The organism is Mesorhizobium sp. WSM3864 (assembly GCF_002294955.1).
Lineage (GTDB): Bacteria > Pseudomonadota > Alphaproteobacteria > Rhizobiales > Rhizobiaceae > Mesorhizobium.
This window is the reverse complement of record NZ_NSGD01000001.1, coordinates 734905-790715: the sequence shown is the minus strand read 5'-3', so window position 1 is coordinate 790715 and position 55811 is coordinate 734905. Positions and strand designations below refer to the sequence as shown.

Here is a 55811-nt window from a genome sequence, read left to right as displayed (position 1 = left end):
TACCGCGACAACAAGAATGTCTCGCTGACCTATTTCGGCGACGGCGCCGCCAACCAGGGCCAGGTCTATGAAAGCTTCAACATGGCCTCGCTGTGGAAGCTGCCGGTAATCTACATCATCGAGAACAATCGCTACGCCATGGGCACATCGGTGTCGCGCTCATCCGCCGAGACCGACTTCTCCAACCGCGGCGCTTCCTTCAAGATTCCCGGCATCCAGGTCGACGGCATGGACGTTCGCGCGGTCAAGGCAGCCGGCGACGTCGCCGCCGAATGGTGCCGCGGCGGCAACGGCCCGCTGATCCTCGAGATGCAGACCTATCGCTATCGCGGGCATTCGATGTCCGACCCGGCGAAGTATCGCTCCAAGGAAGAAGTGCAGAAGATGCGCTCGGAGCACGACCCGATCGAACAGGTCAAGGCGCGCCTGATAGATAAGAAGTGGGCGAGCGAAGACGATCTCAAGGCCGTCGACAAGGAGGTCCGCGACATCGTCGCCGACGCCGCCGAATTTGCCCAGCACGACGCCGAGCCGGATCCGTCCGAGCTCTGGACCGACATCGTACTCTAAGGAGGGCACGGACATGCCGATCGAAATTCTCATGCCCGCTCTCTCGCCGACGATGGAAGAGGGCAATCTTTCCAAGTGGTTGAAGAACGAAGGCGACAAGGTCGTCGCCGGCGACGTCATCGCCGAGATCGAGACCGACAAGGCGACGATGGAAGTCGAAGCCGTCGATGAAGGCACGCTCGCCAAGATCGTTGTTCCGGCCGGCACCGAAGGCGTCAAGGTCAACGCGTTGATCGCCGTGCTTGCGGTCGACGGTGAAGACGTCGACAAGGCCGGCGAAGGCATCGGCGAAGAAGAGCCCAAGGCTGAAGCGGCCGCGCCGGCACCGGCGCCCGCCGCGGCCAAAAGCGAGGCGGCTGCGCCTGTCGCCGCCGCGCCGAAGGCGGAAGTCGCGGCCGATCCGGACATCCCTGCCGGCACCGAAATGGTCTCGACCACGGTGCGCGAGGCGCTGCGTGACGCGATGGCCGAGGAAATGCGCCGCGACGGCGACGTCTTCGTCATGGGCGAGGAAGTTGCCGAATACCAAGGCGCCTACAAGATCACACAAGGCCTGCTGCAGGAATTCGGCCCGCGCCGCGTCGTCGACACCCCGATCACCGAGCACGGCTTTGCCGGCGTCGGCGTCGGCGCAGCCATGGCAGGCCTGAAGCCGATCGTCGAGTTCATGACCTTCAACTTCGCCATGCAGGCGATCGACCAGATCATCAATTCGGCCGCCAAGACGCTCTATATGTCCGGCGGCCAGATGGGCGCACCGATCGTCTTCCGCGGCCCGAACGGTGCGGCCGCCCGCGTCGCCGCCCAGCACTCGCAGTGCTACGCCGCCTGGTACAGCCACATCCCCGGGCTGAAGGTGGTGATGCCCTACACGGCAGCCGACGCCAAGGGCTTGCTCAAAGCCGCGATCCGCGATCCGAACCCGGTCATCTTCCTCGAGAACGAAATCCTCTACGGCCAGTCCTTCGACGTGCCGAAGCTCGACGATTTCGTGCTGCCGATCGGCAAGGCGCGCATCCACAAGCAGGGCAAGGACGTCACCATCGTCTCCTTCGGCATCGGCATGACCTATGCGGTCAAGGCCGAGGCCGAACTGCGCGGCATGGGCATTGATGCCGAAATCATCGATTTGAGAACCGTCCGTCCGCTCGACTTCGATACCATCATCGCTTCAGTCAAGAAGACCAACCGGCTGGTCGTGGTGGAGGAAGGCTTCCCGCAGAGCTCGGTCGGTGATCACATCGCCAGCCAGGTGTCGCAGCGCGCCTTCGACTTCCTCGATGCGCCGGTCATCACCATCGCCGGCAAGGACGTGCCGATGCCTTACGCGGCGAATCTCGAGAAGCTGGCGCTGCCCAATGTCGGCGAGGTCGTCGAGGCGGTCAAAGCCGTCACCTATCGCTGAGCCGGTCGGGAGGACAACATGCCAATCAACATCACCATGCCGGCTCTCTCGCCCACCATGGAAGAGGGCAATCTCGCCAAGTGGCTGGTCAAGGAAGGCGATCATGTTGCGCCCGGCGACGTGATCGCCGAAATCGAGACCGACAAGGCGACGATGGAGGTCGAAGCCGTCGATGAGGGCACAGTCGCCAAGCTCGTCGTTCCGGCAGGCACCGAAGGCGTCAAGGTCAATGCGGTGATCGCCATCCTGGCCGGCGAAGGCGAGGACGCCGGTGCTGCCGCAAAGAGCGATGGCGGGGCGGCGCCCAAGGCGGAGGCTCCGAAAGCGGACCCTGCGAAGGCCGAGGCGCCCAAGGAAGCGCCGAAGCCGGCACCCGCGCCGGCGAAGGCCGAGCCTGCACCGGTCGCCAACGGCCACGCCGGCGGCGAGCGCGTGTTCGCCTCGCCGCTCGCCCGCCGCATCGCCAAGGATGCCGGTGTCGACGTGAAGGGGCTTAGTGGCTCCGGTCCGCATGGCCGCGTGGTGAAGGCCGATGTCGAGGCGGCGATCGCTTCCGGCGGCGCCAAGGCTGCGCCTGCCGCCAAGGCTCCTGCCGGTGCGCCCGCAGGCGCTCCTGCCCCCGCGCCGAAGCCGATGTCGGACGATCAGGTGCTGAAGCTGTTCGCGGAAGGCTCTTACGAACTCGTTCCGCACGACAATATGCGCAAGACCATTGCGCGCCGCCTGGTCGAGGCCAAGAGCACCATTCCGCATTTCTATCTGACGCTCGACTGCGAGCTCGATGCGCTGCTCGCGCTGCGCACGCAACTCAACGCCGCGGCCCCAATGCGGAAAACCGAGAAGGGCGAGGTCCCGGCCTACAAGCTCTCGGTCAACGACATGGTGATCAAGGCGATGGCGATGGCGCTGATGGCGGTGCCGGACGCCAACGCCTCCTGGACCGAAAACGCCATGGTCAAGCACAAGCACGCCGATGTCGGCGTCGCCGTGTCGATACCCGGCGGCCTGATCACGCCGATCATCCGCCATGCCGACGAAAAGACGCTGTCCGTCATCTCCAACGAGATGAAGGATCTGGCAAGCCGCGCACGCGGCCGCAAACTGAAGCCCGAGGAGTACCAGGGCGGCACCACGGCCGTGTCCAATCTCGGCATGTTCGGCGTCAAGGATTTTGCCGCCGTTATCAACCCGCCGCACGCCACGATCCTTGCGGTCGGCGCCGGCGAGGAGCGCGCCATCGTGAAGAAAGGCGAGATCAAGATCGCCACCATGATGTCGGTGACGCTGTCGACCGATCACCGCGCCGTCGACGGCGCGCTCGGTGCGGAGCTGCTCGGCGCCTTCAAGCGCATGATCGAAAACCCGATGGGCATGCTGGTGTAAGGAAGGGAAAAAGGCGGTGCGGAATTTCTTCACCAGCCTTTTCGCCTTCATTCTTTCCGGTCTGGCCGGCGTACTTGTCGTTCAAGAGCTGGCGGTCATCACCGGCGCGACAGAGGAATGCATTCTGGTCTTCGCGGCCACGGTGATGATCGTCGTTGTGGTCACGGTCGCCTTCTTCCTCGTTCAATTCCGAGGCAAGCCGGTGCGGGCGCTCGATGGGATGCTGTGGCTGCTGCTTGCGCTTTTCTGTCTCGGGCTGCTGGCGCTGGTGGGCTGGACGTTTTCGGTGCCGGCCGAGAGCCGGGCGACCGCAGATGACCTTTCGATCGTTGCCGGGGTGATCCTGCCGGGCGTAGCGGCGATCATCGTGCAATGGCTGTTCGTGCGCTGGCGGCTCAAGCGCTCGGCGGCGGGGTTCGGCAGGGGTGGGGCAAGCGCATGAAGACTATTCTCTGTTACGGCGACTCGCTGACCTGGGGCTACGACGCTGCCAACCTCGGGCGCCATGCGCTGGGGGACCGCTGGCCCAGCGTGCTCAAGACGGCGCTGGGCGACGGCATCGAGGTCATCGCCGAAGGGCTGAACGGCCGCACCACCGCCTTTGACGATCACCTCGCCGGTGCCGACCGCAACGGCGCGAGAACGCTGCCGACGATCCTTACGACGCACGCGCCGCTCGACCTGATCATCATCATGCTGGGCGCCAACGACATGAAGCCGTGGATCCACGGCAATCCCGTAGCCGCAAAGCAGGGCATGCAGCGCCTGATCGATATCGTGCGCGGCCACGACTATCCGTTCGACTGGCCGGCTCCGCAGATTCTCATTGTCGCGCCGCCCGCGGTGACGCGCACCGAGAATGCCGAATTCAAGGAAATGTTCGCCGGCGGCGATGACGCCTCGAAGCGGCTGGCGCCGCAGTACTCTTCGCTTGCCGACGAGGCCGGCTGCGGCTTCTTCGACGCCGGCACCGTGGCGACGACCACGCCGCTCGACGGTGTCCATCTCGATGAGGAAAACACGCGGCGGATCGGCCAAGCGCTGGCCCCCCTCGTGCGTGTGATGCTTTCATTCTAACCCCAAGAAAAATCAGGGAGAAACCCGTGGCTGAGAACTACGACGTCATCATCATCGGCTCAGGCCCCGGCGGCTATGTCACCGCGGTGCGTTCCGCCCAGCTCGGCTTCAAGACGGCGATCGTCGAGCGCGAGCATCTCGGCGGTATCTGCCTCAACTGGGGTTGCATCCCGACCAAGGCGCTTCTGCGCTCGGCGGAGATCATGCATTATTCGGACCATCTCAAGGATTACGGCCTGAAGCTCGACGGCAAGGTCAGCCCCGACACCGCTGCCGTCGTCGACCGCTCGCGAAAGGTTTCGCTCAGGCTGAATGGCGGCGTCGCCTTCCTGATGAAGAAGAACAAGGTCGACGTCATTTGGGGTGAGGCGAAACTCTCAAAGCCGGGTGAGATCGTCGTCTCCAAGACCGCCAAGAAGCCGATGGAGCCGCAGCCGCCGGTGCCGAAAGGCGTCAAGGTCGAGGGAACCTATACCGCCAAACACATTATCCTGGCGACCGGCGCCAGGCCGCGTGCGCTGCCGGGCATCGAGCCGGACGGCAAGCTGATCTGGACCTATTTCGAGGCAATGGTGCCGAAGGAGATGCCGAAGTCGCTGCTGGTGATGGGCTCGGGCGCCATCGGCATCGAGTTCGCTTCCTTCTACCGCACCATGGGCGCCGAGGTGACGGTTGTAGAGCTGCTGCCGGCGGTGATGCCGGTCGAGGATGCCGAGGTCTCGAAATTCGCGCAGAAACAGTTCGAGAAGCAAGGCATGAAGATCCTGCTCGAGGCCAAGGTGACCAAGGTCGAGAAATCTGCCAACTCGGTCACCGCGCATGTCGAGATGAAGGACGGCAAGGTCGAGAAGATCACCGCCGACCGCATGATCTCGGCCGTCGGCGTGCAAGGCAATATCGAGGGCCTCGGCCTCGAGGCGCTTGGCGTCAAGACGGATCGCGGCTGTGTCGCGGTCGACGGCTACGGCAGGACGAACGTGCCCGGCATCTATGCCATCGGCGATGTGGCCGGGCCGCCGATGCTCGCCCACAAGGCCGAGCACGAGGGCGTGATCTGCGTCGAGAAGATCGCCAATATCCCGGGCGTGCACGCCATCGACAAGCTGAAGATCCCGGGCTGCACCTATTGCAGCCCGCAGGTCGCCTCGGTCGGCCTGACCGAAGCCAAGGCCAAGGCCGAGGGCAAGGACATCCGCGTCGGTCGCTTCCAGTTCGGCGCCAACGGCAAAGCCATCGCGCTCGGCGAGGACCAGGGCTTCATCAAGACCATCTTCGACAAGAAGACCGGGCAGCTGCTGGGCGCGCATATGATCGGCGCCGAGGTGACCGAGCTCATCCAGGGTTTCGTCGTGGCGATGAACTTGGAGACCACAGAGGAAGAGCTGATGCACACGATCTTCCCGCATCCGACCCTGTCGGAGATGATGAAGGAAAGCGTGCTCGACGCCTATGGCCGCGCTTTGAACGCATGATAGACTGCTTGCGCGAGACTCAGACGCGGCAGCCGGAGGATTCTGAGGGCAAAGCAGTTCGTATCCGGATGCATTTTCACCTGATCAAGGAGGAATTGGCATATGGACGTGAATGGCGTGGGCTGGATAGCAGCCATCATCATTGGAGGCTTGGCCGGATGGCTCGCCGAAATGGTCATGAAGAGCAACACCGGCATCCTCATGAACATCATTTTGGGTATCGTCGGCGCGATCGTTCTCAATGCGATCTTACAGGCTCTCAACATCCAGTCCTTCGGCGCCGGCTGGTTCGCGTATTTGATCACCGGTTTCATCGGCGCCTGCCTGCTGATCTTTGTCGGCCGGCTGGTACGGCGCTGAGCCCCAGCGAAGTCCGTTATGCGAAAATGGCCGTGGCGGCATGCGCCGGCGTGGCCTTTTTCTTTATTCCGAAAAGTCCTAGATGACGCAGACAGGCGGCCGCGATGCGGGCGGCCGCGAAGGGTTCGAAATGGTCACTGTTCTCGACACGATCGCCAATGCGCCGCGCCCGCGGCATCCCGAAAAGGCGCACAGGCCGGACCAGGAAGTGCTGCGCAAGCCGGACTGGATCCGCGTCAAGGCGCCGGTTTCGAAGGGTTACGCCGAGACGCGCGAGATCGTGAAGTCGCACAAGCTGGTGACGGTGTGCGAGGAGGCCGGATGCCCGAACATCGGTGAATGCTGGGACAAGAAGCACGCCACCTTCATGATCATGGGCGAGATCTGCACGCGCGCCTGCGCCTTCTGCAATGTCGCCACCGGCATCCCGACCGCCCTTGAGGCGGATGAGCCGGCGCGTGTCGCCCATGCGGTCAAGCAGATGGGCCTCAGCCACGTCGTCATCACCTCTGTCGACCGCGACGACCTCGACGACGGCGGCGCGCAGCATTTCGCCGACGTCATCCACGCCATCCGCGCCGCCGCGCCTTCAACGACGATCGAGATCCTGACGCCCGACTTTCTCCGCAAGGACGGCGCGCTTGAGATCGTCGTTGCCGCCAAGCCCGACGTCTTCAACCACAATCTGGAAACCGTGCCGTCGAATTACCTGACGGTGCGGCCGGGCGCCCGCTACTTCCACTCGATCCGGCTGCTGCAGCGCGTGAAAGAACTCGATTCGTCGATCTTCACCAAGTCCGGCATCATGGTCGGCCTCGGCGAGGAGCGGAACGAAGTGCTGCAGCTCATGGATGACCTGCGTTCGGCAAATGTCGACTTCATGACCATCGGCCAATACCTGCAGCCTTCGAAGAAGCACCATCCGGTGATCCGCTTCATCACGCCGGACGAGTTCAAGTCCTTTGAGACGATCGGCAAGACGAAGGGCTTCCTGCTGGTCGCTTCGAGCCCGCTGACGCGCTCCTCGCATCATGCCGGCGAGGATTTCGCCAGGCTGCGCGCGGCGCGCGAGGCGCAGCTCAAGAAGGCCAGCTGACGCTTTCATGCCGAAATTCGAAGCCACCCGCCGCGTCGCCTACACGCCGGAACAGATGTTTGCGCTGGTGGCGGATATCGAGACCTATCCGCAATTCCTGCCGCTCTGCGAGGCGCTGACGGTGCGCTCGCGCAAGGAGCGCGACGGCCGCACCATCCTCGTCGCCGACATGAGCATCGGCTACAAGGCGATCCGCGAGACCTTTACGACGCAGGTGCTGCTCAAGCCCGACGATAACGCCATCGACGTCAAATACATCGACGGCCCGTTCAAATATCTCAGCAACATCTGGCGCTTCGATCCGGCCGATGGCGGCTGCGAAGTGCATTTCTTCATCGACTACGAATTCAAGAGCCGCATTCTCGGCGCGCTGATGGGCACGATGTTCGATCGCGCCTTCCGCATGTTTTCCGAAGCATTCGAGAAGCGAGCGAACGTGATCTACGGCGCAGCGCAAGGCACGCCTGATCCGCGGATAGCCTAGGCCAGCGCTCGCAGGCCGAGCTGCAGCGCGTGCCGGACCGTCTCGTGGCGGATGAATTCCCGCCCCTTATGACCAAACAGCTGGCGCTCGACGACGACCGGCTGGCCGGCAAATGCTATCCCGAACCAGACGAGACCCACCGGCTTTTCCGACGAGCCGCCGCTCGGGCCGGCAATTCCGGTGACCGCAAGGGAGAGGCTCGCGCGCGAATGCGTCAGCGCGCCCGCCGCCATCTCCCTGACCGTCTCACCCGAGACCGCGCCATGCGCCTCAAGCGTCGCCGCGGAGACGCCGAGCATCTCCATCTTGGCTTCGTTGGAATAGGTGATGAAGCCGCGATCGACCACGGCGGAAGAGCCGGCAATGTCGGTCAATGCTGCAATGATCAGACCGCCGGTGCAGCTCTCGGCCGTAGCCAGCATGATGCCGCGCGGCTGACAAGCCTGGAGCAGGGCGTTGGCTAATTCCGCGTTGCTCATGCCGGCACGTCTCCCGGATAGACGACGCTGGCGGTCGCGATCGCCGCAATGCCTTCGCCGCGCCCGACAAAGCCGAGCTTCTCGTTGGTCGTCGCTTTGATCGAAATGCGTTCCGGCGCAATGCCGAGCATCGCGGCCAGCGCCGCCGTCATCGCCTCGCGATGCGGCCCCACCCGCGGCGCCTCGCAGATCAGCGTGATATCGGCATTGGCGATGCGCCCGCCGTGCTCGCGCACCAGCTTCGCGGCATGCTCGACGAAGATCTTCGAGGCAGCGCCCTTCCATTGCCGGTCCGATGGCGGAAAATGCGTGCCGATGTCGCCGGCGCCGCAGGTGGCGAGCAACGCATCGGTGAGCGCATGAAGCCCGACATCGGCGTCCGAATGACCGGAGAGTTTGCGGTCATAGGGGATAGTGACCCCGCACAGCGTGACATGGTCGCCCGCTTCGAACGCGTGCACATCGTAGCCATTGCCGGTGCGGATGTCCGGAAAGCGCGGTAGCGCATTTGAGAGCCGCTGGTCGGCCATCGCGATATCCCTTGCCCAGGTGAGCTTGATGTTGTCCGGCGAGCCCTGGACGATCTTGACCGGAATATGCGCCCATTCGGCGATCGCCGCGTCGTCGGTGAACTCGCTTTTGCCGAGATGATGCGCCTGCTCGTGCGCCGCCAGCAACGGCCAGAACGGGAAGCCTTGCGGTGTCTGCGCCGCGTGCAGGCCGGCCCTCGACACCGTCTCCTCGATCATGCCCTCGGCCGATTCCCGCTTGAGCGTGTCGGCGACGGGCAGCGCCGGCAGGGCGCCCTGGCGCTCGCCGATGGCCTCGATGGTTCGGTCGATGAGCCCATGATCGACAAACGGGCGCACCGCATCATGCACCAGCACCTTTGCCGGCGCCTGCTCCCTCAGCGCCAAAAGTCCCAGCCGGACGGAAGCCTGGCGGGACGGACCGCCCATGACGATGAGCGTGCGCGTAGCATTAGCTCCCGCCGCGCGCTCGAACAGCTCGCAGTCGTCGGCGTGGATCGCCACCACCACTGGCCCGACGGCTGGATGTGACAGGAATCTTTCCAGCGTATGCGCAATGACGGCGCGTCCGCCGATGCGCTGATACTGCTTCGGCCCCTCGGCCTGTCCGGCACGGGCGCCGCGGCCGGCGGCGACAATGACCACGCCGACCTTGCCGTCCGGTTTTTCACTTGTGTCAGTCATGGCGAGAGGCTTAGTCGCGGCTGGCAGGGAAGGCCAGCATTTTCCAAAATGCGCCTTAATGTGACGTCATTGCGCGTTGCACAATGGCTTGCATCTGGCTACACAATGTGCAGCAATCAAACATGCTTGGTTTTTGTGCATGCCTGAATTGACCACATTGGCTTCGCCGCTCGACGTCGGCGGCGTAGGGATACGCAACCGCGTGTTCCTGGCGCCGATGTCCGGCATCACCGACGAGCCGTTCCGTCAGCGTGCGCATGCGCACGGTGCCGGGCTGGTCGTGTCGGAAATGGTGGCGAGCGGCGAACTGGCCAAGGGCAGGGCCGGCTGCGACCTGCGCATCCGCCATTCCGGGTTGCCCGTCCATATGGTGCAGCTTGCTGGCCGCGAGGCAGCGCACATGGCCGAGGGCGCGAGAATCGCGGCGGGCGAGGGCGCCGACATCATCGACATCAACATGGGCTGCCCGGCAAAGAAGGTGACGGGCGGCTATGCCGGCTCGGCGCTGATGCGCGATCTCGATCACGCGCTCTCGCTGATCGAGGCGGTGGTCGGTGCGGTCTCGGTGCCGGTGACGGTCAAGATGCGGCTCGGCTGGGACGAAAGCGCGCTCAACGCGCCGATGTTGGCGCGCCGCGCCGAGCTGGCCGGCGTGCGCATGGTGACCGTCCACGGCCGCACGCGCTGCCAGTTCTATCAGGGTAAGGCCGATTGGCGCGCCATTGCGCGCGTCAAGGAAGCGGTCTCGATCCCGGTGGTGGCCAATGGCGATGTCGGCTCGCCGGAAGAGGCTGCGACGATCCTGGATCAATCAGGCGCCGACGCGGTGATGATCGGCCGTGCCCATTACGGCGCGCCGTGGACCGCCGGCAGCATCGCGGCAGCCGCCGCTGGCATGTCTGCAACCGATATTCCCGAAACGCCCCAGAGGCTCGCTGACTACGTGGTTGCGCATTACGAGGACATGCTCTCGCTCTACGGCGTCGAAAGCGGGCTCCGCCAGGCGCGCAAGCATCTCGGCTGGTATCTGGACAGGCACGCGACTTGTGCTTCGGCGGAACGGCGCAAGCACATCCTCACTTCCTTCGAGCCGGCTGAAGTGATCGCCGGGCTGCGCCAAGCCCTTACCGAAAGCGCGGCATCGCCAGAATTGCGGAGCGCGGCATGAATACGAACCTCCCACAGCCGGCCGACACCGCGGATGCCGCCAATATCGTGCTGAACACCATCCGCCGCCCGGTGATCATGGTCGACGCCGACGGCTTCATCACCTTCGCCAACGCGGATGCAGAGGATTTCTTCCGCTCCAGCGCGACCATGCTGGCGCGCAACACGCTGTCCAAGCTGGTCCCGTTCGGCAGTCCTCTGCTGACCTTGGTCGACCAGGTGCGCGAGCGCCGCGCGCCGGTCAACGAATACCGGGTCGACGTTTCTTCGCCGCGCCTCGGCATCGAGAAGATGGTCGACCTCTACGTCGCCCCGGTGCCGGAGTTTCCCGGCTCGGTCGTGGTGATGTTCCAGGAACGGTCGATGGCCGACAAGATCGACCGGCAGATGACACATCGGGGTGCCGCCCGTTCTGTCACCGGCCTGGCGGCCATGCTGGCGCATGAGATCAAGAACCCGCTCTCCGGCATCCGCGGCGCGGCGCAACTGCTCGAGCTCTCGGCCTCCGACGAGGACCGTGCGCTCACCCGGTTGATAACCGACGAGACTGACCGCATCGTGTCGCTGGTCGACCGCATGGAAGTGTTTTCCGACGAGCGGCCGATCGAGCGCTTTCCCGTCAACATCCATGTCGTTCTGGATCATGTGAAAGCGATCGCCAAGAACGGCTTTTCGAAAAAAATCAAGATCTTGGAGGAATATGATCCATCGCTTCCTCCAGTCTATGCGAACCGTGACCAGCTGATCCAGGTGTTCCTCAACCTGGTCAAGAACGCCGCGGAGGCGATCGGCGCCGACCCGCAGGGCGAGATCGTGCTGTCGACAGCTTTCCGGCCCGGCATCCGCGTTTCCGTGCCGGGAACGCAAGACCGCGTCTCGCTGCCGCTGGAATTCTGCGTGCACGACAACGGCCCCGGTGTTTCCGAGGACATCCTGCCGATCCTCTTCGATCCGTTCATCACCACCAAACCGAACGGCTCGGGCCTCGGGCTGGCCCTGGTCGCCAAGATTGTCGGCGAGCATGGCGGCATCATCGAATGCGATTCGACGCAGCGTGGAACCACTTTCCGCGTCCTGATGCCGGCCTGGAAGGACACTTTGCCCAACGCCGGCGACGAAGCTGAAGGAGACCGCAAATGACCCTTCGCGGCAATATCCTCGTCGCCGACGACGATGCGGCGATCCGAACCGTGCTCAACCAGGCGCTGTCGCGCGTCGGCCATGAAGTGCGCGTGACTTCGAACGCCTCGACGCTGTGGCGCTGGGTGGCTGCCGGCGAGGGCGACCTCGTCATCACCGATGTGGTGATGCCGGACGAGAACGCCTTCGACATGCTGCCCCGCATCAAGAAGGCGCGGCCCGAGCTGCCGGTCATCGTCATGAGCGCGCAGAACACTTTCATGACCGCCATCCGCGCCTCCGAGACCGGCGCCTACGAGTATCTGCCGAAGCCGTTCGACCTGACCGAGTTGCTCAACATCGTCAACCGCGCGCTTGCCGAGCCGAAGCGGCCGAAGCTGGATTCCCGCGCCGACGACCAGCCGGAGACGATGCCGCTGGTCGGCCGCTCGGCCGCCATGCAGGACATCTACCGCATGCTGGCCCGCATGATGCAGACCGACCTGACGGTGATGATCAGCGGCGAATCCGGCACCGGCAAGGAGCTGGTAGCGCGAGCGCTGCACGAATACGGCCGCCGTCGCGGCGGGCCTTTCGTGGCCATAAACATGGCCGCGATCCCGCGCGACCTGATCGAATCGGAACTGTTCGGCCATGAGAAGGGCGCCTTCACCGGCGCGCAGAACCGCTCCACCGGCCGCTTCGAGCAGGCCGAAGGCGGCACGCTGTTCCTCGACGAGATCGGCGACATGCCGATGGAGGCGCAGACGCGCCTGCTGCGCGTGCTCCAGCAGGGCGAATACACGACCGTCGGCGGCCGCACGCCGATCAAGACCGACGTGCGCATCGTCGCCGCCACCAACAAGGATTTGCGGACCCTGATCAACCAGGGTCTGTTCCGCGAGGACCTGTTCTACCGCCTGAATGTCGTGCCGCTGCGACTTCCGGCGTTGCGAGAGCGTTCTGAAGACGTGCCTGACCTTGTCCGGCATTTCTTCAAGCAGGGCGCCAGCGAAGGCCTGCAGACCAAGCGCATTTCCTCCGGTGGCATCGAGCTGATGAAGCGCTATCCCTGGCCCGGCAATGTGCGCGAGCTGGAAAATCTGGTGCGCAGGCTCGCCGCGCTCTATTCGCAGGACGAGATTTCGGCCGAGATCATCGAGGCCGAACTGAAGACCGGCGAGCGATCTGTCGTGCCGGACGGCGGCGCGCTGATCCCCGACGATCTGTCGATCGGCCAGGCGGTCGAGCATTTCCTGCAGCGCTATTTCGCGTCGTTCGCCGGCGATCTGCCGCCGTCCGGGCTCTACCAGCGCATCCTCGCCGAGGTCGAATATCCGCTGGTGCTGGCTTCGATGACCGCGACGCGCGGCAACCAGATCAAGGCGGCCGAGCTTCTGGGCCTGAACCGCAACACGCTGCGCAAGAAGATCCGCGAGCTTGGCGTCAACGTCTACAAGGCCGCCAGGCAGCCCTGAGTTGCCCTTCACTTTTGGGAATTAAGTCGGGGAAAGATTTCCGTCCCGGCCACACTTGTTGCATAATCGCCACAATGCGTTGCATACATCCGACGCAATGACCGACTCTAGACGGCGATATGGCTGCTGAGGCTCCGACACTGAACCAACCGCTTTTCAGCCGGGCCGGCGTTCGCGACGGTCGCCGGCTGCTGGCGCTGCCCGGCGTGGTCGCGATCGTCGGCGCCATGATCACCGCAGCGATCTCGTTTGCGATCCTTGTCGGTGCGACCCCAATCGCGCCGAATGCAAACGCCACCTGGGCGCTGATCGCGCTCAACGCCGTCTTCGTCCTGTTCCTGATCGCCCTGATCAGCCGCGAGATCCGCCGCATCGTCATGGCGCGCAGGCACGGCCGTGCAGCATCGCGGCTGCATGTGCGCATCGTCGCCATGTTCGCGCTGGTCGCCGCCATCCCGGCGATCATGGTCGCGATCATCGCCTCGATCACGCTCGATATCGGCCTCGACCGCTGGTTCGAGATCCGCACCAAAACGATCGTCAATTCGTCGCTGTCGATCGCCGATGCCTATGTCCAGGAAAATGCGCGCAACCTGCAGGGCACGACCCTGTCGATGGCCTACGACCTCGACGCCTCGCGCACGCTCTACGGGCTCGACCGCACCGGCTTCCTCGATCTCATGAACAAGGAGGCCGTTGGCCGCGGACTGGCGCATGCGGCGCTGATCAAGCCTGACGGCTCTTTCGTCATGAGCGCCAAGACCGACGCCGACTTCGCCATGCCTGAGCCGCCCCCTGGCGCGGTCAACACGGCCGCCGACGGCAAGCCGGTGCTGATCGAGCCGCGCACCCGCAACATCATGGGCGCCATCGTCAAGTTGCGCGAGATCGAAGGTCTTTATCTCTACACGATCCGGCTCGTCGACCCGGACGTTATCAAGGCGCGGCAGATCGTTCGGTCGAACACCGACGAGTATCGCGGACTTGAAGAGAACCGTCGCACTTCGCAGGTCGCGTTCGCGCTGCCCTATCTGTCGCTGACCCTGATCGTCATCCTGTCGGCGATCTGGACCGGCATCGCCGTGGCCGATCGCATTGTCCGGCCGATCCGCCAGCTGATCGGCGCGGCCGACGAGGTGGCGACCGGCAATCTCGACGTCGCCGTGCCCGTGCGTCAATCGGACGGCGACGTCGCTTCGCTCGGCGAGACCTTCAACAACATGATCCTCGAGCTCAAATCGCAGCGCAACGAGCTGCTGTCGGCCAAAGACCTGATCGACGAGCGGCGGCGGTTCTCGGAGGCGGTGCTGGCCGGCGTGACCGCAGGCGTCATCGGCGTCGATCCCTACGGCGTCATCACCATCGCCAATCGCTCGGCCGAAACGATGCTGGCGATCTCGGCGAGTGCCGCGCTCGGACAGAACCTGTCCGCCATCCTGCCGCATGTCGGTCGCGTCTTCGAGATCGGGCGCCAATCCGGCAAGCCGGTCTATCGCGAGCAGGTGACCTTCTTCCGCGCCGGCATGGAACGGACTTTCAATGTCCAGGTCACCGTCGAGGCCGGAGACGACGGCTCGGAAGAAAAATCCTATGTCGTCACCATCGACGACATTACCGATCTCGTGCAGGCGCAGCGGTCTTCGGCCTGGGCCGATGTGGCGCGGCGCATTGCCCATGAGATCAAGAATCCCCTGACGCCCATCCAGCTCTCGGCCGAGCGCATCAGGCGCCGTTACGGCAAGGTCATCACCGAGGACCGCGAAGTCTTCGATCAGTGCACCGACACCATCATCCGTCAGGTTGAGGACATCGGCCGCATGGTCGACGAATTCTCGGCCTTCGCCCGCATGCCGAAGCCGGAGATGAAGGTGATAGACCTGCGCGAGTCGCTGCGCGAAGCTTCGTTCCTGGTGGAAGTCAGCCGCTCCGACATTGCTTTCCAGCGTGATTTTGGCAACGAGCCGCTCAAGGGAACGTTCGACAGCCGCCTGATGGCGCAGGCCTTCGGCAACGTCATCAAAAACGCCGCCGAGGCCATCGACGGACTTGATGCGCAAGACCGTTCCGACGGCACAATCCGGATTCAAGCCGGGCGGCAAGATGGCGCCATAAGAATCGATGTTATCGACAACGGCAAAGGGCTGCCGCGCGAGAATCGGCAGAGACTGCTCGAGCCCTACATGACGACGCGCGAAAAAGGCACCGGCCTTGGCCTCGCTATCGTCAAGAAGATCGTGGAGGACCATGGCGGCCGGCTCGAATTGCACGACGCGCCGCCCGATTTCCACGGCGGCCGGGGCGCGATGATCTCGATCATCTTGCCACCGGCGGCGGTCGTCCCCGCGCCGCCACGCGGCGAAGGCCGCGACGAACACGAACGAGAAACTGAAAAGGTCGGTAATGGCGTCTGACATTCTCATCGTCGATGACGAGGAAGACATCCGCGAACTGGTCGCCGGTATCCTGAGCGACGAAGGTCACGAAACCCGCACGGCACACGATGCCGACAGCGCGCTAGCGGCGATTGCCGATCGCGCGCCACGGCTGATTTTCCTCGATATCTGGCTGCAGGGCTCGCGCCTCGACGGTCTGGCGCTGCTCGACGAGATCAAGACGATGCATCCGAACATGCCGGTGGTGATGATCTCCGGCCACGGCAACATCGAAACGGCGGTGTCGGCCATCCGGCGCGGCGCCTATGATTTCATCGAGAAGCCGTTCAAGGCCGACCGTCTCATCCTGATCGCCGAGCGCGCGCTGGAAACTTCCAAATTGCGGCGCGAGGTCTCGGACCTCAAGCTGCGCAGCGGCGAGACCTTCGACCTGATCGGCATGTCGTCAGCGATGAGCCAGCTGCGGCAGACCATCGAGCGTGTCGCGCCCACCAACAGCCGCATCATGATCATCGGTCCGTCGGGTTCCGGCAAGGAACTGACGGCGCGCGCCATCCACGCGCTTTCGGCGCGCAAGAACGGGCCGTTCGTGACGCTGAGCGCCGCCACCATCACGCCGGAACGCATGGAGATCGAGCTGTTCGGCACCGAATCGAACGGCACCGAACGCAAGGTCGGCGCGCTGGAGGAGGCGCATCGCGGCATCCTCTACATCGACGAGGTCGCCGACATGCCGCGCGAGACGCAGAACAAGATTCTGCGCGTGCTGGTCGAGCAGCAGTTCGAGCGGGTAGGGGGCACAAAGCGGGTCAAGGTCGACGTCCGCATCATCTCCTCGACAGCGCAAAACCTGGAGGCCATGATTGCCGATGGCCGCTTCCGCGAGGACCTCTATCATCGCTTGGCGGTGGTCCCAGTCACTGTGCCGGGTCTCGCCGAACGGCGAGAGGATATTCCGTATCTCGTCGACAATTTCATGAAGCAGATCGCGCGTCAGGCCGGTATCAAGCCGCGCCGCATCGGTGACGACGCGCTGGCCGTGCTGCAGGCGCACAACTGGCCGGGGAACGTGCGCCAGCTGCGCAACAATGTCGAGCGGCTGATGATCCTGGCGCGAGGCGGCGACGTCGACGCGCCGATCACCGCTGACCTTCTTCCCTCCGAGATCGGCGACGTCATGCCGCGCACCCCCAACCAGTCGGACCAGCACATCATGGCGCTGCCGCTGCGCGAGGCGCGCGAGCAATTCGAGAAGGACTACCTGATCGCCCAGATCAACCGCTTCGGCGGCAACATCTCGAAGACGGCCGAGTTCATCGGCATGGAGCGATCAGCCTTGCACCGCAAGCTGAAGTCGCTGGGCGTGTAAAGGCAATCCAGGAAAGTGGGCAGCACCGGTTGGGCTCGGCGGCTTCGCCGTAGCCTTCCGTCCGGAATTGCCCAAAGCCGGCTGGCCCACGCGATTGTTCATTACGGCAGCGGCGGAATCGCTTAAGAGAGCCGGACATTTCCCTGAGGTAGCCCATGCCGCGCATTGCCTATGTCAACGGGCGCTACGTTGCCCATGCCGACGCCCGCGTCCATATCGAGGATCGCGGCTATCAGTTCGCTGACGGCGTCTATGAGGTCTGCGAGGTGGCGCGCGGCTTTATCGTCGACATGCCGCGCCATCTGGCCCGGCTCAAGCGCTCGCTCAAGGAATTGTCGATCGCATGGCCCGTCTCGGAAGGCGTCCTGCCGATGCTGCTGCGCGAGGTGGTGCGCCGCAACAACGTCGTCAACGGCCTCGTCTATCTACAGGTGACGCGCGGCGTCGCCAGCCGTGAATTCGTCTTTCCCGCAGTCGGCACCCGCCCGTCCTTGGTTATAACCGCCCGGAAGGCCGACCCCTCTGCTGCCGCCAAGCGGGTTGAGACCGGCATCAAGGTCATCACCGTCCCGGAGAATCGCTGGGACCGCGTCGACATCAAGAGCACCGGCCTGCTTGCCAATGTGCTCGCCAAGCAGAAGGCCAAGGAAGCCGGCGCCCAGGAGGCCTGGTTCGTCGACTCCGACGGCACGGTCAAGGAGGGCGGCTCGTCCAATGCCTGGATCGTCACCCGCGACGGCGTTCTGGTGACGCGGCCGGCCGAACACGGCATCCTGCGCGGCATCACCCGCACGACACTGTTCGACGTCGCCGAAAAGCTCGGTCTGAAGATCGAGGAGCGTGGGTTTTCGATCGCCGAAGCCAAGGCAGCGCGCGAGGCTTTCATCAGTTCCGCGACCACGATCGCCATGCCGGTAGTCGAAATCGACGGCGCGCCGATCGCAAACGGCCACCCCGGTTCCATGACACTTTCGTTGCGGCAGGCATTTTTTGACATTGCGGAAAAAAGTCCAGCCTGATAACCGCAAAGGTGGAATGAACCTCAACTATCTCGTTCTGCTTGTCGTTTAGGCGGCAAGAGGGGGTTTGCGCGCTTGACAGGCGCCGCGTAATTTGGCGCATTGGCCTGCAGACCGAAGGGGATCGGCGAAAGACAAAAACAATGGCGGAACGATCGCAAAACCTTCAGGACCTGTTCCTGAATTCAGTTCGCAAGAGCAAAAATCCACTTACCATCTTTCTCATCAACGGTGTGAAGCTGACCGGCGTGGTCACTTCGTTCGACAATTTCTGTGTGTTGTTGCGGCGCGACGGGCATTCCCAGCTCGTCTACAAGCACGCCATTTCCACGATCATGCCGAGCCAGCCGGTTCAGATGTTTGATGGCGAGGAAGGCCAGGGCGCCTGATTGGCACGTGAGCAGGACGCGGACCGCAGAGTTCGCGGGAAACAAGGACATCAACTCGGGCCGGAAGCCAAGGATCCGACCCGGGCCGTTGTCATTGTGCCGGTGCTTGCGCGCCAGCCGCGGGGCGATGACGATTCGAGCCGCCCGCGCCTGAGCCGCTCGGCGGATGCCCGCCACGACGAGGCGGTCGGGCTTGCCAGCGCCATCGACCTGGACCCGGTCCACACCGCGGTGGTGACGGTCACCGATCCCCGCCCGGCAACGCTGCTCGGCAGCGGCAAAGTGGCGGAATTCGCCGACATCGTGAAGGAACGCAAGGCGGAATTGGTCATCGTCGACCACCCGCTCACGCCGGTGCAGCAGCGCAATCTCGAGAAGGAACTGAACGCCAAGGTGCTCGACCGCACCGGGCTTATCCTCGAGATCTTCGGCGAGCGCGCCAGGACCAAGGAAGGCACCCTGCAGGTCGAGCTGGCGCATCTCAACTATCAGAAGGGTCGGCTGGTGCGCAGTTGGACCCACCTCGAACGGCAGCGCGGCGGCGCGGGTTTCCTGGGCGGTCCCGGCGAAACGCAGATCGAATCCGACCGGCGGATCCTGCAGGACAAGATCACCAAGCTCAAGCATGAGCTGGAAACGGTTCGCCGCACCCGCGACCTGCACCGCGCAAAACGCAAGAAGGTGCCATTTCCGGTAGTTGCGATCGTCGGCTACACCAATGCCGGAAAGTCGACGCTGTTCAACCGGCTGACCGGGGCAGGGGTGCTGGCGGAGGACATGCTGTTCGCCACGCTCGATCCGACGCTGCGCCGCGTGCGCCTGCCGCACGGCACGCCGATCATCCTGTCGGACACGGTCGGCTTCATCTCGGACTTGCCGACTCATCTGGTCGCGGCCTTCCGGGCGACGCTGGAAGAGGTCGTCGAGGCCGATCTCGTGCTGCATCTGCGCGATATCTCCGATCCGGACACGGCAGCGCAGGCCGAGGATGTCGAGCGCATCCTTGGCGATCTCGGCGTCGATGCCGCGGACACCAGCCGCGTGATCGAGGTGTGGAACAAGATCGACCTGCTCGACGAAGGCAATCGCGAGCGCCTGCTTGCCGAGAGCGCCGGCGGCAAGGCGCCGCCGATCGCGATATCGGCAGCGACCGGCGAGGGGATCGATGCGCTCAAGGCGCTCATCGAGGCCAGAGTGTCGGGCGAGTTGGAAACGATGACGGTGACGTTGAGCCCCGCTGAGCTCGGCCAGGTCGACTGGCTCTATCGCAATGGCGATGTCGTCTCGCGGAGCGACAATGAGGACGGCAGCGTCACCATCTCACTGACGGCCACGCACAGCGCCCGCCAGGAGATCGAGACCCGGCTGAACCGCAGGAACCACGGCTAGACTGCGGCTTATCTTGCGTTTTTGGCCTGCTGCCAGAGGGTTTCCATCTCGTCCAAAGTCGCCTGTTCCAACGACCTCCCGGAAGCCTCCAACTCCCGCTCGACATAATGGAAGCGCGAGCGGAACTTCTCGTTGGTGCCGCTCAGCGCAGCTTCGGCATCAAGTTTCAGATGGCGGCCGAGATTGACGACGGCAAACAGCATGTCGCCGAACTCATCCTTGATGGGGGCCGCGTCACCCGTGGCCAGCGCCTCGCGCAGCTCGCCGATCTCTTCCTCTATCTTGTCGAGGATGGGTGCTGCCTCGCTCCAGTCGAAGCCGACGCGCGCAGCCTTCTCCTGCAGCTTCAACGCGCGGGTCAGCGCAGGGAGCGCAACCGGCACGCTGTCGAGATAGCCCTTGCCGTGATCTTCCGGGTCGAGGCCGCGCGCGATGCGGGCGTTGCGCTTGTCGGCCTTCTCCACCGCCTTGATCTTCTCCCACATGCCCTTGGCCATGCCGGCGCTGCGCGCCTTCTCGTCGCCGAAGACATGCGGGTGACGGCGGATCATCTTGGTGGTGATCGCCTCCACAACGTCGCCGAACGCGAACTCGCCAATCTCCTGCGCCATCTGCGCGTGGTAGACGACCTGCAGCAGAAGGTCGCCCAGTTCCTCGCGCAGATCGTCGAAGTCGGCGCGCGCGATCGCATCCGCCACTTCATAGGCTTCCTCGATCGTGTAGGGGGCGATGGTGGAAAAGTTCTGCTCGATGTCCCAGGGGCAGCCGGTCTTCGGCGCTCTCAGTGCCGCCATGATCTCGATCAGACGGGAGATGTCTTTGGAGGGTTTCATGCAACAAACCCTAGCTCGCGCCGCGGCGGGCGACCAATCCCGCCGGCTGGCAAAAGCCGATTGTCCACAGTTGCGCCGGCGCTCAGTCGAGTACCGAAACGATCGCCTTGGCGAGCTCGTCCATGCCGTCCTCAGGCAGACCTGCCACATTGATGCGGCTGTCACCCACCATATAGACGGCGTGCTCGGTGCGCAGCCGCTCAACCTGCGCTTCGGTGAGCCCCAGGCGGGAGAACATGCCGCGATGGCTGGCGACGAAATCGAAGCGATCGGAGTTGGATTGCCGACGCAACGCCTCGGCGAAGGCGACACGCAGCCTGAGCATGCGCAGCCGCATCTCCTCGAGTTCCGTCTCCCAGACCTTCTTCAGATCGGCGTCTTCCAGCACCATGCGTACGGCCGCAGCGCCATGGTCCGGCGGCATCGAATAGAGCGCTCGCGCCGCTGCCAGCATCTGGCTCATCGCCACGTCGGCCTGTGCGCCGTCCTTGGCCATGATCATGGCGGCACCGACGCGGTCGCGATAGACGGCGAAATTTTTCGAGCAGCTCGAGGCGACGACCATCTCGGGCACCTTGCCGGCGAGCAGCCGCAGGCCGGCGGCATCGGCGTCGAGCCCTTCGCCAAAGCCCTGATAGGCGATGTCGACGAAAGGCAGCAGGCCGCGCTCAAGCAGAACGTCGGCAACGTTCGCCCATTGCGCAGCATCCAGGTTGGCACCGGTCGGGTTATGGCAGCAGCCATGCAGCAGCACGATATCCCCGCTATTGGCGGTCTTGAGCACCGCCAGCATGTCGTCGAAACGGACAGCGCCGGAAACAGCGTCGAAATAAGGATAGTCGCGCACCTGTAGGCCGGCGGCGCGCATCACCGGCAGGTGGTTCGGCCAGGTCGGATCGGTGAGCCACACCGTCGCGCCTGGGCGCGTGCGCTGCAGAAGCTCGGCCACCAGCCTGAGGGCGCCCGATCCGCCCGGCGCCTGCGCTGCGCGGATGCGCGAATGATCGGCCCTCTCGCCGAAGGCAAGCTTGATCATGGCGGCGTTGAAGCCGGTGTCGCCGGCGAGGCCGAGATAGGTCTTGGTGTCCTGGCCCGCAAGCAGCCGCTTTTCGGCCTCGCGCACGGCCCGCATCACCGGCGTCCTGCCGTCGCGATCCTTGTAGACGCCGACACCCAAGTCGACTTTGCCGGGGCGCGTGTCGGCGCGGTAAAGGCCGATCAACGCAAGGATCTTGTCGGCGGGCGCGGGCTGCAGGGTCTCGAACATCGATCGGGCTCCAGTGGCGGCGGAGTGATACGCAAATCGGCCGCGCTTCGCCAGCGGTTTCCTCCATATGCCGCTTGGGTGTTCGCTCACCCGAAGCCGGCGCAACTCCTCGCGGGAATCGCAGAAAGAAACGGCAGCCAGGGATTAAAATCCCCACATGCTCCGTAAACAGGGCATGAAACGGTCGATGGCACGCTTCGATATCGTCGGGCAGTTGGGCTCGCTGCGGCGCTACGCACGCTCGCTGACGCGCGACAGCGCCGATGCCGAGGATCTGGTCCACGACGCGCTGGTGCGCGCCTATGAGCGGCGCGGCACCTTTCGTTCGGGCGGCAACCCGCGCGCCTGGCTGCTGGCGATCCTGCACAACATCTTCATCGACCGCATGCGCTCGCGGCGGTCCGAGGCAGCGCGCATTGAGCAGGCAGGCCGTCTCGCCGAGCAAAACATGCCGGCGTCCCAGGACCATTCGGTGCGCCTTTCGCAGGTGCGCGAAGCCTTCCTGTCGCTGCCGGAAGAGCAGCGCGCCGCGCTGCATCTCGTCGCCATCGAAGGGTTGAGCTACGCGGAGGCCGCCGACGTCAGTGGCGTCCCGCTCGGAACCCTGATGTCGCGCATCGGCCGCGCTCGTGCGGCGCTGCGCGAGATGGAGCAGGGCGCTCCGGCGCGCGGCAAAAATCACCTGAGGATCGTGGGAGGTGAATCATGACCGCCATCGTCGATCCGGTGACCGATGCCGATCTCGACGCCTATGTCGACGATCAGCTCGACGTCGCCCGCCGCATCGAGGTCGAGGCGTTCCTGTCCGCTCGTCCCGAAGTGGCTGCGCGTGTGATGTCGGATCTCAGAACGCGCGACGAGTTGCGCGTGGCGCTGGCCGGGCCAGGCGCAATGGCGCGCCCGGCGACGACCGACGCGGCGCGTCGGCTGGAGAGGGTGCTTGTCAGGGACCGTGCCTTTTCCGTGCTGCGGCGCGCCGCGGCCGCCGCCGTGCTGGTGGCGGCGGGGTGGCTTGCGAACGGCGTCTTCGGGCCGATTGCTGTCAGCAAGGTGGTCGCGTCGACGCAGCCGCCCGCCTATGTCGAGGAAGCGGTGAGCGCGCACCGGACGACGCTGGTGCGTGAGACGATGCCGTCCCAGGCCGAAGCGCCGAATTACGATGCCGACGAGATCCGCGCCGCGACCGCGATCGTCATGCCGTCATTGCCCGACGACTGGCGGATCCGCGATGTTCAGATCTATCCGTCGCGGTTCGGGCCGAGCGTCGAGATGGCACTCGAAACGAAGGACCTCGGGCTGGTGTCGCTGTTTGCGATCAGGCCAGGCACCTTCGACGTCGTGAAGCCCAGCGTCGCGCCCTTGGGCGATATCTCGTCCGCCTATTTCCAGATCGGCGAGGTCGCTTACGCCGTCGTCGGACAAGGCGATGCCGGCGATCTCGACCGGGCCGCCGAAAAGCTCGCCCGCACTCTCTATTGAAGCAGCCAATCGAACCGACCAAACCAAGGAGAAACGAAATGAACAGCCCTAATCTTGGATACCGAATGGGCACCGGCGTTCGGGCCGGTGCCGTCTATGACGAGGGCCTGCGCCGGCACATGCTGCGCGTCTACAACTATATGGGCCTCGGGCTCGTCGTGACCGGCCTCGTCGCCCTTGTTGTGGCCTCGACGCCGGCGCTCTACGTCCCGATCTTCTCCACGCCGCTGAAATGGGTGGTGATGCTGGCGCCGCTCGCCTTCGTCATGTTCTTCTCCTTCAAGATGCAGACAATGTCGGCGGCGAGCGCGCAGGCGATGTTCTGGGCCTTCTGCGCGGTCATGGGCCTTTCGCTCGCTTCCGTGTTCCTGGTGTTCACCGGCACCAGCATCGCGCGCACCTTCTTCATCGCCGCCACCATGTTCGGCGCCACCAGCCTCTACGGCTACACGACCAGGCGCGACCTGACGCAGTTCTCGTCCTTCCTGATCATGGGCCTGATCGGCGTGGTGATCGCGAGCCTCGTCAACCTGTTCCTCGGCTCGACCGCGCTGCAGTTCGCCATCTCCGTGATCGGCATCGCCGTCTTCATCGGCCTGACCGCCTGGGACACGCAGACGATCAAGGAGCAGTATGCCGAGAATTTCGACGCGGAATCGCAACAGAAGCTCGCCGTCTTCGGCGCCTTCTCGCTGTATCTCAACTTCATCAACATCTTCCAGCTGCTGCTGAATTTCACCGGCGAACGCGAATAGTCCGGACCGTAGCAGGCAACAGCTTCGAACCGTGGCCGACGGGTAAACCGCTGGCCACGGTTTGTCTTTTGGCATCGTGTCTGGCGTGGCAACGCTGTCGGTCGTTTGCGGCGGCTGCTTGAGGGGGTGCCGCACTGCCTGCTGCCCTTGAGTTCAGGCGAGGCCTTTTGCTAGCCTGCCGGCCCGACCAGCCAGTCGCGAGGACGCATGGAACAGCTGACGCTTGACGGTGACGGCATCTCGGCGACCATCGTCGGGCAGGGGGCCGAGCTGGTCTCCTTGCGCGATGCCGAAGGCACGCAACTTCTGTGGCAGGCGGGGCCTGAATGGCGGCGTCATTCGCCGGTGCTGTTTCCGATAGTCGGCCGGCTGAAAGGCGACCAGTTGCGCCATCGCGGCAAAGCCTATCCAATGACGCAGCATGGCTTCGCCCGCGACAGGCGCTTTGCCTGGGTGGAGCAGGGACCTTCCTCCTGCACGCTGGTCCTGACCGATGACACCGAGACCCGCACCCGCTACCCATTCGCCTTTCGGCTGGCCATAAGCTACAGCCTCGGCCCCAGCCAGCTTGGCGTGACCTTCGAGGTCGCCAACACAGGCGACGAGGTGCTGCCGGCCTCGGTCGGTGCCCACCCGGCCTTCAACTGGCCTTTGCTGCCGGAATTGCCCAAGGAAGCCTACCGGCTGACCTTTGCCGACGATGAACCCGCTCCGATACGGCGCCTGAAGGACGGGCTCATGCTGGCGACGCCGCAGCCAACGCCCGTCGAGGGCAAGACGCTTGCCCTCTCCGAGCGGCTGTTCGATGACGACGCCGTCATTCTGGACCGGCCCGCCAGCACCAGCGTGCGCTATGCCGCCGGGCGGGGGCCGGCGATCGAAATGTCGTGGCAGGGATTCAACGAATTGGGCATCTGGTCCAAGCCCGGCGGCGCGCCGTTCCTCTGCATCGAGCCCTGGCATGGCGTTGCAAGCCCGGTCGATTTCGACGGCGAATTCGCCGACAAGCCGGGCGTGATGCTGATCCCGCCAGGCGCCAAGCGCAAGTTGACCTACCGGATCACCATCAGCCGGGATGCGTGAGGCATGGCGTTCGCGATCAAGGCCGAGGTCAAGGATCCGCTGGCCGGGACATTCTCATTCGCGGCGCAGAAAACCATGTATGGCGGCAAGCATATCGCCGAAGGCGACACGATCTTCGTGTTCGCCAGCGAAAACGAAGGCGGGCAGGGGCTCATCGCGCGAGGTGTCGTCATGTCCTCGCAGGCAATTGCGAAACGACCCGATCTTGAACGGCAGACGCCCCGTGTTAGCGTTTCCATCCGTCGCGCCGCCCTGGCGACCAGGCGGTTGGGCCGCGACGAGCTCAAGCGCTTCAAGGATTGGAAGGACGGCCGGCCGGAGACGGAGCTCAATTTCAAATTCTATCGCCAGGCGACGAACAAGATCGTCGGCATCGCCGAGGAGACCGCGGCGTTTCTCGAAGGGTTTTTGTAAAGGAAAGGCCCGGCGCGGGCAGGGCCGAATTCGAGGCAATTTCGATCGAATATCAGTTGCCGAACTTGTAGCTCAACGTCGCCATGACCACATCGGCCCTGGCCTTTGTCCTGAAATGCTCCGGATTGCTTCCGAGCGAGCCGTCGTCGAATACATTGTTACCCGTGCTGGTCTTGGAGCCGAGATCGATATGTGTGTAGTCGACACCAAGGACAAGTTTGTTAGTGAGAGCGTAGTCTACGCCGGCACCCACCGCATAGCCATTTTGCCACGCGCTTTGCTCGTATGAGACGGCCATCGCCAAGGTGCAACAATCATGAGCCCTAAAGCTGACTTCGCCGCCAGCGTAGCCGCCTTTGGCATAGACCATGAAACGATCGAAGGCGTAACCAACCCGGCCTACCACCGTCGCGTAATGCTTTATCTTTGTGGTCTCGGTGTCGCTATCCGGGAAATAAGGGCTGGTGATTGTCTTGTCGATCCCGGTGGCGGTCCAGGTCGCCTCGCCGCCGAAAACGAACGGGTGCCACTGCGCCTGGTAGCCTATGTGCGCGCCGCCCGCGACATTCGTGTCGCTGAAGTTGAAGTCTGTGCCATTGGGCGGAACAGTGTCGGTATAGAAGCCGCCGCCTGGCCTAACATCCGTCGCTTTGATGCGGCTGTTGGCGACGCCGATATGCGCGCCGGCATAGAAGCCGCTCCAGTCGTAAGCCGAGCCGGCGACCGGACCGGTCGTGTCCGCAGCCGAAGCCCCAGTCGCGCTGAGCCCAGCCAGCGCGGCGATTGCAAGAAAAGTTCTCACTGAATGTTCCTCCGACCCAAATCAGACCCCATTGAGAGCGCGATCATAGCAAGATATCGCCGGCTAAGCTGTGACGATTATGTCGCACGGCGATAAAATCAAAGGTTGCAAAATGAGACTGTATCAACCTTGATAGCGACGGCCGCCGAAGACATGCGGCGCCGACGGGCAGGGCGCCAGCCGAAAGGCTGGCGCAGCTTGCATCGACGGCGCAACACGCTTCGTTGTAAACATTCCGGCCACATGATTTGAAGGAGACGCAACATGGACCGATTCACCGGCGGCTGCCTGTGTCGCGATGTCCGACTTGTGGCGTCGGGCCGCCCATACAGGGTCTGCATCTGCCATTGTCTCGATTGCCGCAAACATCATGGCGCGCTCTTTTATGCTTCGGCGGTATTCCCTCAGGACGCGGTTACGATCGACGGTGAGACGCGAGACTACGCCGGGCGGTTTTTCTGTCCGCGCTGCGGTTCGTCCGTTTTCGCACGCACCGCGGACGAGATCGAAGTGCATCTCGGGACCCTGGACGCCCCAGACCAGCTAGCCCCGACCTACGAAAGCTGGATCATCCGTCGCGAGTCGTGGCTGCCGCCGTTTCCAGTCAGCAAGCGATACGAGCGCGATCGCGAGGCGACGAGCCGCTTCGAAGAATAGGTCGCGCCATTCCATTCTGGCCGTCAGTCCGGAAGCCCGGCCTTGCGGAATCCGTCAACGAAATGCTCGAGCATCGCGTCGTCGCGGAACGGCTCGGTCCAGACCCAGTGGCTGGTCGTGAAATGCGGGTTGGCGATAAGGAACATCTCGACCTCCGCGCGCGCCTCTTCGAACCGGCCGAGCTGCGCAAGGCTTGCCGCCAGGAAACGGCGTGAGCTGGTCCGATAGGTCTCGTCCCGGCGCAGCGTCTCGATGGCGGCTTCATAGTCGCGGGCCGCATATTGCGCAGCGCCGAGCGTGAGATAGTACCAACTCGGCGGAAACGGGTTCAGCCGGAACGCCTTGCGAATATGCTCAAGGCCCTCTTCGATCCGCCCGGCTAGGACCTCGATGTCGGACAATGTCGCCCAGGCGTCGGCCTCGTTCGGATCGAGCTCGAACGCTTTGGCGAATTCGGCATCCGCCTCGCCGAAGCGATGCTCATAGGCAAGCAGGTTGGCAAGCACCCAGCGGCAGCCGGCGTCGTTGGGGTCGATCGTCACGGCTTTGCGGGCCAGCTCCAAGGCAATGCTCCGGTTGGGGTCGACGGGCTCGCCCCAATGCACCCATCCCATCCAATGGTTCATGGCGAGCCAGCGATAGGCTTCGGCATACTCCGGATCGAGCGAGACCGCGCGCGTCAGCATCAGATGCGCCTCCCGCGCCGTCTGAGGCGAGTCGTCGATCAGTTTTCGCGCCCGCACGCACAGATCGTAGGCCTCGAGATTCTTGGGCCGATTGCGCGGCGGCTGCGTGCGCAGCCGGCCGAGCAGCGCCTCCACGATCTTGGCCGTTACCTCGTCCTGGACGGCAAAAATATCTTCCAGACTGCGATCGAAGCGTTCCGCCCACAGATGTTCACCGCTCACCGCGTCGACAAGCTGCGCGTTGATGCGCACACGCCCCGCGGCGCGCCTTGCGCTCCCCTCAAGCAGGTAACGCACGCCAAGGTCCTCGGCGATCGCGCGCACATCCATCGGCTTTCCCTTGTAGACGAAGACCGAGTTGCGCGCGATGACGAACAGTCCCGCGTTCCTGGACAGGTCGGTGATCAGGTCTTCGGTCAACCCGTCCGCGAAGGATTCCTGCTCGGGATCATTGCTGAAATTGACGAAGGGCAGCACGGCTATCGAAGGCTTGCCGGGCAGTGGCAAAGGTTTTCGTTTCGTCTCGCCAAGCTGTTCGATGACCCCCGTGAAGCGATAGCCGACGCGCGGCACCGTAGCGATCCATTCACCGCCGTCGGCGGCGGGGCCGAGCAGCTTTCTGAGCTGCGCGATCTGGACGGTGAGGTTGCCTTCCTCGACGGCCGTGCCCGGCCATGCCGCGTCCATCAGCTCGGCCTTGGCCAGGATTTCGCCGGGACGTTCCACGAGCGCGGCAAGCAGCTTCAGCCCCCGATAGCCGGCGGCCACGGGGACATCGTTCCGAAGCAACGTTCCCGCAGCTGAATCAAGCACGTACGGGCCGAAGGCAAAGCGCGATCCCTGCATGCGGCGCATCTATAGAGCAATTCCAGGAAAAGTGTGAGACGGGTAGAGCAGTTCGTCATGTCCGATGAACCGCTCAGGCCGATTTGGAAGTTTTGAGAACTATTCGGATGCGCTTAATTACGGCGCAGCCCGCATCCTGCAGAATCCAACCTCATTCAGGTGGAAGGCCCCAACTCGAAAAGCATGGGGCCGCAAACCATAGGAGGTTGCCATGAACGACACGTTTGCATCGATCCCGCAGCTGGCAACGCTGGTCGGGCAGGCATCGCGCCGGCGCTACAGCCTGCAGACCCTGCGAGGCATGATCGCGGCCCGGCGCGAGCAGATACGGTTTCGCTGGGATCTGAAGCGGATATCAGAGGCCAACCCGCATCTGATCGACGATATCGGACTGACGAAACAGCAGGCCGAGGAAGAGATCGCCAAGCTGCCCTTCTGGCAAAGATAAACGCGGATGTGGCGTCACGTTGGTGCCGGCAGCGCAGTCCCACGGGGTAGGGAGGTCGCTGCATGCCCTCGAAGCGACATCGGGCGGCCATAACCGGGAATCTCGTCGGGGCTTCAGGCATCTGAGTTAAACCTGCCGGACGACAGTGCCGATGACATTGACGAGAAGCCGGGCTGCAGTCAGTGCCGACAGGCCGTCAAGGTCGGCAGGCGGATAGAATTCGACCAGATCAAATCCTGCGATCCTGGCCCGCTTGCCGAGGCCGGCGATCAGGTCGATCGCCTGGGTGTAGGTGAGGCCGCCTGGCGTGCGCGCCGCCACGCCCGGCATGATGCTGGGATCGAGGCCGTCGCAGTCGAAGGTCACGACGACGCGCGCGCCGTCCGGAATGTGGCTGAGAGCTGCGTCGACGCCCTGGGCATGAAGCTCGCGGGCAGTCACAAAGCGGCTGCCATAGCGTCGCGCCGCTTCGATTTCAGCCAGGCGTGCGCTGCCGACGCTGCGCAGGCCGACTTGCACGAGGCCGGCGATATGCGGCATCTCGCTCGCCCGGCGCATCGGGCTCGAATAGCCGTAGCGTTCGCCATCGACCTCGTCGCGCCAGTCGATATGCGCGTCGATCTGCAGGATCCAGACCGGTCCGTGACCGGCAAAGCCGGCGAGAAAGGGAATGACCACGGAATCGTCACCGCCGAGCAGGATCGGCACGGCCGACGCGGTCAGGACCTCGCGCGTCTTCGCCTCGATCCGCGCCCGGTTTCCCTCATTGTCATGCATGACGGTCAAGATATTGCCGGCATCGACGCAGCAGACCGGCTTGCCGTCGAACAATGGACCGCCGAGATCGAAATCCCAATGCTCGACCAGCGGCGCATCGTCCTGGCTCGCAGCGCGGATGGCGTCGGCGGCCAGAACATAGCCGCTGCTGTCCTTTCCCGGATAGGTGCTGCCATGACCGGCACCGTAGATCACCATGCGAGGCGCGCAGCCTCCGGCGAGGCAATCGGGAAAGCCAAGAAAGGAAGATGAAGAGGTCATTGTTCAATAGTCCGAATGTGAGCGCTCGCGGCGAGGGGCACGTCGATAGGATCGCTTTATCGCCTCTACGTGATCCATATCAGAAAGTCGCATAAGATAGATTATGGAACTGCCATATCCAGCACGAAGCTGGTTTTGCTACGGTCCTCCTGGGCTTCCCATCCGCGCTTCAAAGGCGTCAACGAGGTCCTTGATGTGTTCGTGAATCCTTGTAGCCGCCTCCGCCGCGCTGATCGCTGTTACGTCGATCGTCAGGCTGTTCGGGTGCTTCGGGTCAAGGACAGCGACTGTCCGGCTGCGGCGGCGCGCCGCTTCCGGATCGATAGACTTGAGACGGTCACGTCGAGTTGGCGACATCACGCGACGAACCAGTTCGGCCTCTTCGCAAAGCAAGCGCACAGGCACGAAGTGAGCGCCTCGTCGATCCGACGCATCTTTCATCTGCTGGTAGGACGCGAGGCTCCTCGCGTCTCCTTGGATGCCGGAGTTCGTGAAGATGAAGTTGGCGGCGGGAGGACAAAGTGTTGCCACGGTGTCCAACACAGCCTGGCGGACCTTGGCGGTCTGCTCCCAGACGGCATCAGGCAATGTGCGGCGACCGTCATCGGCAAGCAGCGCCAATATAGGATTGTTGATCCAGTGATTGTCGATGACCTGGCCGGAAAGTGCCGTTACGAGTTCCCGTGCGATCGTCAGCTTGCCGACGCCAGGGAAACCGAGCAGCAGAACAAACACATTCCGAACCATCGATCAGTTTCCGAAGCACCAAAGAGAATCGGATTGACGACTAAGCGCCAAAGTGAACAGGCGTCTTTATCGCTCTGATTCACAAGGAATTTCGATCGTCATGCCGTCATAGGCCGGCACCACGTGGTCCGGCGTCTCGGCCATCACGGCGGCATAGTCCAGCGGCACATGCATATGCGTCAGCACCGCGTTTTTCGGCGAGAGCTTCTCGATCCAGCCCAGTGCCTCGGCAAGCGACAGATGGCTCGGATGGCTGTTGTACTGCAGCGCGTCGATAACCAGCACGTCAAGGTCGTCAAGGCGTCCCGCGGTGGCAGCTGGAAAGTCGCTGATATCGGGGCAATAGGCGATCCCGCCAATGCGGAAACCGAGCGAAATGATGTCGCCATGGATCTGCGGCAGCGGCTCAAGGGTGAGGGGACCCCCCTCGCCTTCGATCACCACCGGCCTGGCATGGTCTATGAGATGCGGCCTGACGATCGGTGGATAGGAACTGCCCGGGGGCGTCTCGAAGCAGTAGCCGAACGCCTGGCGCAGCCGCAGCATGGTCGGCTGGTCGGCATGAATATCGATACGACGGCGTTGCTCGAGCACGAAGCCGCGCAGATCGTCGATGCCGTGAATGTGGTCGGCATGCGGATGGGTATAGACCACCGCGTCGATGTGTTTGACCGAAGCGAGCAGCATCTGGGCGCGGAAATCCGGTCCGGTGTCGATGACGACGGTGGTGCGGCCGCTTTTCCCTGCGATCCGCTCGACAAGAGCAGCCGTGCGCATGCGGCGGTTCTTCGGATTGGCCGGATCGCAATTGCCCCAGTCGCCGGTGATGCGCGGCGTACCGGGCGACGAGCCGCAGCCGAGAATGGTGAGGCGCAGCTGGTCGCCCATGTCAGGCCGCCGTCACGTCCGGTCGCGGCATCTTGGTAAACAGCCGGAAGACATTCTCGGTGGTGATGTCGGCGATCTCCGCCTCGCTGACGCCGATGGTCTCGGCCAGCACCTTCGCCGTATTCGCGACATAGGCGGGCTCATTGCGTTTTCCCCGATGCGGGATTGGCGCAAGATAAGGCGCGTCGGTCTCGACCAGCAGCCGTTCGCGCGGCACATCTGCGGCAATCGCGCGCAACTCGGTCGAGTTCTTGAAGGTCAGGATGCCTGAGAAGGAGACATAGCCGCCCAGCGCCACGCCGACTTCCGCCAACCGACGCCCGGACGAAAAACAATGCAGGATGAAGGGGAAAGCGCCCTTCCCTGTCTCCTCCTCGAGAATCGCCGCCATGTCGCCGTCGGCGTCGCGCGAATGGATGACCAGCGGCAGGCCGGTCCGGCGCGCGGCGGCGATGTGAGTGCGGAAGCCTTGCGCCTGTGCCTCGCGCGGCGCGCGGTCGTAGAAATAGTCCAGGCCGGCTTCGCCGATCGCCACCACCTTGGGATGGTTGGAAAGCCGTACCAGCTCCTCTGCGGTCGCATCGAGCTCTTCCGCCGCATTGTGCGGATGAGTACCAACTGAGCAATAGACCTCACTAAAAGCTTCAGCAATTTCAAGGATTTGATGAAAACGCTTCACGCGCGTTGAGATCGTCACCATGCGGCCGATCCCGGCTGCGAGAGCGCGGGCGACGATAGCCGCCCGCTCCTCGGCAAAATCCGGAAAATCGAGATGGCAGTGACTGTCGACAAGCATCAGGCTTTGGTGTCCTGCTCGACGTAGCGGGGAAACACGCCCTCAGGCACCGGCAGCGCCGTGCCGGGCACCAGCGCATGGTCTGCGTGGACATGCGCGAAATTGCGCTTGTCCGCCGGCACAGCCAGCAGGTCGAGCAGCCTCGCCGCCGATCCGGGAATGAAGGGCTGGCAAAGCACCGTCACGCGCCGGACAAGCTCGGCCGTCGTCCACAGCACCGTCTCCATGCGCTCCGGATCGGTTTTGCGCAGCGCCCAGGGCTCCTGCGACGCGAAGTAGCGGTCGGCGTCGGCCACCACGCCGAAGATCGCCGCCAGCGCCAGATGGATGCCCTGCTCCGCCATCGCTCTGCGTGCCACCGCAAGCGCCTCCACCGCCTGGTCGAGGATCGCCGCGTCGGCTTCGGTGAGCTCGCCGCGCTTCGGCACCGCCCCGCCGCAGTTCTTTGCGATCATCGACAGCGAACGCTGCGCCAGATTGCCGAGGCCGTTGGCGAGATCGGCATTGGTGCGGTTGACGATCGCTTCGTGACTGTAGCTGCCGTCCTGCCCGAACGGCACCTCGCGCAGGAAGAAATAGCGTACCTGGTCGAGGCCGTAATGCTCGATCATGGCGAACGGATCGACGACATTGCCGACCGATTTGGACATCTTCTCGCCGCGGTTGAACAGGAAGCCGTGGGCGAAGACGCGCTTCGGCAATTCGATGCCGGCCGACATCAGGAAGGCCGGCCAGTAGACCGCGTGGAAGCGCACGATGTCCTTGCCGATGATATGCGTCGCCGGCCAGTAGTGCCATTGCTCGGATTTGGTGTCGGGATAGCCAGCGGCCGTGATGTAGTTGGTCAATGCGTCGACCCAGACATACATCACATGCTTGTCGTTGCCCGGTACAGGCACGCCCCATTTGAACGTGGTGCGCGAGATCGACAGGTCCTTCAAGCCGGACTTGACGAAGCTGATCACTTCGTTGCGGCGCTCCGCTGGACCGATGAAGTCTGGCCGGCTCTCATAAAGTGCCAGCAATTTGTCCTGATAGGCGGATAGCCGGAAGAAATAGCTTTCCTCCTCGTTCCATTCAACCGGCGAGCCAAGCGGCTCGCGGCGTACGCCGTCGTCGCCGAGCGTGGTTTCGCTTTCGTCGAAATAGGCTTCCTGGCGGACCGAATACCAGCCGCTGTAGCGATCAAGATAGATGTCGCCATTGGCTGCCATCGCCTTCCAGATCGCTTGGCAGGATGCGTAGTGACGTTGTTCGGTCGTGCGGATGAATTCGTCGTTTGAGCCGCCGACTGTCTCGGTCATCGAGCGGAAGATTGCCGAATTGCGGTCGGCGAGCGTTATCGGCGCGATGCCTTCCTTTTCGGCCGTCTGCTGCATCTTGAGGCCGTGCTCGTCGGTGCCCGTGAGGAAGAACACATCCTTGCCGTCGAGACGCTGGAAGCGGGCCAGCGCGTCGCTGGCGATGACCGTATAGGCATGGCCGATATGTGGCTTGCCATTCGGATAGAAAATCGGCGTGGTCAGATAGGATTTTTCGCGTGACATGAATGAACCGTCATGAAGGTCTGAATGTGAGTTGTGGCGGTGGATAAACTATCGGCATGGCGATTGCCATCCCGATGCATGCCGCCCAAAAGTGGTGCCCGATTTCGGGGCAGCGGCATGCACCAAGAAAACCGTCACATTCGCATCACAGAATTCAGGCGGTCGATCATGGTCAGGGCGTGCTGCTTCTTGTCGAGATTGTAGGTCTCTGCCTCAGATATCGTGTTCACGGCCTCGTGCCAAGCGTCGGACAGCGTTTTGGCCCTGGCGAGGTTGCCGGTCAAAGCCGCTTCGCTGGCGGCGGCCGACAGCAGATCGAGCGCGCGGCGGTTGAAGATATCGAACTGGATCGCCTGGTCGCGGCCGGCAACGGCTTCGGCAAGCCGATGGGCAGCGGCAATGTCCGGCTTTTGCGCCGCCAACAGCGCGTCGAGCGCGCCGGCGATTTCCAGCCCGCCATACTGGGTAAGCAGGATCGCATTGCGCGCGCTGCCCCCTGCCCGCTCGGCCAAAGCCGCGCGCGCGGCCGGATCGACCGGCGGCGGCTCGATGCCCTCCAGCACAGCCATCAAGTCGTCCGGCGCAAGCGGCGTCAGCCGCACCATCTGACACCGCGACCGGATCGTCGGCAACAGACTGCCCGGCGCATGGACGATGAGGATGAACAGGGTGCGCGCCGGAGGCTCCTCAAGATTCTTGAGCAAGGCATTGGCGGCATTGGTGTTCATGTCGTCGGCCGGATCGACGATGACGACGCGGTAGCTGCCGTCATGCGAGGTCATCGACAGGAAGCGGCTGACCTTGCGTATCTCGTCGACCGTCAGCACGGTCTTGAAGCTTTTGGTCTTGTCGTTGGCCGGACGGGTGAGATGCAGCACCGAAGGATGCGCGCCGGTAGCGATCTGGCGAAACAGCGACGAGGCCGGATCTGGCACGGCAAGCGCTTCGGGCGCAGACGCAAAATCGGGATGTCTGAGAAGGTGATGCGCCAGGTGGAAGGCAAGCGTGGCCTTGCCGATGCCGTGCGGCCCGGCGAGGATCAGCGCATGCGGCAGCTTGCCGGCGCGGTAAGCGCTGGCAAGCATGCCCGCCGTCTGCGCGTGGCCGATCAGTCGCGACGTTTCCGACGGCTCGGGAACGCCGTCAAGCGTGTCGTGCTGTTCGGGGGCGATGCGTTCGAAGATCATGCCGGCGCCGTCTGCTTCCTTTGCACCGGCATCCGCTTTTCCAGCACCGCGAACACGGCCGCGGTGACGACGTTTTCCACCGTTTCGGGATCGGCCGACGCATCGATCACAATGCAGCGGTCCGGCTCCGCCTCGGCGATCGCCAGGAAAGCCTCCCGCCGGCGCTGGTGGATGGCCAAAGTCTCCTTCTCGAAGCGATCGGCGCTGTCGCCGGCGCCACGCCGTGCCGCCGCGCGCCTGAGACCTTCGGCCGGATCGATGTCGAAGATCAGCGTCATGTCGGGGACCATGCCGTTGATGGCGACCGCCTCCAGCGCTTGCATGAAATCCGGATCGAGCCCGCCGGTGACGCCCTGATAGACGCGCGAGGAATCGATGAAACGGTCGCAAAGCACGATCGTGCCGCGCTCGACCGCCGGCCGGATCACCTGCTCGACATGGTCGGAGCGTGCGGCGGCGAAGAGGATCGCCTCCATCTTCGGGCCGAAGGGCTCGGCGGCGCCGGACAAAAGCACATGTCTCACCGCCTCGGCGCCCGGCGAGCCGCCTGGCTCGCGTGTCACCAGAACCTCGTATTTCTTGGCGCGCATGCGCCGTGCCAGCCGCTCGATCTGCGTCGACTTGCCGGCTCCTTCGCCGCCTTCGAAGGTGATGAAAAATCCGCTCGCCAATCGTGAATGCCTTCGCCCGTGCTGGCCGCTGTCATAGCTCCCGTCCGGCAAAAGGTCCACGAGCCTGCCCGATCACAAATGTTTCTGACGCAGCCAGCCGACGGCCAGTTCCTTGGCGGCGTCAAGCGCACGCTGCGGCAGCGTCCCGACCTTCACCGCCTCGGCGGCGAAAAGCGGCGTTCGCTGGCTGAGCGTGTCGCCTATCCAAACGCGCAGCTCCCCGACCGGTTGCCCCTGCTCCACCGGCGCCGCCACCGGGCCGTCATAGACAATCCTGGCGGTCAGCTTGTCGCGGTTGGTTATCGGCAGAAAGATGTCCACCGGGCCCTTGGCTTTCAAGGCCACGCCGGATTTGGCGCCGCCGAACACTTCGGCTTCGCCCACGACCTCGTCCTTGGCGAAGATCTCCGTCTTCTGGAAGGAGCGCGACCCCCAGTCTAGCAGCTTGCGCGCCTCCTCGGAGCGTTCCCGGTCGCTCGCCAGACCGCTCAGCGCCGCGATCACCCGAATGCCGTTGTGGCTGACCGTGCCGACAATGCCGAAGCCGGCGGACTCGCTCGCCCCGGCCACGAAGCCGTCGGCATCGATGCCCATGGCCAAAAGCGGATTGCGGTTCCGCTGGGAGATCTTGTTCCAGGTGAAGTCGGGCTGGCCGTAGTAGTGGAAGAACTCGGGATAGTCGCGCCAGATGTGCAGTGCCAGCATCGTGAGCTCCCGCACTGTCGTCTGCTGGCCATCTGCCGGCAGCCCGGTCGAATTGACGAAGGTCGATTTCGAGAGACCAAGCTCGCGGGCACGCTCCGTCATCTGCGCGGCGAAATTCGCCTCCGAGCCTGCCATGCCTTCGGCAAGCACGATGCAGCCGTCATTGGCGGCCTGCACGGTCACGCCCTGGATCAGATCCTCGACACGGACCGCCGATTTGAGCTTGGCAAACATCGTCGAGGTGCCCGACGGCGCGCCGCCGGTGCGCCAGGCGTTTTCGCTGACCACGAAAGTATCGTCGAGCGTGATCCGCTTCGATTTGATGGCGTTGAAGACCACCTCCATCGTCATCAGCTTGGCCATCGAAGCCGGCGGGATCGGCTTGTCGGCATCCTTGGCGAAAAGCACCGTGCCGGTGTCGGCGTCGATCATGAAGGCCTGGGCCGCCTTGGTCTCGAAAAGCTGCGCACCGGCCGGGGCTGCCCAAAGCAGTATCAGCGCCAGGCCTAGTAATCCGGCGAAAGGCTGAAAGATGCGGAACTGCATGAAAAATCGACCCACTTAGCCGTGCTGGCGTCGACAAGCTATCAGGGTTCTTTCCGCTGGATCAACGGCGGGCGCGAAATTGATCAGTTTCGCACAACCAATGCGTCCGGCGCGCCGTGCGACCAGGCCGCCTGCAGCAGGTCGTCGATGCTGCCATGGCCATCCGGATAGACGTTGACCGCGTACCAGTCGTTGCCGTCAAGCTCGGTGCGCTGGATTTCAGTCCTGCCGAACGGCTCGAGCGCCGCCGCCACGCGGTTTGCCTGCGCCGCATTGTCAAAGGAGCCGGCGGCCACATAATCGGAGGCCGGCGCCTGTTCCTGGCCGTTCGACTTCTTCCACGACTGGAGGATGTCGGCCGGCGACATGCCGCTGCCGTCGAGGACGGCAAAGACGTCGGCGTGATTGACGCGCTCACCCGCGTAGGACAGCGACGCCATGGCAAAGGGCGAGTTCGGCGGCAGCCTGAACTGCGGCCGCTCCGGCACGATCGGCCCGAAATCCGGCAGCACGACTTCGCTGGCGCCCTGCGCCTGCCCTGACATCGCCGGTTGCGCGGCAAGCTGCTCCGACAGACCGGACTGCGTGCCAAAAGCCTGCCCAGAACTGGTCAGCTGGCCGGGGAACGGCACGGCCGCTGGAGGTGCATCGCTCATCGACAGGCTGGGCGACGGGCCGTTCATGGCCACCATCACGCCCGTCGGCAGGCCGTCGGACGGATCGGGCCGCCTGCCGCCGGGACGGTAGGAAGCCATCAGATACTGGTCGTCATTGCCGTCGAGCGGCGCCCGGCCGACATATTCGACCTTCACCCTTGCCGTGCCGACCTTGCCATAGTCGAGCATTTGCGCGGCACGTTCCGAGACGTCGATGATGCGGCCCTCATGGTATGGGCCGCGGTCGTTGACGCGCACGATGATCGAACTGCCAGTCTCGAGATTGGTGACGCGGGCATAGCTCGGCAGCGGCATGGTCGGGTGCGCCGCCGTCAGTTGCATCGTGTCATAGACTTCGCCGTTGGCGGTCAGCCGGCCGTGGAAGGCATCGCCATACCAGGAAGCCAGGCCAACCTTGGCATATTTCTTATCCTCCTTGGGATAGTACCACTTGCCGCGCACCTGGTACGGCTTGCCGAGTTGGTCGCGGCCGCCGCCGCGCCGCATGAAGGCAACGCGCGGGCTCGCCTTCACGCCATATTCGGATTCGGCGAAATACTCCTTGGAACGCGGCCGCTTGTCGACCATGCCTTTCGGTTGCGGCGTCGACGTACAGCCGGCAAGCAGCACCGCCGAGAGGGCGCACAGCACGAAGGCAGGAGCGCGACGAAGACGCGGGCGCGCCGAAGTCTGCATGTTTTCGATTGTCCCCTACAGTCTCGCCGCCATCAATCGGAGCCAAGCGCCCCCGAATGCCCACCTTGATCCCCAATCTCTTTGTGCACAGGAAATGTTTATTACGATGTTAATCGATTATGGCCGGAACCGGGCGAGATTATGGCGGGGAAACAACTGCCACCGAGAGTGAGCCTTGCGTGGATGAGCGCCGGATGGAGGGGCAGCTTTTTGGAGGGGGACTTCCATTTCCAACCGGCGCTCACAGCGCTGGAATTGCCCGCGCCAACCAGGAGTTTAGCATGGGCGTCCGCAAGGCCTGCCTAGATCGAACGGATGAACTCGGCTCATCCATATGAGCAGTGGTTTCACGGATCAGTTGGGAGACGCTTTCGCGCCTAGCCGGAGGCGTTGCCGTCGGACTGGACAAGAAGACGCCCACCACGTTTTCCGTAGCGGGCGCTAGTTCGGGAGGAAGTGAGAGACGCTTGCGGTCTGGGTCGTCCCCTTGCCCGCTAAGGACGGTACGCCTCGTTTGGCTGGATAATAAGCGCGCCAGGGTTGAGCCGCCGCATATTCTGGTTGCGTGACATTTTCGCCACAGACATAAAAGCGCCCGGCCAACCAGGCAGCCGGGCAATGCATCGTCTGTCCCGACCGCAGGAAGGCACGTCGCGGTGGTTGACGCAGCCCTGACCGCCGCACTACAGCAATGAAGCGCTAACCGGTCGCAAATGCCTCGGCGTCAATTTGGCGCCGACCATTGAAAATTGACCGATAGCGACGATCGTAAGTGGTTGAAAGACCATGATGGAGGGATGGCCGAGCGGTTTAAGGCACCGGTCTTGAAAACCGGCGTGGGCGCAAGCTCACCGTGGGTTCGAATCCCACTCCCTCCGCCACATTCCCAACCCCATCGGCATATCATCTCCTGCGCGGCGACCGTTTCGCTGTGGACGGCCATCTGCGCCAATCCTGCTTTGCGTTATTGGTCCGGCGAGCCTTGGGTGCGTCCCGTGCCCATCCGATTGTCCTGCAAGATCCTGCCGAAGGAACGAGATGCCTGTTTTCGCGTTGTGCGCCATGTCTCTCGAAGACCACATCAGTATGGCGCAGCGTCATGTTCGACATGGCGAGCGGCACATCGCGCGTCAGCACGAGCGGATTGCCCGCTTGAGAACCAACAGGCTGCCGACAGTAGATGCGTTGAGGTTCCTGAGCCTGTTGGAAGAGGTGCACGCTTTGCAGCGGGAGCACCTGTCCCGACTGCTGTCGAAATCGGCCGGATCCAAAGCAGTCTCGGAGCTTTCGGCGAAGACGCAGGTGGCAAAGGGCGAGAGAGACGCGATTTCCATTCCGGACCCCATCGTCCGGCTCGCGCTGGAACTGGAACAAGAGCTTAACAACGTCAAATTGAAGTGGCTGACCGCCAAGCCTCCGAAGGGCAAGCTTCACTAGTTGGCTACGGCAGGTTGGCGGCTCTGTGGTGTCCTTTGATGCGCTGAGGCCCCTCTAGGCTACTTTGGCATCATCTTCTTGATATGTACTGGCCATATCAGCACAAGCGTATATTTATCGGCAGCCGGTGCTGTGCCTCGCCCCCGAGTCCACCGGTCAGGCCCGGCGTTTGCTGGCCTACCCCGCCAGCCTGCCGGGCCGCCCGGCGTCAGGCACATGGCGTCGAAGGTTTCTTGTCCGGTGGAGAACACCAGAAGCCGCTCGAATCCAGGAGCGCACCAGACTCATGACCTCACGGTCGGCGGCTTGCGCCCCTCAGCCGCACGTTGCCGGGCGGAGGCGGACACACCGCTGGCGGACAGCCGACACAAAGCGGCGGTACGCCGGCAAAATTCTATTAGCTTTAACTAATTGTAGACCCGCGCTGTCCTATTCTGGGACAGCGCGGGTAGCGCCCACTCCCGCGCCGGCGGCTCCGGCAGGCCCAGCACCCCCCGCCCTCTGTCGGGGCCGCCACCTGACTTTGCTTTATACCAGCAATGGTTGAATCAACCGTTACCACACGTGCCTACCAACGAGCTTTCGTGATCGCTAAATTTTGATGGATCGGAGGAATTCACATCTCACCAGAACTGATCTAGTCTTGCAGGTCGAAGAAATCGCGGGTGGCAACCTATGGAAGCGATGTTCGATGACCTTGCGGCTGCTGTCAGGCAGCCCCGAGCAGATATTTATACGGCTGTGTGCGCGTTCGCCCTGGACTTCGCCAGCAAGGTCTTTTTGGGGGTCGCCGTGGGGGTTGGCATCGGTATCGGACTAGCTATCGCGCGCTAAGTTACAAGAAAAGTGCCGGCGGCTGCTCAAAGTCTGCGTTGCTCGCCCTTGCGATCCGCTTGCTGTAGCATACCGCGATCGGTGTAGGGTCACCCACTATATTGGCAATAGCCTCCAATCTGACGCGAACTTACCATTGGACGTTTTCGGGCGCCGTGGGGAGTTCCAATGCGCATGATTCTTGCTCTGGCCGCGCTCACGGCCTGTTTCTCCGTATGGGATCATCTTGCAAACCACGGAACTTATAGCGCTACCCTGCAGCGAAACATTTTTGGTAAAGTGCTTTCGGGCTAACGGCCTTCCCACGGGGGCCGGTTTCCATCGTCAGGCACGTCGACACAGTTTTTATGTTCGCTTGCTCAGTTAAATGCTCTGCGCCCTTTCGCGTTAATCCAAGCAGCAGTCGGCCCGACAATTCCGCCGGAAGGTCGAAAAATACATCATAGACCATCCATTGGTCACACGGATCCGGTAAGCAGGTAAACCTCATCGCTGACGGTTCTTCGTTTTAGTATTCCCACGCAAATCTGTTCGGCGGCTGAGCCTGCGAAACCGGGCAGGATTGTGCTCCAGCACTTTCAAGGAACAATACTGCCGCCGGACAAGGAGAAAAAGAGGCTCTACAGTCCCTGCTGTATACGACCCAAGTCTGACAGGCTGCTTGACAGTTCTTCGGCAGCGGAGATCGTTTCATCGCGGAACCCCCGGAACAATGGCAGTGGCCCAGTCGCCGACGCCCGAGATTGGCCTGAGCCCAAGGCTGGCCCGGCCGGGCCGGCACCCATGTCACAAGCGCGTGCGTTTGGTTGATTTCTCAGACAGAATATGCTGCTTGTCGCGCCCATGAAAAAGCTCTGCCTGATGGTTCTGGCGCCTCTGGCGCTGGCCTGGCCGGCCAAGGCGATGGACAACGCACTTCGTGCCGGCCTGCTGAAACTCGATCCGCAGACTCGTCTCGAACAGCGTTGCGACGCCGAGGTGCTCGACCGGATCAGCCACGACGATCGCAAATTCAAGGCCGACCGTGTGGTGGCCTATGCCTTCGCCACGCCCCAGATGAGCGCCGACGCGATCAGGAGCCCCGGCGCCGCCTTTCGCAGCAAGGGTCAATGGTTCCGGCTGAAGTTCAAGTGCCAGACCGCGCCCGACCACATGCAGGTGCTGCAGTTGCTCTACAAGATCGGTGACGAGATCCCGGAAACCGACTGGGCAAAATACAACCTTTACGATTGACCGACTGCCGCGGTCGGCTGCGCGCAAGCCGGCCTTTCGAGTGCAAACTCATTTGAACCCAATGGAACCAGACGAGCGGCAACCGCTTGTTTCGTGAGTTCTCTTGACGTGCAGGAACCATGCACGTAGAGCAATTCCAGGAAAAGCGCGCAGCTGTTTTTCCCGCTGGAATTGCGTGAAAACAAAGACTTAGAACGCGATCGCATCAAACGATGAATCGCTCCGGCGTTAGAACATTCGAAGATCGACATTCCGCAAACAGGAAGGCTCCAGACGATGGATATTTTCAGCGCCGCAAGCCTGACTGCCCTTGTCCAGGTCATCGCGATCGACCTGGTGCTTGCGGGCGACAATGCCATCGTCATTGGACTGGCGGCCGCCGGCCTGCCGACGGAGCAGCGCAAAAAAGCCATTCTGATCGGCGTGGTGGCAGCGACGGTGCTGCGCATCCTGTTCGCGGCGGTTACCGTCAAGCTGCTTGCCATCGTCGGACTGTTGCTCGCCGGTGGCATCCTGCTGTTATGGGTATGCTGGAAGATGTATCGCGAGCTTCGCACCTCCCATGCCGACGAGCACGAGGCGACGGAGGCGCTCGCCAATTCCGATCTCGACAGCGACAAGGCGGTTGCTGGCAAGGCGCCGCGCAAGACGCTTGGGCAGGCGGCGCTGCAGATCGTCGTCGCAGACGTGTCGATGTCGCTGGACAACGTGCTGGCCGTCGCCGGCGCCGCGCGTGATCATTTCTGGGTGCTGATCGTCGGCCTCGTGCTGTCGATCGGCTTGATGGGCCTTGCCGCCAGCTTCATTGCGCGGCTGCTGCACCGTTACCGTTGGATTGCCTATATCGGCCTGCTGATCATCCTCTATGTCGCGCTCGACATGGTCTACAGGGGCGCGATGGAAATCTGGCCGCATGTCAACAACGCGGTGAGCTGACTGCCGCCACCTGACGCGGGCTTTGGCCGGCCACTGATCTGGCCTCGCATTGCGTTTTGCCGCAACAAGGACCAGCCCATACCAATGCCGCAATTAGTGTGGTATGGCGCCGCCGATCCCGAAAAACCTGGAAAAGCTTATGTCTGCCCCTCGTGTCAGTTTCGTCAGCCTTGGATGCCCGAAGGCGCTCGTCGATTCCGAGCGCATCATCACGCGGCTCCGCGCTGAAGGCTACGAGATCGCCCGCAAGCACGATGGCGCCGACCTCGTTGTCGTCAACACATGCGGCTTTCTCGACTCCGCGCGCGACGAGTCGCTCGACGCGATCGGCTCCGCCCTTTCCGAAAACGGTCGCGTCATCGTCACCGGCTGCCTCGGCGCCGAGCCGGAGGTCATTCGCGAGAAGCATCCCAATGTGCTGGCGGTCACCGGCCCGCAGGCCTATGAGAGCGTGATGGCGGCGGTGCATGAGGCGGCTCCCCCCAGCCATGATCCCTACATCGATCTTCTGCCGCCGCAGGGCGTGAAGCTGACGCCGCGGCATTACGCCTATCTGAAGATTTCCGAAGGCTGCAACAATCGCTGCACCTTCTGCATCATCCCGGCGCTGCGCGGCGACCTCGTCTCGCGCCCGGCGGCCGACGTGTTGCGCGAGGCCGAAAAGCTCGCCAAGGCCGGCGTCAAGGAGATCCTCGTCATCTCGCAGGACACCAGCGCCTATGGCATCGACATCAAATACCAGACGAGCATGTTCGGCGACCGCGAGGTGCGAGCGAAGTTCCTCGACCTTGCAGAGGAGCTCGGCAAGCTCGGCATCTGGGTTCGCATGCACTATGTGTACCCCTACCCGCATGTTGCCGACGTCATTCCGCTGATGGCCGAGGGAAAGATCCTTCCCTATCTGGACATCCCCTTCCAGCACGCCTCGCCGCAGGTGCTGAAGAACATGCGCCGTCCCGCTCATGGCGAAAAGACGCTGGAGCGGATCCGCGGTTGGCGCGAGGTCTGCCCGGATCTCGCCATCCGCTCCACCTTCATCGTCGGTTTCCCCGGCGAGACGGAAGACGACTTCCAGATGCTGCTCGACTGGCTGGACGAGGCGAAGATCGATCGCGCCGGCTGCTTCAAATATGAGCCGGTCAAGGGCGCGCGCTCCAACGACCTCGGCCTGGAACAAGTGCCGCACGAGATCAAGGAAGCCCGCTGGCACCGCTTCATGCAGCGCCAGCAAAAGATCTCGGCGACGCAACTGGCCAGGAAGGTCGGCAAGCGGCTGCCGGTGCTGATTGACGAGGCGCATGGCACCTCGGCCAAGGGCCGCACCAAATATGACGCCCCCGAGATCGACGGCTCCGTGCATATCCAGTCGCGCCGGCCGCTGCGCGCCGGCGAGATCGTCACGGTCAAGGTCGAGCGCGCCGACGCCTACGATCTCTACGGCTCGGCCGTTTGACAAGCGGATTGGCTGAAAATGAAAGGGCGCCGGTGGGGCGCCCTTTTTGTTTTGATGCCACGCTGCTGTTTACTGCGGCAGCTTGTCGTCGATGCCCTTGACGTAAAAATTCATGCCGAGCAGCGTGGCGTCGTCGGCGACCTCGCCATCCTTCAGCCAGGGCGAGCCGTCCTGCTTCGCCACCGGGCCGGTGAAGGGGTTCCAGCCGTCGGCGATCTTCTTGGTGGTCGCCTCCGCCATTGCCTTCACGTCGTCAGGCATGTTGGTGAAGGGCGCGAGCTTGACGGCGCCATCCTTGATGCCAAGCCACACATTGTCCGGCTTCCAGGTGCCGTCGAGGGCAGCCTGCACGCGGCTGATGTAATACGGGCCCCACTCGTCGGTGAGCGAGGTCAGCTGCGCGTTCGGCGCGAATTTGATCATGTCCGACGACTGGCCGAACCCATGCAGCTTCCGCTCCTCGGCGACCTGCAGGGGGGCGGTCGAGTCGGTGTGCTGGACGATGATGTCGGCGCCCTGGTCGAACAGCGCCTTGGCGGCGTCGGCTTCCTTGCCCGGATCGAACCAGGTATTGACCCACACGATCTTGACCTTGAAGTCCGGATTGACCGACTGCGCGCCGAGCATGAAGGAGTTGATGCCCATCACCACTTCCGGGATCGGGAAGGAGACGATGTAGCCGGCAAGACCCTTCTTCGATTCCTTGGCCGCGATTTGGCCGAGCACATAGCGGCCTTCATAGAAGCGCGCGTTGTAAATGCCGAGATTGTCGCCGGTCTTGTAGCCGGTTGCGTGCTCGAACATCACCTTCGGGAACTTCTTGGCGACCTTAACCTCGGCGTCCATGAAGCCGAACGATGTGCCGAAGATGATCTTGCATTTCTCCCGCGCCAGGCGCTCAAAGGCGCGGTCGGCGTCCGGGCCTTCCGAGACGTTCTCGAGATAGGCGGTCTCGACCTTGTCGCCGAGCGCTTTCTCCACCTCGAGGCGACCCTGGTCGTGCTGATAGGAATAGCCGAAGTCGCCGATCGGCCCCGTGTAAACCCAGCAGGCCTTCAGCTTGTCGGCCGCCTCGGCGGTTGCCGCCAGCGACAGGGCCGCGGCCGTGGTCATCAGCGCAATAAGCAGTTTCTTCATCGTGTTACCTCTCTGAGTTAAGCCTTGGAGCTTCCCGTCTTTTTGTTGTCGTCAACGATCCGGAACAAATGGCTGCCCCAACGAAGCCGGCGTGTTCATCATCGTCAGCCGCTTGTTCCGCGAGATTAGAACGAGAACCACGATGGTTGCCAGATAGGGCAGCGAAGAAAGAAACTGCGAGGGCACAGGAATGCCAAAAGCCTGTGCATGAAGCTGGCCGATCCACACCGCGCCGAAGATGTAAGCGCCGGCCAGCACCCGCCACGGACGCCAGGACGCAAAGACCACCAGCGCCAGCGCGATCCAGCCGCGTCCCGCGCTCATGTTCTCGACCCATTGCGGCGTGTAGACGAGCGACAGGTGGCCGCCGGCAAGCCCGGCGCAAGCGCCGCCGAAGATCACGGCGAGGTAACGGTAGCGGATGACCTTGATGCCGAGCGCATGCGCCGACACGTGGCTGTCGCCGATCGAGCGCAGCGTCAGGCCAGTGCGCGTCCTGAACAGAAACCACATCACGGCGGCGGTGAGCCCGATCGAGACGTAGAACAACGGATCCTGGCCGAAGATCAGCTTGCCGACGACCGGTATCGAGCTCAGGCCGGGGATGTCGAGGTTCGGCAGCCTGACGCCAGGCTGGCCGACGAAGCTGGTGCCGATCATGCCGGAGAGGCCAAGCCCGAGCAGCGTAAGCGACAGGCCGGTCGCCACCTGGTTGGTCGCCAGGGAAAGCGTCATGACGGCGAAGAGCAGCGAAAACAGCGCGCCGACGACGATTGCGGCAAGCAGCCCGATCCAGGGAGATCCGGTAAGATAGCCCGCGCCGAAGCCGCCGACGGCGCCCATGATCATCATGCCCTCGACGCCGAGGTTGAGCACGCCGGAGCGTTCCACCACCAGCTCGCCGATCGCCGCGATCAAGAGCGGCGTCGCCGCGGTCGCGATGGTCAAAAGGATGTTGACGGTGATGTCCATCAGCGTGCCTCCTCCAGCTTGGGCGCGGCCTCGAGTTGTGGCGCGGCAAAGCCGATCAGACGAATGCGATAATGAATGAGCGTGTCGCAGCCGAGCACGAAGAACAAAAGCATGCCCTGGAACACGCGCGCCACCTTGTCGGAGATGCCGAGCGCGCTCTGCACCGCCTCTCCGCCGAGATAGGTCAGCGCCAGCACCAGGCCTGCCGCGACGATGCCGAGCGGATTGAGCCGTCCGAGGAAGGCGACGATGATGGCGGTGAAGCCATAGCCGGGCGAGATCACCGGCTGTAGCTGGCCGATGGCGCCCGAGACTTCCGAGATACCGGCAAGGCCAGCCAATGCGCCGGACAGCAGGAAAGTAAAGAAGACCATCTTGCTGAAGCCGAAGCCGGCGAAGCGACCTGCCCTCGGGCTCGAGCCCAGCACGCGGACCTCGAAACCTTTCAGCATGCGGCTCATCATCAGCCAGACCGTGACCGCGGCGACCAGCGCGAAGACGAAGCCCCAATTGGCGCGGCCGGCATCCGGCATCAATTCCGGCAGGACGGCCGAGTCGCCGAACTGGATGGTCTGCGGGAAGCCATGGCCCTGCGGGTCGCGCCACGGTCCGCGCACCAGCCAGTCGAGGAAGAGCTGCGCCACATAGACCAGCATCAGGCTGGTCAGGATCTCGTTGGTGCTGAAGCGGGTTTTCAGCAGCGCCGGGATGGCCGCATAGAGGGCGCCGCCGACCATGCCGAGCAAGAGCATCAGCGGCAGCACCAGCGGACCTTCGAATTCGGGGAACAGCACCGGGATGATCGAGCCGAAAATGCCGCCCAGAATGAACTGGCCTTCGGCGCCGATGTTCCAGATGTTGGCCTTGTAGCAAACCGACAGGCCGACGGCGATCAGGATCAGCGGCGCCGCCTTGATGGCCAGTTCATGCAGCTGCCAGATCTCGCTGATCGGCTGAACAAAGTAGACATTGAAGGCATTGAGCGGATTGACGCCGAGCAACGCGAACATGATGGCGCCGGCAATGATCGTCAGCGCGAAGGCGATGAAGGGCGAGAGCACCGAAAACAGCGCCGAGCGCTGCGGGCGTTTGACCAGTTCGAGGCGCATCATGCCGTCTCCATGCTGTGTTCGGCGTGGCCGGGCTCGGCGCCGCCCATCAACAGGCCAATCCTCTCGAAGGTGGCTTCGGCGATCGGCAGCGGCGCGGACAATTCGCCGTTGTGCATGACCGCGATCGCGTCCGACAGCTCGAACAATTCGTCGAGGTCCTGGCTGATGACGAGAACCGCCGAGCCGCTGCGGGCAAGCTCGATCAGCGCCTGGCGGATATGGGCGGCGGCACCGGCGTCGACGCCCCAGGTCGGCTGGTTGACGACCATCACGCTCGGCTTGCGGTCGAGCTCGCGGCCGACGATGAACTTCTGCAGATTGCCGCCGGACAGCGCCGCAGCCTCCGGATCGGGAGCGCTCTTGCGCACGTCCATCGCGGCAATGATGCGCTGGGCGGCGCTGTAGACGGAAGCGTTCCTGACCATGCCGCCGGAGCCGACGAAGGACTTGCCGTCGGTGGCATGGCGCGACAGCAAAAGGTTCTCCGACAGCTTCATCCGCGGCGCCGCGCCGTGACCGAGCCGTTCCTCCGGCACGAAGGCGGCGCCCATCAGCCGCCGGCCGGTGATCGACACGCCGCCCGCATCCTTGCCGCGGATGCGCACGGAACCGGGATCCTGCTGCAGCACCTCGCCGGAGACCGATTCGAAAAACTCGCCCTGGCCGTTGCCGGCGACACCGGCGATGCCGATCACCTCGCCGGCGCGTACCGAAAGATTGATGTTCTTGAGCGGAATGGCGAACGGCGTCGCCGGCTTGCGGGTAAGCCCGCGGATCTCCAGCAATGCCGGCGCGGTCTCGATGCCTTTGGCTGGCGCGCGCACCACTGCCTTGACCTCATTGCCGACCATCATGCGGGCTAGCGACGCGGCCGTCTCCTGGCGCGGGTTGCAGTGGCCGACGACCTTGCCGTGGCGCAGCACCGTGGCGCGATCGCAGATGCGTTTGACCTCTTCCAGCCGGTGCGAGATGTAAAGGATCGACTTGCCTTCAGCGCGAAGCCGCTCCAGCGTTTCGAACAGCTTGTCGGCTTCCTGAGGCGTCAGCACCGAAGTCGGCTCGTCGAGGATGATGAGTTGGGGCTTCTGCAAGAGGCAACGGATGATCTCGATGCGCTGGCGCTCGCCAACGGAAAGATCGCCGACCAGCGATTCCGGATCGAGCGGCAGGCCGTAGCTGTAGGAGAGCGCCCGCGCCTTCGCGGCAATCGCGCTGATCGGCGAGCCGTCGTTCAGCGAAAGCGCGATGTTCTCGGCCGCCGTCAGCGCTTCGAATAGCGAGAAATGCTGGAAGACCATGCCGATGCCGAGCTTCTTGGCGAGGCCGGGGCTGGTGATCCTGACGGCCTGACCGTTCCAGAAAATTTCACCCGAATTCGGTTCCAGCGAGCCGAACAGCATCTTCACCAGCGTCGACTTGCCGGCGCCGTTCTCGCCGAGCAGGGCGTGGATCTCGCCCTTCGCGATGTTGAGGTCGATATGGTTGCACGCCGTCAGCGTGCCGAAAATCTTCGTAAGGCCACGAACCTCCAGCAGGTTCGCCCTGTCATGATTTGCACTCACAGTGCCTCCCATCCAGTTACCCGGATATGTTCTGTGTTCCCGCTGGTATCGTATGCGCGGCCGGCTTCGGTCGGAAAGCGGCACGCAACTTGAAAGAGCTTCAAGAATTCCAGCGGAAACTCAAGGGGTAAGATAGGCCTGTTCAGGGCAAGAGGGAAACCAGTAAGCTTTTCGGGGAACCATTGCCTCGAGGCGCGGCAAGGCGCTGAAAAACAAGGCAGCCGGCTTAGGGGATGAGGATGGTGGTGCCCGTCGTCTTGCGGCCCTCGAGATCGGACTGCGCTTGTGCCGCGTCCTTCAGCGCGTAGCGCTGGTTGATCTTGATCTCGACGGCGCCGCTCAGCACTACCTCGAACAGCGCTTGCGCCGAGGCCACAAGGTGCTCGCGTTTGGCGTTGTAGACGAAGAGCGTCGGGCGGGTCGCATAGAGCGAGCCTTTCTGCGCCAGAAGCGACATCGGGAAAGGCGGGATCGGCCCGGACGACTGGCCGAAGCTGACAAACATGCCAAGCGGCCTCAGGCAGTCGAGCGAAGCGGGAAAAGTGTCGTTGCCGACGGAATCATAGACGGCGTCGCACTTTTTGCCGCCGGTGATGGCGGCGACGCCGGCGACGAAATCCTGCTCCTTGTAATTGATGACATGGTCGAAGCCATGCGCCTTGGCGAGCTCGACCTTGTCTGCGGAGCTCGCCGTGCCGATCACCGTCGCGCCGAGATGCTTTGCCCATTGGCCCAGGATCAGGCCGACACCGCCGGCCGCGGCATGGTAGAGGATCGTGTCGCCCGCCTTCACCTTATAGGTGCGGCGCAGCAGATATTCGGCCGTCATGCCTTTCAGCATCATGGCCGCCGCCTGCTCGTCGCTGATGCCGTCCGGCACCTTGACCACGCGGTCGGCGGCGATCACGCGTTCTTCCGAATAGGCGCCGACATTGACGGCATAGGCGATGCGATCACCGGGCCTCAGCCAGTCGACGCCGACGCCAACGGCCAGCACCACACCCGCCGCCTCGCCGCCCGGAATCAGCGGAAACCCGCCCGGCGGCGGGTAGAGGCCCGAGCGATGGTAGACGTCGATGAAGTTGAGGCCGATCGCGGTATGCCTGATCAGAATCTGCCCGGCGCCCGGCTGGCCGGGATCTGCATCCTCATAGGTCAGGACCTCGGGGCCGCCATGGGCGTGAATGCGGATCGCTTTGGACATTGCTCAACTTTCTCGGAAAAGGACGGAAGCTGGATATCGAGTCAGGATTTCCTGGCGCCAAGATTGGGGAACATCTGCATGATGCCCCCGATGCAGGCGAGATAGAGCCCGGTAACCGTAATGCCGGCCTTGGTGAAGATGCTGACCTGCTCGCTCAGAACCCCGATCTTGTCATAGAACGAGGCAAGTGCGGCCTGTGCCAATGCAAGCGCGCCGAAGGCGCACCATAACAGCGTCATGCCGAGATTGATCGGCCTGAGCCGCACCACCCGTACCGGGTGGATGAAGTTGATCGGCAGGAAGGTGAGAATACCGGCGACCACGACCACGGCGAAGGAAACCCACTGCCCCGGCTCGATGACAAAGAGCGTGAACACCACCATGTTCCAGACGACCGGGAACCCCTTGAAGAAGTTCTCCTTCGTCTTCATGCCGGTGTCGGCGTAGTAGATCGCGCTGGAGACGACGATGATCGCCGCCGACAGGAACGACAGGTTCTCGCCCATCAAGCCGCGCTGGTAGAGCGCGAAGGCCGGAATAAGCACGTAGGTCACGTAGTCGATGATGTTATCGAGGAGCTCGCCCGACCATGTCGGCAGGATCTCCTTGACTTCGATCTTCCTGGCGATCGGGCCGTCGATGCCGTCGACGAAGAGCGCCAGCCCTAGCCACCAGAACATTGCCGTCCAACGTCCCTCGCTCGCCGCCACCAGCGAGAGGAAGGCGAGGAACGAGCCGGACGCAGTCAGCAGGTGCACGGAAAAAGCCCGCGCCTGCGGCCACGTCACTTTCTTCTTCGGCCGCGGAATCCGCTCCGCGATTTTCTTGGCCGCATTCCGGGCCGCTGTGTTCTTGCTCACGGGCCTCGCCAATCCAGCTTGCATATCTCGGCCGAACGGCCGGCGAAATTCCAATTGCGGCCGAAGGCGCGCATCTTGCTCTTGTCGGACTTCGCCACGATGATTTCCGGTGCGATCCAGTATTCGGAATTGGTAATGACGGTGTCCTTCTCGCCGTCCTTGCCGGGTATCGGCGTCACCGCGCCGTCGATAATCCGCGGTATCTGGAAAACGCGCGTCCTGTCACGCGTCTCATAGGTGATCGGCACCTGTTCCACGCCAAGGAAGTTTCCAACAAGAATCGACAGCAGCGAAGTGGTCCCGCCCGCCTTGCCGGTGAAGATTTTTGTCAGGGCTTTCACGGCATAGATGGAGGCGCGCTTGTCGATGAACAGGCCGGCGCTCCAGTTGCCGCGGCTCATATAGCCCGGGATTTCCATGACCAGACCAAGATTAAGGCCGGAAAGATCGACCTCGCCGAAGTGGCCGGCGTCGATGCGGAACCCGGCCCACGTCTGGCAAAAGCCTTCGGTCGGCGGATGGCTGCCGAGCGACAGAACGCAGGGGCAGAAAACCGTGCAATTGCAGGAGAGTACCAGCTCTCCCTTCATCGCCCAGCTCTGATCGGCCATCGAATTCTCCCTCACGCGGAAACTAATAGCAGGGCGGCGGCCCACACAAGCAGTATCGCACCGGAAACCTGGCTGGCCACCCTGCCCGCGGTCTGTTTTTCGATCAAAGCGAACAGGCTGATCAGCGCCATCCAGAAGATGTTCATCGCGCCCACGGCGAACATGACCAGCATCAGCGCCCAGCAACAGCCGAGACACCAGACGCCCTGCTCCACTCCCAGGCGAAAGACACGCCCCGGCTTCGCGCTCCAGTTGGCAAACAGGATCGAGAACGGGTTGCGGCATCTCTTGAGGCACGCCTGCTTCAAGCCGCTGAACTGATAGAGGCCGGCGATCGCCAAGGCGACGGCCCCGGCAATCCCGACGACGGGATCGAGCACCTGTCCCGCGGCGGCAAAGCCATAGACCGTGAGCGTCAGCGCGGCGAAGGCCACTGAGGCGGCAAGCCAGGTCGCGAGGTATCCCATCACCAGAACCAGCGGATGGACGACGGGCTCGCCCTTGATCCGGGCGGTATCGGCAATCTCGCAATAGGTGCGGATCATCGGCGCCGCCGAGGGCAGCATCGTCGCCACCGCCATTATGAACCACATCAGGACGAGCGCCGACGCCGCCAACGAGCCTGAAAGCGGCGCCGGCGCAAGGCACAAAGCGAAGAAACGGTCGAGGAAATCCGGCAGCGGCAATGGCGGCAGGTTCTTCAGCAGCGCATCGCCCGGAGCGCCGCCGGCAACGCGGCTTTCGGCGCCGCGAATAGCCATGGCAGCGAGGATCCACCAGGCAAGCACGACGCCCGCACCGATAGTGAGCATCACGGCAAGGCGGGGGCTGCGCGCCAGTCCCGCCGTGGCGCGGCCGGCGCGGTCGAGATGGCGGAAATCGTGCTCCTGGGCGCTCATGCCAATCGAATGGGCCGAATCGCCGCGTTGATCAAGTCCGCCGATCTGCCCTATACCGCATGCAGGCCGACGGGCCGCCATCAACATGGAAGCCTGGTGTGGAGCAGAGTGACAAAGCCCGAATATTGATCGCCGGCAGCGGCCCGGCCGGCCTGATCGCGGCACTCGGCTTTGCCGAGGCAGGCTTTGCCGTGACGTTGGCTGGCCCCGAGGCCGCCGGCGGCGATGGCCGCACCACCGCCCTTATGAACCCTGCTCTCAAGGTGCTCGACCACCTGGGCGTGCTGGACGAACTCAGACCGCAGGCGGCGCCGCTGAAAATGATGCGCATCGTCGACGCAACGCGCCGGCTGATCCGCAGCCCGACCGTCACCTTCCGCGCCAGCGAAATCGGCGAGGAGCAGTTCGGGCTCAACCTGCCGAACAAAATCCTGATCCCGGTGCTTGCCAAGAAGGTCGCCGCAAATCCCGGCATCGAGTGGCGAAAGTCGATGGTCGATGCCTGGCGGCTCGACGCCGACCACGCACATGCGAGCCTCGCCGATGGCAGTGAGGTCTCGGCATCGCTGGCGGTTGCCGCCGACGGGCGCCTGTCGCCGGCGCGCGAGGCCGCCGGCATCAAAGCCTCCGCCCGACCCTATCCTCAGTCGGCGCTCGTTCTCAATTTCAGCCATCGCAGCGAGCATGGCTTCATCTCGACCGAATTCCATACCGAGACCGGGCCGTTCACGCAGGTGCCGCTGCCGGGCAAGCGCTCCAGTCTCGTCTGGGTGGTGAAGCCGGAAACGGCACAGGAACTGGCCGCGCTCGACGATGCCACGCTGTCTGTTCGGGTCGAAGAGCAAATGCAGTCCATGCTCGGCCGGGTCTCGGTCGAGCCCGGCCGCCAAGTCTACCCGCTTTCGGCGGCCTCGCCCGGTCGGTTCGCGCAAAACCGTGTGGCGCTTGTCGGCGAGGCTGCTCATGTCTTCCCGCCGATCGGGGCACAAGGCCTCAATCTCGGCATCAGGGATATCGACGATCTAATTGGAATCGCCAGCGAAAATCGCGACGATCCCGGGTCGAGGCTGAGCCTTGCCGCCTACGACACGCGGCGCCGTCCGGACATCCTGGCGCGCAGCAGTGCGGTGAACTTGCTCAACATGTCGCTGCTGTCCGACATGCTCACGGCGCAGCTTGCGCGCAGCGCCGGCCTCAACGTGCTGGGCAGCTTCGCGCCGCTGCGCGCCTTCTTCATGCGCGAAGGCCTGCGGCCGGGAAGCGGTTTTCGGGCGCTCGCCGGCGGCTTCAGGAAACAGGCCGCGCGCTGAGGCACATTTGCAAACTACCGCTTTCGGCCGAGGATTGCGCCCGCTGATAGGTAGCTTGGTGGGCCAGGGCGTCGGTAAAGCATTGCATTGGAGCAACGTCTGCGCCAAATCGTACCAAGCCGAAAGTCGGGGTCGATTTTTGAGCGCGTGACGTGTAGATTCAAGACCTTAGGCGCCCTGTGCGCGCAAGCCGCTGCGGCGCCTCGGGACCGAAGTGGTGAGTGCGATGAAGACGGCCAAATTCGCGATCGGACAAGTTGTTCGCCACCGGCTGTTTCCGTTCCGTGGCGTGATCTTCGACGTCGATCCGCAATTCGCCAACACCGAAGAATGGTATGAAGCGATCCCGGCGGACATGCGTCCAAGCAAGGACCAGCCTTTCTATCACCTTCTCGCCGAGAACTCCGAGACAGAGTACATCGCTTATGTATCGGAGCAGAACCTGCTCGAGGATCGGTCGGGCGAGCCGGTGCGGCACCCGCAGATCGGCGAGATGTTCGACAAGCTGCCCGACGGGCGCTACGAGCCGAAAGGTCACTCGAAACACTGACGGCTGGACAAGCGACAACAAAAAAGCGGGGCGCCTGCCCCGCTTTTTGCATGCTGGAGAAACGCTCCAACAATCAGTTGGCGGTCTTCGCCTTGTCCTGCTCTTCCTTAAGCTTCTTGGCGAAGTCCTGGTTGTTCTTGGCGACGAAGTCCTGCAGCTTCTTTTGGCGGTCCTCGATGTCCGACTGCTGCAGCGGCGGGCCGTCATAGGCGCCGCTGAAGCCCGTCAGCGCAACCTTTATCGGGTTCGGCTGGTTCTGGAAATTGACCGAGGTGAGCGTGATCTGCTGGCCCTTCTTGAAAGACGCGACAAGCTGGTCGGTCAGCGGCACTTCGGCCACGCAGCGATCCGGGAAGCAGATCACATAGTCGAGCTTCTGCGCCTTGCCGGAATCGATCTGCAGGCCGATGCCCGGAGGAACGAGACGGCCGGTCGGCACCGTCACCTGGAACACCTTACGGTTCACTTTGCCCTTGAGCTCGATCAGGCTGACGCCGGTGACGAGCTGGCCATTGCCGGCGGTGACGATGTTCTGCACGTTGCAGATATCGACGTCTTCCTGCTTGGTGCAGGCCTTGAACCAGCCCTGCGGAATCTGCGGCGGCTGCTGGGCGGAAGCGGTGAAAAGCCCGGCGCCCAGAACGCCGACCACGCCTGCGGCCAGCACCGAAAGGCGATACGCGTTGCTCGTCATATGGTGCACTTTCCTCTCAAATGATCCCGGGGACCGGCTTCTTCCTGCCGTGTGGTCCCGCTACCTGTTGCCCAAATGAGGCAACAGCATGACTTCGGAGCGCGTGTTACACTGCCAGCGACGCCGAATCCAGCCCGGTTTCCGCGTTTTCTTGCCGCTTCTCCTGCCCTGGACGAACCTCCATCGGCGATGCGCCGACTGAACCAAGCGACCGGCGTGCGCCGATTCAATCGGGGAGCGAAATGCTCTAGGGTGCATGTCGAATCACCAAGCTGCCCGGCAAGGAGACGGTCATGGACCGCGTTCTCGTTCGGCTGATCGCCGCGACCTCGTTTCTGGCCCTCTCGCTGCTTCCGGCTTTGTCGGAACCGAAGCACGGCATCGCCATGCAGGGCGA

The 55811-nt window shown here is 63.4% G+C and carries 55 protein-coding genes and 1 tRNA gene (2 of these 56 only partly in view); 32 read left to right on the top strand and 24 right to left on the bottom strand.

Features of this window, described 5'->3' with window-relative positions; genetic code table 11:
• The 9 genes from pdhA to CK215_RS03845 all read left to right on the top strand — a co-directional run.
• Nucleotides 1-570, top strand: the 3' portion of a protein-coding gene (pdhA, locus tag CK215_RS03885; protein WP_066989672.1) for a pyruvate dehydrogenase (acetyl-transferring) E1 component subunit alpha. 477 nt of this gene lie to the left of the window's left edge; 570 of the gene's 1047 nt are visible here — the last part of the coding sequence; the start codon falls outside the window, past its left edge; the stop codon is at nt 568-570.
• 13 nt (nt 571-583) lie between these two features.
• Nucleotides 584-1975, top strand: a complete 1392-nt coding sequence (locus CK215_RS03880) for a pyruvate dehydrogenase complex E1 component subunit beta (protein ID WP_066989674.1) — start codon at nt 584-586, stop codon at nt 1973-1975.
• Between the two features lie 18 nt (nt 1976-1993).
• Nucleotides 1994-3358, top strand: coding sequence for a pyruvate dehydrogenase complex dihydrolipoamide acetyltransferase (locus CK215_RS03875; protein WP_066989676.1), 1365 nt, complete (start codon nt 1994-1996; stop codon nt 3356-3358).
• A 16-nt stretch (nt 3359-3374) separates the two neighbouring features.
• Nucleotides 3375-3800 (top strand): hypothetical protein, encoded by a 426-nt coding sequence (locus tag CK215_RS03870; RefSeq protein ID WP_066989679.1) that lies wholly within the window; start codon nt 3375-3377, stop codon nt 3798-3800.
• Entirely contained in the window at nt 3797-4435 is a 639-nt protein-coding gene (locus CK215_RS03865; protein WP_066989681.1) for an SGNH/GDSL hydrolase family protein, read from the top strand. Before CK215_RS03870 ends, CK215_RS03865 begins: the two co-directional genes overlap by 4 nt.
• Nucleotides 4436-4461: 26 nt before the next feature.
• Complete coding sequence (gene lpdA, locus CK215_RS03860; RefSeq protein WP_066989683.1) at nt 4462-5907, top strand: dihydrolipoyl dehydrogenase; 1446 nt, start codon at nt 4462-4464, stop codon at nt 5905-5907.
• Nucleotides 5908-6009: 102 nt separating this feature from the next.
• Nucleotides 6010-6267 carry a GlsB/YeaQ/YmgE family stress response membrane protein gene (locus CK215_RS03855; protein ID WP_066989685.1) on the top strand — a complete coding sequence of 86 codons (258 nt, stop codon included), beginning with the start codon at nt 6010-6012 and terminating at the stop codon, nt 6265-6267.
• Nucleotides 6268-6397: 130 nt separating this feature from the next.
• On the top strand, nt 6398-7363 hold the full coding sequence (lipA, locus tag CK215_RS03850; protein WP_095830194.1) for a lipoyl synthase: 966 nt from the start codon (nt 6398-6400) through the stop codon (nt 7361-7363).
• A gap of 7 nt (nt 7364-7370) precedes the next feature.
• Nucleotides 7371-7847, top strand: a complete 477-nt coding sequence (locus tag CK215_RS03845; RefSeq protein ID WP_095830116.1) for a type II toxin-antitoxin system RatA family toxin — start codon at nt 7371-7373, stop codon at nt 7845-7847.
• On the opposite strand, the gene CK215_RS03840 is transcribed toward CK215_RS03845, so the two are convergent.
• Entirely contained in the window at nt 7844-8326 is a 483-nt protein-coding gene (locus CK215_RS03840; RefSeq protein WP_095830115.1) for a CinA family protein, read from the bottom strand. The two genes, CK215_RS03845 and CK215_RS03840, sit on opposite strands and share 4 nt — an antisense overlap.
• Nucleotides 8323-9540: a bifunctional 2-C-methyl-D-erythritol 4-phosphate cytidylyltransferase/2-C-methyl-D-erythritol 2,4-cyclodiphosphate synthase gene (locus CK215_RS03835; protein WP_095830114.1), complete on the bottom strand. Its 1218-nt coding sequence runs from the start codon at nt 9538-9540 to the stop codon at nt 8323-8325. The genes CK215_RS03840 and CK215_RS03835 overlap by 4 nt, the downstream gene beginning before the upstream one ends.
• Nucleotides 9541-9679: 139 nt before the next feature.
• Here CK215_RS03835 and dusB point away from each other — a divergent pair, with 139 nt between their 5' ends.
• The 8 genes from dusB to hflX all read left to right on the top strand — a co-directional run bounded on the left by dusB (nt 9680) and on the right by hflX (nt 19863).
• Nucleotides 9680-10708, top strand: coding sequence for a tRNA dihydrouridine synthase DusB (gene dusB / locus CK215_RS03830; RefSeq protein ID WP_095830113.1), 1029 nt, complete (start codon nt 9680-9682; stop codon nt 10706-10708).
• A complete protein-coding gene (locus CK215_RS03825; RefSeq protein WP_095830112.1) occupies nt 10705-11847 on the top strand; it encodes a nitrogen regulation protein NR(II) in 1143 nt (380 codons plus the stop codon). Before dusB ends, CK215_RS03825 begins: the two co-directional genes overlap by 4 nt.
• A complete protein-coding gene (gene ntrC / locus CK215_RS03820) occupies nt 11844-13304 on the top strand; it encodes a nitrogen regulation protein NR(I) (RefSeq protein ID WP_095830111.1) in 1461 nt (486 codons plus the stop codon). Before CK215_RS03825 ends, ntrC begins: the two co-directional genes overlap by 4 nt.
• Before the next feature lie 119 nt (nt 13305-13423).
• Nucleotides 13424-15715 (top strand): PAS domain-containing sensor histidine kinase, encoded by a 2292-nt coding sequence (locus tag CK215_RS03815; RefSeq protein ID WP_066989713.1) that lies wholly within the window; start codon nt 13424-13426, stop codon nt 15713-15715.
• Nucleotides 15705-17066, top strand: coding sequence for a sigma-54 dependent transcriptional regulator (locus CK215_RS03810; RefSeq protein ID WP_066989715.1), 1362 nt, complete (start codon nt 15705-15707; stop codon nt 17064-17066). The genes CK215_RS03815 and CK215_RS03810 overlap by 11 nt, the downstream gene beginning before the upstream one ends.
• A 155-nt stretch (nt 17067-17221) precedes the next feature.
• Nucleotides 17222-18085: a D-amino-acid transaminase gene (locus CK215_RS03805; RefSeq protein ID WP_066989718.1), complete on the top strand. Its 864-nt coding sequence runs from the start codon at nt 17222-17224 to the stop codon at nt 18083-18085.
• 143 nt (nt 18086-18228) lie between these two features.
• Nucleotides 18229-18474, top strand: a complete 246-nt coding sequence (gene hfq / locus CK215_RS03800) for an RNA chaperone Hfq (RefSeq protein ID WP_066989720.1) — start codon at nt 18229-18231, stop codon at nt 18472-18474.
• On the top strand, nt 18475-19863 hold the full coding sequence (gene hflX, locus CK215_RS03795) for a GTPase HflX (RefSeq protein WP_067321349.1): 1389 nt from the start codon (nt 18475-18477) through the stop codon (nt 19861-19863).
• Nucleotides 19864-19871: 8 nt separating this feature from the next.
• On the opposite strand, the gene mazG is transcribed toward hflX, so the two are convergent.
• Both mazG and CK215_RS03785 read right to left on the bottom strand, forming a co-directional pair.
• On the bottom strand, nt 19872-20696 hold the full coding sequence (mazG, locus tag CK215_RS03790) for a nucleoside triphosphate pyrophosphohydrolase (protein WP_095827670.1): 825 nt from the start codon (nt 20694-20696) through the stop codon (nt 19872-19874).
• 82 nt (nt 20697-20778) lie between these two features.
• Complete coding sequence (locus CK215_RS03785) at nt 20779-21963, bottom strand: amino acid aminotransferase (RefSeq protein ID WP_095827671.1); 1185 nt, start codon at nt 21961-21963, stop codon at nt 20779-20781.
• A 187-nt stretch (nt 21964-22150) separates the two neighbouring features.
• On the opposite strand from CK215_RS03785, the gene CK215_RS03780 reads away from it, so the two are divergent.
• The 5 genes from CK215_RS03780 (at nt 22151) to CK215_RS03760 (ending at nt 25694) form a co-directional block, all read left to right on the top strand.
• On the top strand, nt 22151-22672 hold the full coding sequence (locus CK215_RS03780; RefSeq protein WP_245418591.1) for a sigma-70 family RNA polymerase sigma factor: 522 nt from the start codon (nt 22151-22153) through the stop codon (nt 22670-22672).
• Nucleotides 22669-23442 (top strand): anti-sigma factor, encoded by a 774-nt coding sequence (locus tag CK215_RS03775; RefSeq protein WP_095830109.1) that lies wholly within the window; start codon nt 22669-22671, stop codon nt 23440-23442. The genes CK215_RS03780 and CK215_RS03775 overlap by 4 nt, the downstream gene beginning before the upstream one ends.
• A 38-nt stretch (nt 23443-23480) precedes the next feature.
• Nucleotides 23481-24197, top strand: a complete 717-nt coding sequence (locus tag CK215_RS03770; protein ID WP_066989741.1) for a Bax inhibitor-1/YccA family protein — start codon at nt 23481-23483, stop codon at nt 24195-24197.
• Between the two features lie 207 nt (nt 24198-24404).
• On the top strand, nt 24405-25280 hold the full coding sequence (locus CK215_RS03765; RefSeq protein ID WP_095830108.1) for an aldose 1-epimerase family protein: 876 nt from the start codon (nt 24405-24407) through the stop codon (nt 25278-25280).
• Between the two features lie 3 nt (nt 25281-25283).
• Nucleotides 25284-25694: a hypothetical protein gene (locus tag CK215_RS03760; RefSeq protein WP_095830107.1), complete on the top strand. Its 411-nt coding sequence runs from the start codon at nt 25284-25286 to the stop codon at nt 25692-25694.
• A 52-nt stretch (nt 25695-25746) separates the two neighbouring features.
• Here the strand turns inward: CK215_RS03760 and CK215_RS03755 are convergent, their stop codons facing one another.
• Entirely contained in the window at nt 25747-26496 is a 750-nt protein-coding gene (locus tag CK215_RS03755; protein WP_095830106.1) for an outer membrane beta-barrel protein, read from the bottom strand.
• A 264-nt stretch (nt 26497-26760) separates the two neighbouring features.
• On the opposite strand from CK215_RS03755, the gene CK215_RS03750 reads away from it, so the two are divergent.
• Complete coding sequence (locus tag CK215_RS03750) at nt 26761-27153, top strand: GFA family protein (protein ID WP_095830105.1); 393 nt, start codon at nt 26761-26763, stop codon at nt 27151-27153.
• A 23-nt stretch (nt 27154-27176) separates the two neighbouring features.
• Here the strand turns inward: CK215_RS03750 and CK215_RS03745 are convergent, their stop codons facing one another.
• On the bottom strand, nt 27177-28694 hold the full coding sequence (locus CK215_RS03745; protein ID WP_245418590.1) for a winged helix-turn-helix domain-containing protein: 1518 nt from the start codon (nt 28692-28694) through the stop codon (nt 27177-27179).
• Nucleotides 28695-28896: 202 nt separating this feature from the next.
• Between CK215_RS03745 and CK215_RS03740 the strand changes: the two genes are divergently transcribed.
• Nucleotides 28897-29133, top strand: coding sequence for a hypothetical protein (locus CK215_RS03740; RefSeq protein ID WP_095777661.1), 237 nt, complete (start codon nt 28897-28899; stop codon nt 29131-29133).
• Between the two features lie 126 nt (nt 29134-29259).
• Here CK215_RS03740 and CK215_RS03735 read toward each other — a convergent pair whose 3' ends face one another.
• The 9 genes from CK215_RS03735 to CK215_RS03695 all read right to left on the bottom strand — a co-directional run bounded on the left by CK215_RS03735 (nt 29260) and on the right by CK215_RS03695 (nt 38610).
• Complete coding sequence (locus CK215_RS03735) at nt 29260-30171, bottom strand: agmatinase (protein WP_095830104.1); 912 nt, start codon at nt 30169-30171, stop codon at nt 29260-29262.
• Nucleotides 30172-30309: 138 nt separating this feature from the next.
• Nucleotides 30310-30918, bottom strand: coding sequence for a chloramphenicol phosphotransferase (locus tag CK215_RS03730; RefSeq protein WP_095830103.1), 609 nt, complete (start codon nt 30916-30918; stop codon nt 30310-30312).
• A gap of 66 nt (nt 30919-30984) precedes the next feature.
• Nucleotides 30985-31806 (bottom strand): MBL fold metallo-hydrolase, encoded by an 822-nt coding sequence (locus CK215_RS03725; protein WP_095830102.1) that lies wholly within the window; start codon nt 31804-31806, stop codon nt 30985-30987.
• 1 nt (nt 31807) lies between these two features.
• Nucleotides 31808-32602, bottom strand: coding sequence for a TatD family hydrolase (locus CK215_RS03720; RefSeq protein WP_095830101.1), 795 nt, complete (start codon nt 32600-32602; stop codon nt 31808-31810).
• Entirely contained in the window at nt 32602-34149 is a 1548-nt protein-coding gene (metG, locus tag CK215_RS03715) for a methionine--tRNA ligase (protein ID WP_095780484.1), read from the bottom strand. Before metG ends, CK215_RS03720 begins: the two co-directional genes overlap by 1 nt.
• Nucleotides 34150-34283: 134 nt before the next feature.
• Nucleotides 34284-35336 carry a DNA polymerase III subunit delta' gene (locus tag CK215_RS03710; protein WP_095830100.1) on the bottom strand — a complete coding sequence of 351 codons (1053 nt, stop codon included), beginning with the start codon at nt 35334-35336 and terminating at the stop codon, nt 34284-34286.
• On the bottom strand, nt 35333-36007 hold the full coding sequence (gene tmk / locus CK215_RS03705; protein WP_095827683.1) for a dTMP kinase: 675 nt from the start codon (nt 36005-36007) through the stop codon (nt 35333-35335). Before tmk ends, CK215_RS03710 begins: the two co-directional genes overlap by 4 nt.
• 72 nt (nt 36008-36079) lie before the next feature.
• Entirely contained in the window at nt 36080-37258 is a 1179-nt protein-coding gene (locus tag CK215_RS03700; RefSeq protein WP_095827684.1) for a D-alanyl-D-alanine carboxypeptidase family protein, read from the bottom strand.
• A gap of 83 nt (nt 37259-37341) precedes the next feature.
• The gene (locus tag CK215_RS03695; RefSeq protein WP_095830099.1) at nt 37342-38610 is read right to left on the bottom strand and encodes a septal ring lytic transglycosylase RlpA family protein; all 1269 of its coding nucleotides are present in this window, start codon (nt 38608-38610) and stop codon (nt 37342-37344) included.
• 791 nt (nt 38611-39401) lie between these two features.
• On the opposite strand from CK215_RS03695, the gene CK215_RS03690 reads away from it, so the two are divergent.
• The 5 genes from CK215_RS03690 (at nt 39402) to rimO (ending at nt 44503) form a co-directional block, all read left to right on the top strand.
• A tRNA-Ser gene (locus CK215_RS03690) sits at nt 39402-39491 on the top strand.
• A gap of 157 nt (nt 39492-39648) precedes the next feature.
• A complete protein-coding gene (locus CK215_RS03685) occupies nt 39649-40047 on the top strand; it encodes a hypothetical protein (protein ID WP_066989784.1) in 399 nt (132 codons plus the stop codon).
• Between the two features lie 1659 nt (nt 40048-41706).
• The gene (locus CK215_RS03680) at nt 41707-42114 is read left to right on the top strand and encodes a DUF930 domain-containing protein (RefSeq protein WP_066989790.1); all 408 of its coding nucleotides are present in this window, start codon (nt 41707-41709) and stop codon (nt 42112-42114) included.
• Between the two features lie 276 nt (nt 42115-42390).
• The gene (locus tag CK215_RS03675; RefSeq protein ID WP_066989793.1) at nt 42391-43050 is read left to right on the top strand and encodes a TerC family protein; all 660 of its coding nucleotides are present in this window, start codon (nt 42391-42393) and stop codon (nt 43048-43050) included.
• 139 nt (nt 43051-43189) lie between these two features.
• Nucleotides 43190-44503, top strand: coding sequence for a 30S ribosomal protein S12 methylthiotransferase RimO (rimO, locus tag CK215_RS03670; RefSeq protein ID WP_095830192.1), 1314 nt, complete (start codon nt 43190-43192; stop codon nt 44501-44503).
• Between the two features lie 69 nt (nt 44504-44572).
• On the opposite strand, the gene CK215_RS03665 is transcribed toward rimO, so the two are convergent.
• The 8 genes from CK215_RS03665 to CK215_RS03630 form a co-directional block, all read right to left on the bottom strand.
• The gene (locus CK215_RS03665) at nt 44573-45640 is read right to left on the bottom strand and encodes a BMP family ABC transporter substrate-binding protein (RefSeq protein WP_095830098.1); all 1068 of its coding nucleotides are present in this window, start codon (nt 45638-45640) and stop codon (nt 44573-44575) included.
• A gap of 51 nt (nt 45641-45691) precedes the next feature.
• Nucleotides 45692-46612 carry an ABC transporter permease gene (locus CK215_RS03660; RefSeq protein ID WP_095777673.1) on the bottom strand — a complete coding sequence of 307 codons (921 nt, stop codon included), beginning with the start codon at nt 46610-46612 and terminating at the stop codon, nt 45692-45694.
• Nucleotides 46612-47724, bottom strand: coding sequence for an ABC transporter permease (locus CK215_RS03655; protein WP_095830097.1), 1113 nt, complete (start codon nt 47722-47724; stop codon nt 46612-46614). Before CK215_RS03655 ends, CK215_RS03660 begins: the two co-directional genes overlap by 1 nt.
• Nucleotides 47721-49298 (bottom strand): ABC transporter ATP-binding protein, encoded by a 1578-nt coding sequence (locus CK215_RS03650; RefSeq protein WP_170950210.1) that lies wholly within the window; start codon nt 49296-49298, stop codon nt 47721-47723. The genes CK215_RS03655 and CK215_RS03650 overlap by 4 nt, the downstream gene beginning before the upstream one ends.
• A gap of 214 nt (nt 49299-49512) precedes the next feature.
• On the bottom strand, nt 49513-50490 hold the full coding sequence (locus tag CK215_RS03645) for a quinone oxidoreductase (protein WP_095830096.1): 978 nt from the start codon (nt 50488-50490) through the stop codon (nt 49513-49515).
• 41 nt (nt 50491-50531) lie between these two features.
• Nucleotides 50532-51350, bottom strand: a complete 819-nt coding sequence (gene pcsA / locus CK215_RS03640) for a phosphatidylcholine synthase (protein WP_095830190.1) — start codon at nt 51348-51350, stop codon at nt 50532-50534.
• Complete coding sequence (locus CK215_RS03635; RefSeq protein WP_095830095.1) at nt 51347-51961, bottom strand: DUF1326 domain-containing protein; 615 nt, start codon at nt 51959-51961, stop codon at nt 51347-51349. Before CK215_RS03635 ends, pcsA begins: the two co-directional genes overlap by 4 nt.
• 11 nt (nt 51962-51972) lie before the next feature.
• Nucleotides 51973-52860 (bottom strand): DUF2182 domain-containing protein, encoded by an 888-nt coding sequence (locus CK215_RS03630; RefSeq protein ID WP_095830094.1) that lies wholly within the window; start codon nt 52858-52860, stop codon nt 51973-51975.
• Nucleotides 52861-52958: 98 nt separating this feature from the next.
• On the opposite strand from CK215_RS03630, the gene CK215_RS03625 reads away from it, so the two are divergent.
• Complete coding sequence (locus CK215_RS03625; RefSeq protein WP_170950209.1) at nt 52959-54170, top strand: UbiH/UbiF family hydroxylase; 1212 nt, start codon at nt 52959-52961, stop codon at nt 54168-54170.
• A 226-nt stretch (nt 54171-54396) separates the two neighbouring features.
• A complete protein-coding gene (gene hspQ, locus CK215_RS03620) occupies nt 54397-54720 on the top strand; it encodes a heat shock protein HspQ (RefSeq protein ID WP_066989816.1) in 324 nt (107 codons plus the stop codon).
• A 73-nt stretch (nt 54721-54793) separates the two neighbouring features.
• Here hspQ and CK215_RS03615 read toward each other — a convergent pair whose 3' ends face one another.
• Entirely contained in the window at nt 54794-55423 is a 630-nt protein-coding gene (locus tag CK215_RS03615; RefSeq protein WP_095777677.1) for an invasion associated locus B family protein, read from the bottom strand.
• Between the two features lie 284 nt (nt 55424-55707).
• Between CK215_RS03615 and CK215_RS03610 the strand changes: the two genes are divergently transcribed.
• A protein-coding gene (locus CK215_RS03610; RefSeq protein WP_095830092.1) for an extracellular solute-binding protein crosses the window boundary here: on the top strand, nt 55708-55811 show its 5' end (the start). 1717 nt of this gene lie beyond the right edge of the window; the window shows 104 of its 1821 coding nt (coding positions 1-104); its start codon is at nt 55708-55710; the stop codon falls past the right edge of the window.

What these genes read in the sequence shown, in the direction of transcription:
- CK215_RS03700 (WP_095827684.1), bottom strand. Translation starts at nt 37,258, where the DNA reads ATGCAGTTCCGCATCTTTCAGCCTTTCGCCGGATTACTAGGCCTGGCG.
- CK215_RS03815 (WP_066989713.1), top strand. Translation starts at nt 13,424, where the DNA reads ATGGCTGCTGAGGCTCCGACACTGAACCAACCGCTTTTCAGCCGGGCC.
- CK215_RS03720 (WP_095830101.1), bottom strand. Translation starts at nt 32,602, where the DNA reads ATGCTTGTCGACAGTCACTGCCATCTCGATTTTCCGGATTTTGCCGAG.
- CK215_RS03650 (WP_170950210.1), bottom strand. Translation starts at nt 49,298, where the DNA reads ATGGGAGGCACTGTGAGTGCAAATCATGACAGGGCGAACCTGCTGGAG.
- CK215_RS03695 (WP_095830099.1), bottom strand. Translation starts at nt 38,610, where the DNA reads ATGCAGACTTCGGCGCGCCCGCGTCTTCGTCGCGCTCCTGCCTTCGTG.
- CK215_RS03740 (WP_095777661.1), top strand. Translation starts at nt 28,897, where the DNA reads ATGAACGACACGTTTGCATCGATCCCGCAGCTGGCAACGCTGGTCGGG.
- CK215_RS03880 (WP_066989674.1), top strand. Translation starts at nt 584, where the DNA reads ATGCCGATCGAAATTCTCATGCCCGCTCTCTCGCCGACGATGGAAGAG.
- mazG (WP_095827670.1), bottom strand. Translation starts at nt 20,696, where the DNA reads ATGAAACCCTCCAAAGACATCTCCCGTCTGATCGAGATCATGGCGGCA.
- metG (WP_095780484.1), bottom strand. Translation starts at nt 34,149, where the DNA reads ATGTCACGCGAAAAATCCTATCTGACCACGCCGATTTTCTATCCGAAT.
- CK215_RS03635 (WP_095830095.1), bottom strand. Translation starts at nt 51,961, where the DNA reads ATGGCCGATCAGAGCTGGGCGATGAAGGGAGAGCTGGTACTCTCCTGC.
- CK215_RS03730 (WP_095830103.1), bottom strand. Translation starts at nt 30,918, where the DNA reads ATGGTTCGGAATGTGTTTGTTCTGCTGCTCGGTTTCCCTGGCGTCGGC.
- hfq (WP_066989720.1), top strand. Translation starts at nt 18,229, where the DNA reads ATGGCGGAACGATCGCAAAACCTTCAGGACCTGTTCCTGAATTCAGTT.
- CK215_RS03745 (WP_245418590.1), bottom strand. Translation starts at nt 28,694, where the DNA reads ATGCGCCGCATGCAGGGATCGCGCTTTGCCTTCGGCCCGTACGTGCTT.
- CK215_RS03645 (WP_095830096.1), bottom strand. Translation starts at nt 50,490, where the DNA reads ATGTCCAAAGCGATCCGCATTCACGCCCATGGCGGCCCCGAGGTCCTG.
- CK215_RS03655 (WP_095830097.1), bottom strand. Translation starts at nt 47,724, where the DNA reads ATGATGCGCCTCGAACTGGTCAAACGCCCGCAGCGCTCGGCGCTGTTT.
- CK215_RS03660 (WP_095777673.1), bottom strand. Translation starts at nt 46,612, where the DNA reads ATGGACATCACCGTCAACATCCTTTTGACCATCGCGACCGCGGCGACG.
- CK215_RS03760 (WP_095830107.1), top strand. Translation starts at nt 25,284, where the DNA reads ATGGCGTTCGCGATCAAGGCCGAGGTCAAGGATCCGCTGGCCGGGACA.
- CK215_RS03630 (WP_095830094.1), bottom strand. Translation starts at nt 52,860, where the DNA reads ATGAGCGCCCAGGAGCACGATTTCCGCCATCTCGACCGCGCCGGCCGC.
- lipA (WP_095830194.1), top strand. Translation starts at nt 6,398, where the DNA reads ATGGTCACTGTTCTCGACACGATCGCCAATGCGCCGCGCCCGCGGCAT.
- CK215_RS03855 (WP_066989685.1), top strand. Translation starts at nt 6,010, where the DNA reads ATGGACGTGAATGGCGTGGGCTGGATAGCAGCCATCATCATTGGAGGC.
- CK215_RS03780 (WP_245418591.1), top strand. Translation starts at nt 22,151, where the DNA reads ATGGCACGCTTCGATATCGTCGGGCAGTTGGGCTCGCTGCGGCGCTAC.
- CK215_RS03865 (WP_066989681.1), top strand. Translation starts at nt 3,797, where the DNA reads ATGAAGACTATTCTCTGTTACGGCGACTCGCTGACCTGGGGCTACGAC.
- CK215_RS03765 (WP_095830108.1), top strand. Translation starts at nt 24,405, where the DNA reads ATGGAACAGCTGACGCTTGACGGTGACGGCATCTCGGCGACCATCGTC.
- CK215_RS03840 (WP_095830115.1), bottom strand. Translation starts at nt 8,326, where the DNA reads ATGAGCAACGCGGAATTAGCCAACGCCCTGCTCCAGGCTTGTCAGCCG.
- CK215_RS03665 (WP_095830098.1), bottom strand. Translation starts at nt 45,640, where the DNA reads ATGAAGAAACTGCTTATTGCGCTGATGACCACGGCCGCGGCCCTGTCG.
- CK215_RS03710 (WP_095830100.1), bottom strand. Translation starts at nt 35,336, where the DNA reads ATGATCTTCGAACGCATCGCCCCCGAACAGCACGACACGCTTGACGGC.
- dusB (WP_095830113.1), top strand. Translation starts at nt 9,680, where the DNA reads ATGCCTGAATTGACCACATTGGCTTCGCCGCTCGACGTCGGCGGCGTA.
- hspQ (WP_066989816.1), top strand. Translation starts at nt 54,397, where the DNA reads ATGAAGACGGCCAAATTCGCGATCGGACAAGTTGTTCGCCACCGGCTG.
- CK215_RS03680 (WP_066989790.1), top strand. Translation starts at nt 41,707, where the DNA reads ATGCTGCTTGTCGCGCCCATGAAAAAGCTCTGCCTGATGGTTCTGGCG.
- CK215_RS03845 (WP_095830116.1), top strand. Translation starts at nt 7,371, where the DNA reads ATGCCGAAATTCGAAGCCACCCGCCGCGTCGCCTACACGCCGGAACAG.
- CK215_RS03770 (WP_066989741.1), top strand. Translation starts at nt 23,481, where the DNA reads ATGAACAGCCCTAATCTTGGATACCGAATGGGCACCGGCGTTCGGGCC.
- CK215_RS03825 (WP_095830112.1), top strand. Translation starts at nt 10,705, where the DNA reads ATGAATACGAACCTCCCACAGCCGGCCGACACCGCGGATGCCGCCAAT.
- CK215_RS03810 (WP_066989715.1), top strand. Translation starts at nt 15,705, where the DNA reads ATGGCGTCTGACATTCTCATCGTCGATGACGAGGAAGACATCCGCGAA.
- CK215_RS03685 (WP_066989784.1), top strand. Translation starts at nt 39,649, where the DNA reads ATGCCTGTTTTCGCGTTGTGCGCCATGTCTCTCGAAGACCACATCAGT.
- ntrC (WP_095830111.1), top strand. Translation starts at nt 11,844, where the DNA reads ATGACCCTTCGCGGCAATATCCTCGTCGCCGACGACGATGCGGCGATC.
- CK215_RS03775 (WP_095830109.1), top strand. Translation starts at nt 22,669, where the DNA reads ATGACCGCCATCGTCGATCCGGTGACCGATGCCGATCTCGACGCCTAT.
- CK215_RS03675 (WP_066989793.1), top strand. Translation starts at nt 42,391, where the DNA reads ATGGATATTTTCAGCGCCGCAAGCCTGACTGCCCTTGTCCAGGTCATC.
- rimO (WP_095830192.1), top strand. Translation starts at nt 43,190, where the DNA reads ATGTCTGCCCCTCGTGTCAGTTTCGTCAGCCTTGGATGCCCGAAGGCG.
- CK215_RS03785 (WP_095827671.1), bottom strand. Translation starts at nt 21,963, where the DNA reads ATGTTCGAGACCCTGCAGCCCGCGCCCGCCGACAAGATCCTTGCGTTG.
- CK215_RS03735 (WP_095830104.1), bottom strand. Translation starts at nt 30,171, where the DNA reads ATGACCTCTTCATCTTCCTTTCTTGGCTTTCCCGATTGCCTCGCCGGA.
- CK215_RS03835 (WP_095830114.1), bottom strand. Translation starts at nt 9,540, where the DNA reads ATGACTGACACAAGTGAAAAACCGGACGGCAAGGTCGGCGTGGTCATT.
- CK215_RS03805 (WP_066989718.1), top strand. Translation starts at nt 17,222, where the DNA reads ATGCCGCGCATTGCCTATGTCAACGGGCGCTACGTTGCCCATGCCGAC.
- CK215_RS03725 (WP_095830102.1), bottom strand. Translation starts at nt 31,806, where the DNA reads ATGGGCGACCAGCTGCGCCTCACCATTCTCGGCTGCGGCTCGTCGCCC.
- CK215_RS03875 (WP_066989676.1), top strand. Translation starts at nt 1,994, where the DNA reads ATGCCAATCAACATCACCATGCCGGCTCTCTCGCCCACCATGGAAGAG.
- CK215_RS03750 (WP_095830105.1), top strand. Translation starts at nt 26,761, where the DNA reads ATGGACCGATTCACCGGCGGCTGCCTGTGTCGCGATGTCCGACTTGTG.